Here is a 57,671-nt window from a genome sequence, read left to right on the forward strand (position 1 = left end):
TTGCCAAGGCCCAACACCCGCTCCTGAAGCTCGAACACATCACGCCCACCTACTTCAATTTACTGGGTAGCCTGATGTCACCATCGTTCAAACCGGCCCAGCGCCGCCAGATGAAGTGGCTCGGCCACCTGGCTCCCTGGCTCAAGTATCTAGGCCCGGTAACCCACGGCATTGGCGAATATGGTCGTGGAGCAACCCAGCCGGTTCATCAGTGGGCGGTGTGGAATGAAACCCGGGAGAAAATGCGCCACCAGATTGAAGCGCTGTTTGATGAATTCGATGTTCTGTTAACCCCGGTAACCCCGACAGCGGCCATAGCGCACGACCATAGCCAGCCCCTGTTCAAGCGGCGGATCAAAGTAGATGGGCAGGAACGCTCTTATATGGATCAGATGTGCTGGATTGCACTCGCCACACTCCTGGGCCTACCGGCAACCTCCGTGCCCGTAGGACGAACACGGGAGGGGCTACCCTTCAATGTTCAGGTGATCGGCGCACCCGGAAAGGATTTGACCACCCTTCGATTTGGCCAGTTGCTGGAGCAAGAGGGTCTGGCGGGATTCAGCCCGCCAGCGGAGCGCTAGCGAGCGGGCATCACTATTTCGCCGCCCTGTCACGAAGGCACCGCCTGCATTGCACAAAAAAGCCCCGGACTCAGAAAGGCCGGGGCTTTTTTCAGCGCCATCACTCAGTAAGAGACGGCGTATTTGATCAAATCAAGAATTAACGGTCTTGCTCACAGTATCTGAAGGAGCACTCATCAGTCCGTTAACGTCTTCTACCTGAATGGTGAAGTACCAGGTGCCCTCGTCCAGATTCTCAATCACGTAAGACATTTCCGCTTCGGACTGCGCGCCTGTGACAACAACTTGCTGACTCATCGCGTCTTCGTCCTGGCCATAGCGGATCACGTACTTATTGAGCTCTCCCATGGCGATGCTCTCACCATTAACACGGGTCAAAGGCGCACTCCAGCTCAGTACAGCAGTGTTCGCAGCAACCGGTCCACCTGTGTAAGCGCCGTCAGATCCGCCGCTGGAAGCAGATCCAGATGTACCACCGTTACAGCCAGCAAGGCCTGCACCCAGGGTAACCGCTGCAAATCCAACCAAAGCCATTTTCTTGACGCGCTTCATCATATAATCCACCAATCACTCGTCGAAATGTGAAATTGTTCAAAACGAGAGCGATGGTAAACGAACTATTGGCGCGGTCGACTGTTTTATTTTGTCATTTTTACGTCAACATTAGATACAAAACTGGGCAAATATCGGACAAAGCGGGCATTTTTTGAGCAGCAAACCCCCACCTACGCAGTACTACGTAAGGGAAATCCCCGAACAAAAATCGTTCAATCGGGCGTTAAAGGCTCGGAAAGGAATCGTTGACGCCGCTTTCGCAGATAAGCGCCAACTTATTTACACGGTAGATCGAGCAGACACGGATGCGGGCGGTCGAACGTCAGACCGTTTTTTCGAAAGAAGCGAGCGCGCTGTGTAAAGGGAGGCATTCCGGACACCTGGTCGGGATGCTGAAGGAAGGAAAGGAAGGAGACTCCAGTGGAGCCCCTCAACCTTATGAGAATTCAGACCTTAGAAGCGGAATTCCGGCCCAACGCTGAAGACGTTGATATCGCTCTCACCAAACTCGTCTTCGTCCCCGACGTCCAGGTACAGGTCCCAATCAGCCCGGATACGAAGCGACTGCGACACGTCATAGCTCACACCAAGCCCGCCACGCAGAGCGAAGCCGCTGTCGTCGTCAGTGGCTGAAAACGAATCCAGCCCGTCAGTGGCAAACACATCGTAGTCCAATTGCCACAGCACGAGCCCTGCCCTGGTGAACAGTTTGAACGGTCCCGACTGAGGAACGCCGATCCTGAGTGACGTATCGATAAGATGCCCCTGCACGCCCACAGCGAGTGCAATGCCATCGATCACACCAGACGCTTCGACTTCATCCAGATACCGATAGCCCAGCTCAAGGCCAATGACATCGGTCAACTCTGTACCGCCATACGCCCGGAAGGAGACCGCCTCATCATCACAGGTGGCTTCACCTCCACCACAAAAATCCTCGACGGTCGCCTGCCCTAGAGAGAAGCCAAGGTACCCCCTGCCAGGCTGAGCACCGTATGCCTGACCCTGTGCCGCCAGCGCCAGTGAGAACAGTATTACGGTCCTATTCCATTTCATTACTACTTCCTTATATGGGAAAGAATTCGAGAATCGCGCGCTTCCAGGGTCCGTGCCGAGGGAGGGCTCGCCGGAAAATCATAAAAGCTTTCGGCAAGCGGCTCATCCCCGACATTCAGCTTTTGCGTATTTTTTACAAACTTGGCCTGACTGGTCCGGATTAAATGAAGAAGATGTCGCAGGGAGGTTTGTTGGCTAGAAGGGAGGAAAAGCGGGAAAAACGACTTAACGTCAACCAGACACCGAGGGGGTATCCGGTTGACGAAGCATGTTCTTTACTCTTGAGGTGAATACCATATGGGCGACGTGTAAGCCCTTTCCTGCCCGGAGGTTTCAGCACCCTCCGGAATATCCACACCAAACCGCAGGGCATCGTAGACTACCCAGCGGGGTGTCGGAATCTCCAGCACACGGGCGTAGTAGAACGCGGCCTGCCCGCTATCGAAATCGGGGTCAGTCCACACGGTCGCCAGTTCCGAGGCACCAATGGTGTTGGTCCAGTTGGCGTTTTCGAGATCTACCGTATTGCCTACCGGAGGCAGCGCTCCATTGGCATCGGGCTCACGGTCATCCGACCAGGCAACGTTATAGACCTTCTCGTGGGTGTCTCCGTTACTGTCGATCCAAACCTTTACGATCTGGATGCGATCGAGATTTGCGCCGATCGGATCACGAAGCGCGTAGACCATAAATGTGGGTGCGGAATCGCCGGATGCAGCAGGCAGATCGCCTCCCATGGGCACGCCTTTTTCATAGCCCCGGAAAGCGGGCTGCCGGCTGTTCAGGTCCTCGTCTGTGTAGTCCCAGCCACCAAAAAAACGCACCATCATACGGGGACCAGTGGTTCCATAGACTTCCTTGCGCTCCATCGCATCAAAGATGGCCGCCCGGGTATTCTCGGTCGCCCAAACGCCGGCGTAACCGGACGCCACCAAGGCATGCCCTTCATAGGTGCCATTCTTACTTTCGGCGAAAGGATGCTTCATTCGGTCCGGACCTGGCTCAACATTTGTCGCTTTACCAAAGAAGTTCTCTTCTTCTGCCGTGGCAAGTGCTGTGTGACTGTCGGTGGAACCAACCATCCCGAACTTGTAGGGGTTGGTGCCATACTCCTCTTCCAGCTTGAGACCATTTTTCAGAGCTTCCCGGGCGTATTCGTACTGCAGCATGTCGTCGGTTTTGGCTTCCGACAAATCCAGGTTGCCCACGTCCCAGGTTTCATAATCGGCGAATTCATCGTCCGGTGAGAGCAACGGATGCGCCTCGCCGTCACCCTTGATTTGGGTCACCTCATACATTGGCTCCCACTTGGCTCTCAGGCGCGTGTATTCTTGATCAATATTCTTGCCGGTAAACTGCTCTTCCACCGGAAACATGATGCCATTGGACAGGTTGCCGTTATGAGCCAGAGCCAGGACGGAGCCGCCAGTCTTTTCTTCGTAGTTTTCCAGCCAGGCGTAAAGATCCAGCGGGTCGGTCGAACCAATCGGTGCCTGGGTGGTGAAGGGGACGACCTGCCCCGCTTTATCAGCGCCATCCCGGAACAAGACGTTGCGGTGAAGGTTGTTGCCCGCGTCCAGGGACGTCCACTCGAAACCGATGATCGTGGTGAACCGGCCGGGGTCGTTGAACTGCTCCGCCGCATCAACCACTTTCTGCCAGATGGACCGATAGGTTTTTCCGCCGGGCGAATACTCGGCCATCATGTCGGGATTGATCTTGCCCTGGGAGAAAGTAGTAATGAGATCCAGTGCGGCATCGGCCGAGGCCTCGCCACCTTCCTGCAAGCCCTCATACCAGCGCTTGCCCTGATCGAATTTGATCAAGTCAGGCTTGCCGGCGGCCAGGTCATTAAAAAACCCCATACCGTCAGAGTGATCCGCAATCACCAACCAGTCGAGGGGCCTTGCCAGCCGTACCGGCTGACCACTGGAGGAGGTAACCTCGTCGCCCCGGGCAAAGCGGTAGGCATCATCAAGACCCAGGCGCGCACCAAACAGGCCTGCGTCCATGGACAAACCGGTGTGAAGGTGGGTATCGCCCCAGTAGACGTGACTGGGGAAACTGCGCTGGGCATAGGGCGAATAGGCCCTGCCCGGATATTTATCCGACAGCGACTCCTTGGAAGGTTTGAACTGGGCCCAGGCAGAATCGGGGTTGGCCACAAGCGCCGCAAGCAGCAAAGCACAGAGGCCTAACGGGTAAAGAAGAGGCCGTTTCATCACGGTTGTCCTCCGTTTTTGAAGATGGTCGGGAGGGAGACAGTTCGCCCGACGGGGAGCGAGCACCGCCCTCAAAGCATCTCAACGAAGCACGAAATCATCCCGGCGGGAATCGAGCTACAACACTCGTGTCAGATCACTCAGTGCATTTTCCAACAGCCACCTGCGGAAGGCGAACTTCGCGGATCAGAGGTGGCATGTCGAAGACAGACAAATTCAGCATAGATGAGGCGATTACGTTCACAAGGTAGGTCTCCACATGCCGTTCTGTGACGCAACAGCCTGGCCATCCCCTTTTTACGACAGAAACTGAGCGGTTAGCGATCAGTCTCTTCCATGACACGATGATTCAAAGAGTCGACGGGTTACACCAGTTTTGACCTGCGTCAATGACGTCATCTTTGCACTGCGGCTGACACCTCAGATCAAAGACACGCAGCCGTTACGAGAGGACCAGGTCGTATCTGAACGGCACCCGGGATCTGCCCGGAGCCCCCCGGGGAGAGTCAATCCGCGACCCATTTCTCGTGGAGAATCGAAGACAGGAGATTGTCGTTATATTTTGGCCGCGCAAAATGGACATTCAAGGGCATGGACTCTGCCAAGCAGCCTTCGCATCGAGTCTCTTTGGACTTTCGTTGCGTGCCGACTAATCTTCAGCTAACGGCATTAACCTCTTAACCACTGACTGGATCCCCTCACGGAGGAGAGACCCATGCCATCTCATGTAAAGCGCCGCCATAAAGTATCACCCGGTCTACTCGTTTCAACGTCATTCGGTGCAGCCCTGCTTACAGGTTCCTTGGGGTTCGCCCAGGAACTGCCTTCTCCGCACTCAATGGGGTCGGGGGACGTGGAGTATTCCCCGTACCTGCGAGAGGACTTCCCTAACCAGGTTTTCTTCGGCGATACCCATCTTCACACGGCTTTTTCGGCCGATGCTGGGCTTGCGATGGCAACCACCACGCCCGATGACGCCTATCGTTTCGCCAAAGGGGAGGAGGTTATTTCGTCCCAGGGCATTCCTGCCCGGCTACAGCGACCGCTCGACTTCCTCGTTGTCGCTGATCATTCTGAAAATCTCGGGATCGCCATTGCACTCGAAGAAGAGAATCCGATCCTCGACTCCAATGAGTGGGGGCGAACTCTGGCGGAAACCTACGCGCCCAAGACAATCGATGCGCGCAATGAAACGTATGTCCAGTGGTTTGGGGCCGTGAACACCGCCGGCGGCTCTGACCCGATGAAAGGCAGCGGTCTCGACGAAACCATGTGGAAGCGTATTACCAAAGCGGCCGAACGCCACAACGAGCCGGGTAGCTTTACCGCGTTCATCGGCTACGAATGGACGTCCGGCCCGAACGGCAACAACCTACACCGGAATGTGATCTTCCGGGACGGCAAGGAACTGGCCGACCAGATTGTGCCTTTCTCAACCTATGATAGCGACGACCCCGAAGACCTCTGGCAGTGGATGGCAGACTACGAAGAGAAGACCGGTGGCCGCTTGTTGGCAATCCCGCACAACGGCAATCTGTCCAACGGGCTCATGTTTGATGACGTCACGTTATCCGGGGAGCCCCTGACGGCTGACTATGCCGAGCGCCGTCAGAGGTGGGAGCCGATCTACGAGGTCACACAGATCAAGGGCGATGGTGAGGCGCACCCGATGCTTTCGCCCAATGACGAGTTCGCGGACTACTACACCTGGGACAAGGGAAGTTTTGGGGAAGAACCGAAAACAGAAGACATGCTGCCTCGTGAATACGCGCGCTCTGCCTGGAAGCGCGGCATGGCCTATGAGGCTGAGTTAGGTGTGAATCCATTCAAGATGGGTGTTGTGGGCTCAACCGACTCGCACACGGGCCTTTCCACCGCTCAGGAAAATAACTTCTTTGGCAAGGTAACGCTTGTCGAGCCCACCGCTGATCCAATCCGTTTTGAAGAACAGATTACCGGCCGCTTTACTCCAGATGACCCTTCTGATGATCAGATTGTGGGTGATGGTCTGGCTGCCGGAATCGCGGCTGTCTGGGCCCGCGAAAACACCCGCGAAGCAATTTGGGATGCCATGAAACGCAAAGAGACATTTGCAACCACTGGCACGCGGATGCGGGTAAGAGTTTTTGCTGGCTGGGACTTTGAGGAGAGCGACCTTCAGCGCTCGAATTTTGCGGCCTATGGGTATGATAACGGTGTGCCTATGGGGGGCGACCTTACCGCCGCCCCTGATAGTGGTGCGCCAACATTGTTGGTTCGGGCCCTACGTGACCCTGATGGAGCCAATCTCGATCGAGTTCAAATCATCAAGGGATGGACAACAGCAGACGGAGAGCCAAAGGAAAAAGTGTACGATGTCGCCTGGTCTGACGATCGACAGCCGGGAGCGGATGGCAAACTGCCTCCTGTCGGTAACACGGTAGACGTTGAAAAGGCTGAATATAGCAACTCGATTGGAGATCCGTTTCTCCAAGCCTTCTGGAAAGATCCGGATTTTGATGCCTCTCAACGAGCCTTCTATTACGTCCGTGTTCTGGAAATTCCGACACCAAGCTGGTTGACATACGACAGTGCCTTTTTCGGTGTGGAAATCCCTGAAGGTAAGCGTAAAACACAGCAGGAGCGGGCTTACACGTCGCCGATCTGGTACACGCCCCAAGGCTAAGGTGCCCAGTCTCAGGGAAGCCTGAAGCTTTCCCATTACTTCGCAGGCGCGCTAGGCCCGGGTCGTATCTGAACGTCGCCGGGCATCTGCCCGGAGACCAATCCCCGTTGAGAGTCAATCCACGCCCCATTCTTCGGGGAGAGTGGAAACGACAAGGAACACAAAACATGCTCGGTTAGCACGATCCACAGGGTCACGAAAAACGTTAGCAGAGTTCGCTGTATAGGCGAACTGGCATGTTTGCGATGAACAGCTACGGATATCAGCACGGCCGCATCGGGAAATGCGGCCGTACTTTTATTCGATGTATCCCTCCAGCTCCTCAAGGGCACCTTTCAGTCCGACGGCAAGCTTTTGAACATGAGGTACGCGATCCCTGCAGGCCACTAATCCGAAATTCAGAAAATCACCCTGACTGGTGCAGGTAAAGTTCAGCGGAATGCCAGGCATAATCAGACTTACAGGATAGACATGCTGCAGCTTGGCACCGTCGAGGTACCTTGACTCCCTTTGCCCGGGCACATTGGACACGGTGGTGTTGAACAGCTGCTTGCCCGAGCCACTGCCACCCAGTATCAGCGAGGAAAGAAACGGCCCGGTCGAGAACAGCGAATAGGGAGTAAGGGCTCCAGGGGGCAGTCCCTGAAGCTGTGCCTTGGCCGCCCGCGTCGAGCGTTTGACATACTCCAGCCGCAGGGCCGGATCCGCGATGTTCGTGCCCAGGCTGCCAAAAATCAGGCTGACCTGGTTACCGATAGTGGTGTCTCCCGGTTTGCGGGTTGAAACCGGCACAGCGGCCGTCAACGACTCTTCGGGCAAGGCATTGGCCTCCACCAGGTAATCCCTCAGAGCGCCTCCAACCATCGTCATGACAACGTCATTGATCGTCGCCTCCGACGCTCTGGCGATTCTTTTCAGTCTTTCCAGTTCAACGTGCTGGGTGGCAACCCTGCGATGCGGCCCGATCGGGCCATTCAACACCGTATCGGGCGTAGACCGGAACGTCACCAGATCATCGTCTTTGCGCCGGAGTTTAAACGATGCCTTGAACGCGGCCTTCAAATCCTGAAAGGACGGAAGTGCGTTGTCGGACGGCGCTTGATCGACTGGAGTTGCGGATCCCGTCGATTCCGGCGAGCAGGCCCAAAGCGGTGTGCTGAGAGTCTCCAGCTCCGTGGGCAGACTTCCGATAACCAGTCGCGTCCCGCTGATTCCGTCGACAAGGGCATGGTGAATCTTCACGTAAAGCGCAAACCGTCCATTGGCCAGACCCTCGATAAAATGGCACTCCCAAAGAGGCTTATCCAGATCCATCGCGTGCTCATGAATCCAGGCAATCACCTGCCCTAGCTGTTTTTCGTCACCAGGCAGAGGCAGAGACCACTGCCGGAGGTGGTACTCAAGATCAACATCATAGATCTCTCGGGTTTCGGGCCTGAGCTGCCGGCGAGTGGGTCGTGTCAGCAGCTGATTCCACGGATACACAATCCGTGTTTCTGCGCGCCACCGCTGCACGATGTCGTTCACAAAGGTCTTTCGACCCGAGTCATCCAGCGAGGGCGGGTAGGAAAACGTCAACAGCGCAGCCACGTGCATTGGCATGTTCTTGCCTTCCAGCTGCAGGGAAGCCGCATCAATCAATGGCATTTTTCTCAGCGTCATACAGCCTCCGGAATATTATTGCCATCCTCAGCAGGCTTCCCCGGATCGGATAACCCGAGCCGCTGTTCCAGTTCACGCAAGGCTTCCTGCATGTCCGTGGCCAGTTTCTGCATGCGCGGCACTGTGTCCCTACAGGCTGTGATGCCCAGATTCAGCGTTCCCGCATGGCTGTAGAAGGTGAAACTCACCGCCATACCGGGGAACACGATGTTGGCGGGATAGCAGTTCACCAATCGCGCGCCCCTGAGGTATTTCTCTTTCGTGCCCCCCGGCACATTGGACACAACCGCATTGAACATGGGAGATGTATTGCCTGAAACACCGGCCACCATCCGGATAACAGAGGGCAACATGCTGACCAGCGAATAAGGGGTCCGCATTTCTTGGGGCAGGCCCAGTACCTGCTGTTTGGCGACGTCCGTCGAGTCGTGAATTTTCTGCAACCGTACCAGTGGGTCGGCAATGTTGGTCCCGAGAATGCTATAGATCATGCCAACCGAATTTCCGAAGCTCTGATCGCCCTTTTCCCGGAGAGACATCGGGATTGCAGCCGTCAGGCTGCTTCCCGGCAGAGCCGTGATGCCTTGCAGGTACTGACGCAGGGTACCGCCGACAAGACATAACACGACATCATTCAGACTCACCCCGGCGGTTTTCGCGACCGCCTTCATGCGATGCATTTCGAAGCTCTGGGTCGCAAATCGACGTTGGGCACCGATCGGCCCATTCAGAGGTGTCCAGGGTGCTGAACGAAACGTTGTGAGACTCTCGTCCCGGCTGAACAATCGAAATACATTGCGCGCCGTCCGCAACATGGCCTGCGTTGTCGGCACGCAGAAAGGCCCCATCTGGAACGGTTTTTCAGGCGCAGGATGGATCCAGAATGGCGCGGTCGTTTTATCGTTCATGGCATCGGACAGACCATTCATCAAAAGGATATTGGCGCTGATCCCATCTACAATGGCATGGTGAAACTTCATGTAAATCGCGAACTTGTTATCTGCCAGTCCTTCAATGATCACGCATTCCCAGAGCAGCTTGCGAAGGTCCATCGGCTGGCTGTGCAACCTGGCCACCAGCTGCCCTAGTTCCCGCTGCCCTCCGGGCTTGGGAAGAAACAGATGACGCACATGGTACTCGAGGTCCGGGTCGTGGCAGGTTTTCAACCTGGGAGCCAGCTGCCACCGGGACGGCGACACCAGTTTCTGGTTCCAGGGAGACTCAATTCGGGTCTCTTTTTTCCAGTCCGCTACCAGCTTGCTAACAAAATCCGGGGACGCTTTCGGTGGCAATTCGAAAATCATCAGGCCCGCAACATGCATCGGTGCATTCGGGTTTTCCAGCTGCACAAACGCTGCATCCGTTGGAGTCATTTTTGTGTGGTTTGTCATCGTGCTCTCTCTCGGTATCCGTTCTTGTCGTCAAGTTGTTCCTGAATGAAAACCCCAATTTGCTCGCGCGCGACAGACGCCTCGGGTAACCAATCTTCCAGCAAAGGAAAGGCATGAGGGAGATCCGGCCACAGCGCCAGCTCTGTCGTCACACCCGCAACTCCAAGCCGGTGGGCGAAGTGCAAGCTATCGTCCCGCAGGATTTCCGCGTCACTGGCGACAATCAGAGTCGGCGGAAAGTCGTTAAATACTCCGAAGAGCGGGGATACTTCCGGATCGTTGGCATCGGTACCCTGTAGGTACCAATCCACAGCATGGGACAGGGAAACGAGGGGCAACATCGCGTCACCGCTGGCATTGTCTGAGCGGGATGGGGCACCGTGCAGGCGCGCAAGATCCAGCGCGGGCGACAGTGTGACCGCACACCCGGGCATCGGCAGACCGCTCCGCCGGATTCGATGGAGCAACGCCACTAAAAGATTGCCGCCTGCAGATTCGCCGCCCAGCACGATCGACGCGGGCGGGACGCCAGAATCCAGCAGCAGGCGGTAGGCTGCCTCGCAATCATCCAGGCCTGCGGGATAGGGATGGGCTGGCGCCAGCCGATAGTCCGGCAGGAACGCACTGGCCGACAATCCATCACACAGGCGCTCGACAAAGGTGAAATGAGCGTCGGGCATAGCCGGCAGGACAAACGCCCCTCCGTGCAGCCACAGAATCACCGGGTGACCCGATTCCGAGAAAGGGTCACCGAACCTGTGCCCCGCTGCCACCCGACCGTCGCTCTCGTAGTAGCCAAAGGCAAACCGCTCCCTCTGTGCATTGTTTTTCCAACGTCCAGCTGTTCTGACCTGAGCCCACGTAACACGGCGACGTTTACCCCGCAACAGAAACGCCATCAGGGGCCTTATCAGCCAGCGCATAGCAAACAGCCGACAGCGTGTCCGGAGGGACAAATCAAGAGTGGAAACGGAAAACCGGGTCGAATACGGGATCGAGTTCATAGACACCAATCCATTGGTTGAGGACCGACTATCACTATGCGCCAGTCATCTCCCGTGACCTTGTCACTTTCCGTCACAGACTTGTTTTTTAGCGCCATGAAGTAGTGGCGCCCAGAAACAACAAATTGGCGCATAAAGTTAATTGAGAAAAAAGCACTCCGGCCATGATGCGAAAAGCACAATTAAGTGGGGAGCCAACATGCACCGTTCAACCGGCCGGAAAGGACAAAAACCAGAATGCCTCTTGGCTTCGGACCCTAAATAAGGCTCGCCGAAGGCATGAAACGATCCGATGAATGGTTCCGGGAAACCGGAGAACTTGCTTAAAGACAACGATCAACCCTGGGGGGGCCATGCTGCCCCCCCCAAAATCCCAGCAAAACAACCACAACACGGAGTTCACCAATGCGAAGTGCCATTGTCGAAGAAAACACCCTTACGGTTGCCGACTTGCCCACCCCGAAGCCCCGGGAAAACGAGCTGTTGATTAAATCCCTTGTCTGCGGAATCTGCGGCTCGGACCTTCACTGCCTGCACCACTCCCACGAACTGGTCGAGAGCTCCCGACAGGTGGTCGGTAGCTCCATCCTCGATCCCGATCAACCGATCTTGATGGGGCATGAGTTTGTCGGTGAGGTCCTGGAAAGCCGCATGCCGGACTCTCCGTTCAAGGAAGGCGACAAGGTCGTATCCCTCCCCTTCCTGATGCGGGAAGAAGGTATGAAGTTGGTTGGATTCGGCACGCCGGAGGTTCCGGGCGGGTTTTCTCAGCAATTACTCGTGGATGGCCGGCTTTCAATGAAAGTACCCAACGGCCTCGATGCGGAGACGGCATCACTGACCGAACCCATGGCCGTGGCCTTGCACGCGGTCAACCGGGCCGAGCCCAACCGCAACCACGTACCACTGGTCATCGGTTGTGGGCCTATCGGTCTGGCCGTGATTGCGGTCCTCAAGATGATGAACATCGGCCCCATCGTCGCCTCCGATTTCTCCAAGGCCCGGCGTGATCTGGCGATCAGAATGGGTGCTGACATTGTGGTCAACCCAGCCGATCACTCACCCTACGAAAGCTGGAAAGAAGCAGCTCAAACCGCCAATGCTGAAGAAGCTGGTCCGTCTTCGCCGTTACTCGGAGGTGACGACCTCAAGCCCTCCCTGATTTTTGAATGTGTTGGGGTACCAGGCCTGATTCAGAACGTCTTCGCGGGTGCGCCCTTTGGAGCGCGCATTGTGGTGGTCGGCCTGTGCATGGAAAAAGACAGCATTGTCCCGGCTTTTCCGATCATGAAAGAACTGGATATTCGCTTTGTCAGTTTCTACACCCCCGAGGAATTCGGCGCCACCCTGCACCATCTTGCCAACGGCGAGCTCGAGGCCAGCCCTCTCATCTCCGACACGGTCAGCCTGGACGACATAGGTTCTGCGTTCGAAAGGCTGAGCAAACCGGAAAAGGACGTCAAGATTCTGGTGAAACCGTCGGAATAATCTCCGCTGAGAACCCTGGCCCGACAGAGAAAGACAAGCTGCAGTCGTAAAATGCAAAAAGGGACGGCAGCTTACCCCCTACACTGATCGTCTTCCTTTTGGTTCATTGCCCTTTTCAGCCACCGCCCCGGTGGCTTTTTTCGATATCAAAACTCGCGACATGAGAGGCCGGACCTCCCCACCCGAAAGCTGAATGGAGAGAACCGGTTTTACTGTGCGTCAGAGGGCAATCGAGCTGGTCTGAGCCGATTCGGCGATCTTTTTGACGCGACCAAGCTTTGCCCGGACAGAACACCGGATTGCCAGCGCAACCAACGCGCGAATGAGAGGAACAGGGGCTGAGAGGACAGCCTGCCAGCTGACTCGAACGGTCTCGCCCTGAGAGTCCAGACGAATCACAGCGGAGTAACCGGGCGCGAAGGGACGCCGGAGCCGGTAGTGCAGGTAATGCCCGGATTCCCTGGCAACAACGTGGGCGCTTTCGGACGCCTCTTCGACGCCATTCTCGCTGCCCACCAGCAATCCTTTTGGCAACACTTCGGCAAGCGCTTTCCAGACAGCGGGGACATCCGCCCCGACACTGATGCTCTCTTCGGCCACCGCTTCACTGGGCAGAAACCCAGTTAACGGGTAGGCGAACGTCCGCGGGTAAAGCAACTCAATGCTGTTGCCCATCGGGTCATTGACGTACATCACTTTGAAAATACCCGCCTCCAGCGCTTTTCCGTTGGCACGGAATCCGGACTGAAGGGCTTTGTTGAACACGCCGTCCCACTCAGCTCGGGAGGCAGTGTTGATGGCGAAGTTCATCAGGCCGTGCTGATACAGGGGCGGACGCTCACCACCGGGAAACGCCTCACGGGTCTCGCAGATTTCCATCACAAGCCCACCGCCCTGCAGGTAACTCGGGAATGACAGCCCGTCGAGCCCAAGCGATTGCCGATCGGTGAGCCATTTAGGCATCGTACGCGGCTCCAGCCCCAACGCATCTTCCCAGGAACGCAGCACACTGTCAGCGCCATGCGTGTTGAGGCGAATGAGCCGAACCACGGAGCGTCTGGCCCGACAGGTCCACTCTGCTTCGGGAAGCGGATCACGCTCGTAGACCTCCAGCGAATTCCCCTCGGGATCTGTACAGTAGGCAATTCTCTGGCCGTTCTCTCCGTCAATTCGCTCTAATCTGCCATCGTCAGACAGCGCATCAAGACAGGCCTGGAACTGCCATGTGAAAATACCAAGCCGGTTGTAGCCCGGCATCGCAGCTTTCCCGGGTTCTGGCCGGGGCAGCCTCTGCGGTGACCGGAAATCGAAGAACTCCAGCTGGAACTTCGACTCATTACCGTCCAGCGACCAGTAACACCGGGTATTCACGTCCTCGATGCCCATCACCCGGGTCGACAGCTTACCAGCGTATATGGTTCGCCCGGAGGGCAGAAAACCGAACAGCCTCGAATACCAGGCTCTCAGAGCGTTCGCATCCTCACAGACGAACGCAATCTGACTGTAATATGTGCTCATGATGCACTCCCTGCTTACTTCAAGAAGATCGGGTCTCGCTTATTCAGATTGATACTGTCCGCGGAGTCTTGCTCAGAAAATTTCCCACGTTTAACCCGAGCGAGTGCCCATCCGGGGGGGTAACCTGTCAATTCGGTGATCAGGCTACCCCGGTGAAAGGGATTACTTCAGATTACGGACTCTGGCGTTGTGGTCCGGCTGGGGAGGCGTGATGTAATTGGCCGGCTCGAGGCCACGCTCTTTGATGAGGTTATCCAGCATGACCATGATCTCGCTGGCATCGAGAATACCAACGTAGTTGCCATTATCATCGAAGTTGATGTTGGCACCATGAACCACCATCAGGGTCTCGGTGGGCTTGGTGTTGGTTTCTGGCGTCATGAACTGGTGGATGGAACCGCCTGGCTCGTAAAGGTAACAGCCATCCGTCTGCGGATCGTTGGGGTACTCGACATACTCCCAGTGCCCGGAGATGGTGAACATGTGAACAGCGCCGGTGTGGAAATGGCGCGGCAGAATAACGCCGGGATGGAACCACACTTTCAGCACCCAGACCCCATTATGCGGATCCAGGAACAGGGGCTGGACATCGATTCCAGGCACGCCAGGCATGGCATCTTTGTACACGGGCTGGTTGTTGGAATTGATGTAAAGGAGTTCATGGTGTTCAAACACCTGGTTTGGCGTAGTCATGTGAACCTCTCTTGTAGATTGTTTTGGAACAGGTCCTCGGGACCATCCCTAATCTTCAGTCCATCCGACACGCCTAACCTGCCTTAAGGCGCCTTTGTTTTGTGTTTTCGCGCCATACGAACAATACTGATGTGAGGATGCCCTGTTGCGTCCGGGCTCTTGACCATGCCTCTCGAAACCCGCTAGGTTTAGCGCCCAATAACAGTTACAACAAACAATGAAAACAGATCATGACTACATCTGAGCTTGTCAGAGCTTCGTCGCTTGCCCGATTCGACGAGTACTGCGAGAAATACGGCCTTGACCATCAACGCATGCTGCACCAAGCAGGCTTGCCCATGGACCTGCTGGATTACCCGGAAAGTTTCATTTCCTACTCCCGGTTTGCCACCCTGCTGGCCAATTGCGCCGGCGAATCCAAATACCCGCTGTTTGCCCTGAAGTACGGAATTTTCCAGGGCACCGATGTGTTTGGCCGCTTGCTTTACCTGTTCAAAAACGCCGAGACCGTTGGCGATTCAATCCACGAGCTCACGAATTACTTTCATCTTCATGAGAGCAGCGGGAGGCTGTCGACCGCCGTGGAGGGCCATGCAGCCATTTTGAGCTATGAGCCCGCTCTGAGGGAGGGAATCCCTGGCCGGCACGCCGCAGAACTGGCCGTCGGGATCGGCAAGGCGCTACTGACCATGCTTCTGGGCGCAAAATGGAATCCCACGGGTGTGCACCTGCGCAGCGGCCCGGGCGACACCCCGGATCACTACAAACGGATCCTTGGCGTGGCGCCTCAATTCAACAGCGTTAGCAACAGCTGGGTATTTGACGCCAAGCTCCTGGATACGCCACTGAGTGATTCGGACCCGGCATTGCACGCGCTGATGCGTGAGCACCTGGAGGAAATGGATGACCTGTCACCCAGGGAACTGCCCGAGTATGTCCGGTATCTGGTCAAGAACTTTTTGCCCAGCGGGCGCGCCAACATTAGCCAAATTTCGAGCTACATGATGCTCAGCTCCCGCACCTTGCAGCGTTACCTCAGCGAGGAGAGAACTTCCTTCCAGAAGCTGCTGGACGAGACTCGTCAGAGCATGGCCCAGCGCTATCTCCACGAATCCAGCATCAGTCTCACACAGCTCGCCGGCATTCTCGGTTATTCGGATCTGGCAGCGTTTTCCAGGGCATTCCAACGCTGGTATGGCGTCAGTCCGCGCCATTGGCGAAAAGAACGGGGTATCCGCTCAACCACCAGGCTGTCGGCCAGACGGACCCACCCCCCCAGCTGGCTGAAGTAATCACGGTCACCTCCCAACGGTACTCCCGACGCCATAGTTCCAAGATAACCTTCAGGCTTCCGAAGTCGTCCAGAGGCGCCGACGGGGCTGTGCCATCATCTTTTATTCAGTTTGGAATTCCAGCACCCATCCTCGATTTCACAACCTCACCTCCACCCGACACCTGGCGCCTTAGATCAAGTATTAGGCGCCTATAACCATGTTAAATGCGCGCGCACTCTTTATGTTGCTGCGTTACCGCGAAACACAATAACAAGCGCCACCAGGCATCCCGATGGAGCTACTTCGATGCAAAAACAAGTCATAGGCCTTCTCGCCCTCGCCACCCTGATCCCGGCCGGCACCCAGGCGGCCCCGACCGAACTTTTATGGGGGGATACTCATCTCCACACTTCCTACTCCGGCGATGCTTTTGCCATGGGCAATGAAACCGCCGATCCGGAAACGGCCTACCGCTTTGCCAAAGGTCAGCCAGTGATCCACCCCTACAACCGGACCCGTGTGCAACTGCAACGTCCTCTGGATTTTCTCGTTGTGGCCGATCACGCCGAGTACATGGGCCTGATGCAGCTGGTCCGGGACGAAAGCCCATTGCTGAATGCATCCGAGAACGGCCAACGACTGGTTGAACTCTGGGAGAGCAAGGGCTCTAAGTCGGTCTATTACGACGCCGCCGGCTCAATCGTGAAAGGCAAGCCCTATCAGGATCTCCTGACGGAGGCTATCCGCCAGCCGATCTGGAACAGGATCGTTGAAGCAGCGGACAGCCATAACGAACCAGGCAAATTCACCGCGTTTATCGGTTGGGAGTGGTCGTCCATGCCGGGCGGCGCCAATCTGCACCGCGTCGTGTTTACCGATCAGGGGGGGGATGCCGCAAAGCAGTTCCTGCCTTACTCTTCTGCGGTCAGCAACAGGCCCGAAGCCTTGTGGGATTGGCTGGAAACGACCTCAGCAAGGGTTGGTGCTGATTTTGTCGCCATTCCCCACAACTCCAACATCAGTAACGGCCTGATGTTCAATGACGTGGACAGCAACGGTCACCCGATCGACGCCAGCTATGCCCGTTCCCGCATGCGCTGGGAACCTGTCGCCGAGGTCACGCAGATCAAAGGGGACTCGGAAACCCACCCGGACCTCTCAGCCGATGATAGCTTTGCGGATTTTGAAACCTTCGAGCACCTGATGACGTTTGGCAACAAGGCTGAACAAGAGGTGGACGAGGTCAGCAACTATGCCCGGAGCGCGCTCAAGCGCGGACTCGAAATCGAGCAGTCGGTCGGTGCCAACCCGTTCAAGTTCGGTATGATCGGTTCAACGGATTCCCACACTGGCCTCAGCACTGCCAGTGAACCCAATTTCTGGGGTAAGTTCGGCATCGATTCGATTCCCGAAAACAAGGATGAGGAAACGACCCCCGGCGCCCCAGGCTGGAGCATGTCCGCCGCTGGCATGGTTGCAGCGTGGGCGGAGGAAAACACCCGCGAGTCGCTGTTTGCCGCCTTTAAGCGCAAGGAAGTCTATGCCACTACCGGCCCACGGATGAAAGTACGATTGTTCGGTGGCTTTGACTTCAGCAGCGCCGATCTCGAGCGCAACGATCTTGCGGCTGTGGGGTATCAAAAGGGCGTACCCATGGGAGGCGACCTGCTACAGGCGCCGGCCGGCAAGGCGCCGACGCTTCTGATTCAGGCAGTGAAGGACCCTCAAGGCGCCAACCTCGATCGGGTGCAAGTGGTCAAAGGCTGGCTCGACAATGAGGGCGACAGCCACGAACGGGTATTCAATGTTGCCCTGTCTGATGGCCGGCAGGATCTGGGCAAAGACACCCACCCGGTGGGCAATACCGTCGATCTGCAGACTGGCCGTTACACCAACAGCATTGGTGACAAAGAGTTTGTGACCGTCTGGAAAGACCCCGACTTCGACCCCGGCCAACGGGCTTTCTACTACGTCCGCGTACTGCAAATTCCGACAGCGCGTCACACCACCCTCGATGCACTTGCTCTGGGTAAACCGCGCCAGGCGGCGACCTACCGGACGGTCATACAGGAGCGTGCCTACTCATCCCCGATCTGGTACACGCCCTGATCCGGTTATTTCCTGCAGCCAGAGATTTCACTATGAGAACAAGACCACTTTCGATTGCAGTCCTTGCCTCCCTGCTGTCTCCCCCGGCTCTCGCCGGGGCGGACTCCTATTCCCCGCTGGCCGGAACGGACTATCCGCAGCAAGTGTATTGGGGGGATACCCATCTTCACACCTCCTACTCCTTTGATGCCGCCATGATGGGCAACAAAGGCCTTTCACCGGACGAGGCCTATCGGTTTGCCCGGGGCGAAGAAGTCCAGGCCCATAACGGTATGGCCGCGAGGCTGAACCGGCCCCTCGACTTTCTGATGGTATCGGACCATGCCGAGTATCTGGGTCTGGTTCCCATGCTGGCCGCCGGCAACCAGACACTGCTGGAAGATCCCGTGGGCCGCAAATGGTCCGCGATGCTGAACGGCGGCCCCGCCGAACAGCTCAAGGCACTGCTGCAGATGAACGTTGATATTGGCGACAACCGTAAAAGCCTCAGCAACCTGCAGGTCGAGCGTTCCGCCTGGAGTGCAATTACGGCGGCCGCAGACCGGCACAACAATCCCGGTCAGTTCACCACGTTTATTGGCTATGAGTGGACCACCATGCCCGGCGGTAACAACCTCCATCGAGTGGTTATGTTTGCCGATGACGCCGACAAGGCCAATCAGATACTGCCCTTCTCAGCGTTTGACAGCGAGGATCCGGAGGAACTCTGGAACTTCCTGCAGGACTACGAAGACAAAACCGGTGGGCGTGCCCTGGCCATCCCCCACAATGGCAATGTCAGTAACGGCCAGATGTTCGCCCTCACCGATCGTGAGGGCAACCCGCTGACAAGCGACTACGCCAAAACCCGCAGCCGATGGGAACCGGTGGTAGAGGTCACACAGATCAAAGGCGATGGCGAAACTCACCCTCGCCTGTCACCCGATGATCCGTTTGCGGACTTCGAGACCTGGGACAAGGGCAACTTAACAGCCACGGCCACCAAGACGGCGGACATGCTGCCCCATGAATATGCCCGTTCGGCCCTGAAGCTGGGTCTTCAGCAGCACGCGAAACTGGGCGTCAATCCGTTCAAGTTTGGCATGATCGGCAGCACCGATGCCCACACCAGCCTTTCAGCAGTAGAAGAAAACAATTTCTGGGGCAAGTTTACTCTTTTCGAACCGAGCGCCAGACGTGCCGAGATCTCAGGCTACGAGGAAGGCAAGCAGGGCAAGGTCTATGATCTGACCGTCGACGAATCAGTGGCGTCCGGCTACGCCGCAGTCTGGGCAACCGAGAATACTCGCGCCGCTCTGTTCGATGCGATCAAGCGCCGGGAAACCTATGCCTCTACCGGCCCCCGCATCACCCTGCGATTCTTCGGTGGCTGGGATTTCTCGAACGACGAAGTACGTTACCCAGATTACGTACACCGTGGCTACACCAAAGGCGTGCCTATGGGGGGAGACCTGACCCGGGCGCCGTCGGGGAAAACACCCCGCTTCATGGTTAATGCCACCCGGGATCCCCACGGCGCCAACCTGGATCGCATCCAGATCGTCAAAGGCTGGCACGCGCAGGACGGAAGCCTTCACGAGAAGGTGTATGACGTTGCCTGGAGCGGTGACCGTGAACTGGACCCCAACGGCAAGTTACCGGCGATTGGCACCGGAAACCTGAGCGACGCCACCTGGCTCAACAACATCGGTGATGCTGAATTGTCTGCCGTCTGGACGGACCCCGAATTTGACCCAGACCAACGGGCCTTCTATTACGTGCGCGTGCTGCAGATCCCGACGCCACGCTGGACCGCGTATGACGAAAAGAATTTCTCCGTACGCTTGAACACCAGACAACCCGACTACTTGCAGGAAAGGGCCTACAGCTCACCGATCTGGTACACACCCGCTTCAGAGACAGGCACATGATCAGCAAATTCATCAGAGATCCTCTGCTGCACTTTACCCTGGCCGGCGCGGCTGTTTTCGGGGCCCATCAGCTAATCAGTGGCGGGGACGAGGGCCACGACGCTGGCACGATTGTGGTGGATCAGGAGGCGCTTCTGACCTTCATTCAGTATCGCTCGAAAACATTCCAGAACGACCAGGCCCGCCAGCAACTGGCAAGTATGGGTTCAAAAGAGCGTGCCGAACTGATTCGCGACTATGTTCGTGAAGAGGCCCTGCATCGGGAGGCTCAAGCGCTGGGCCTGCTCGAAAACGACTACATTATTCGCCGGCGCTCGGTCCAGAAGCTTGAATTCATTGCCGAGGGCATTGCCGAACAAACCATCGAACTGAACGACGGGGTGCTCGAAGCCTATTTTGAAGAGCATCGCCATGACTATTACGAAGAGCCGTCTTATAGCTTCACCCACGTTTTCGTAAACTCAAACACTAACAGCCCGGCCGAGCGGGCAGACGCCTTGCTCGCGAAACTGAACACCAGCGGCGTCGGTTTTTCCTCTGCAACTCAATACGGTGATCGCTTCCTCTACCATCGAAACTACGTCGAACGGACGCCGGCCTTTATCGCCAGCCACTTCGGTGAGGCCTTCAAGACCTCACTCGAGCAGCTCAAGCCGGACACAGGTCAATGGCACGGGCCAATTGTGTCGAAACACGGCCTGCACCTGGTCATGCTGAGCAAGCATCAACCGGGCCGCATACCCTCGTTGGCAGAAGTCCGTTCCCGGGTCGAAGACGATTTCCTGCGCTGGAAACAGCAACAAAAACAGGAACTGGCCATTCAGCAGATCGTGGAGCAGTACAATGTGGAAAACCGCCTTTAAGCTGGCAGTGGTGCTACTGCTGCTCCCAGGCGTGTTAAAGGCCCACGACGCGCGTCCGCTTTACCTTCAGATCAACGAAGTTGAGCGGGCACACTCAGAAGCTTTTCACTACACCCTTAAATTACAGGTTCCGCCGTCGGTCGAAACCAGCAACCGGCCTTATCTGACGCTGCCCGACACCTGCGACCACGAGCGTATGGGCATGATCATTCAGGTGACTTGCAGCGCGCCCCTGGCTGGCGAATCCGTGCACATCAACTGGCCCGAGCACAATCCGTCAATCAGTACCCTCGTGCGGTCAAGTTTCAGCTCCGGGGCCAGCTATCAGCAGCTCCTCGCCCCAAGCGAAAGCCACTGGCAGGTGCCTACGAAACGCAGCACTTGGGCAGTGGCCAGCGAGTACAGCAGCCTGGGTATCGAACACATCCTGATTGGCTGGGACCACCTGCTGTTTCTGCTCTGCCTGATCTGGATCGCTGGCACCTTCAAGCGAACGCTGATTACCGTTACCGGCTTCACTCTGGCCCACTCAGTCACTCTGGCGCTGACCACGTTGGGCATGATCCGTCTGCCGATTGCCCCGGTCGAAGCAGTGATTGCCATGAGCATCCTGTTTCTGGCCGCTGAGATTATCCGTAACCGTCGGGACACCTTCGCCTGGCGCTACCCAGTGGCGGTGTCTACGTTGTTTGGTCTGATTCACGGCTTCGGTTTCGCCTCGGTGCTGCAGGATATTGGCCTGCCGAAGACGGATCTGGGCACCGCGCTCCTGTTTTTTAACATTGGCGTGGAAATCGGCCAGGTACTGTTCGTCGGTACGGTGGCCGCCCTGTTGTCCGTCCTCCGACGGTGGGGCGAACCAATGGCCAGCGCAGCGCCGGCCACGATCTACGGGGTCGGCAGTCTGGCCGCCTTCTGGACGCTGGAGCGGGTTGCAGGGTTTTGAACCGCTGCTCGTTGCAACACACATGGCCGCTTCGCCATAAGGGGCCTCTGCCCGCCATCAACGCAGCTTCCCGAATCTTTCCGTGATGCCTGGATAGCGCCGGATACCCGGCGCTATCCCGGGCTTCGAAGACAAGCTTCCAGCCAGTGTTTCTTCCTGCCTCTCTGCGCCTTGCCGTAGGGAATCCTACCCATTGAAAAAAGTATTAATTGAAAAGCAGATCTCTGCTTGGCGGAAATTGCTAACCCGCTGACGCCTTTAAACATGTTTGAGATTGCCTTTCTAACGAGACTTGGCTCTGAGTCCTGACCTCAACCAGTCGGCTCCCACCTAACACCACAACAACAAGTATGGAGTGTTGAATGCCTTCATCTACCAATGGTGCCAGCATCTATCGCACCTCAAAATTCAAGTCGCTGTCCTTAAAACCTCTGCCCCTGGCGGTCGCTTTGTTCGCTGCCTACCCGGCCATGGCCGCAGACTTCAACCTCGGTCCGATCTCGGCAACAGCCAACGGCTCAATTACCGCCGGTACATTGATGAGCATGGAGAAAGCAGCCGGACGTTGGACCAATGCCAAAAACGCCGAGTTAATCGGGGCCGAGTTCTCGGGCGACGCCAACCCCTGGGGCGCGGTCGAGGCCGATGATAGCCGGCTGAACTGGGAAAAGGGAGACATAGTCTCTTCACCAATCACCCTGCTGGGAGAGGTCGAACTCACCTACGATCGTTTTGGTGCCTTTATCCGGGGCAAGGCGTGGTATGACTACACCCTTGACAACAAAAAAGTTCCCCACGGCAGCTCCCTGAACGGGTATAAGCGCGACGCTACGCTTGAAGATGACGGCTTCAATGACCTTGCACAATTCAAAGGCGTTGAACTGCTCGACGCCTACGTCTTTGGTGACTTCGATGCCGGGAATATCCCGATCCACGTCCGCGCAGGTAACCAGGTCATCAACTGGGGTGAAGGTCTGTTCTTTCAGAACGGTATCAATTCCATTAACCCGATCGATGTCGCAGCGTTCCGTCGTCCCGGCTCCCAGCTCAAGGAGGCTTTGCTGCCGGCACCATTGCTGTATTTCAACGCCGGTCTCACGAACAGCCTGAGCCTGGAAGGCTTCTACCAATTGCAATGGAAGGAAACCGTGCTGGAAGGGTGCGGAACCTATTTTTCCGGCCTGGATTACTTCCCGGGTGACTGCTTTGGTATCAGCCGAAAGGGTCCGGGAACCCCATACCCCAACCCGGCTGACTACAATGACCGGGAAGGCTATGCCGTGGGCTCCATCATCGAGCGCGGTCCCGACAATGAGCCCAGCGACAGTGGTCAGTTTGGTCTGTCCCTGCGCTATTTCGACTGGGAACTGGGCGCGGAATTCGGCCTGTACGCCATGCAGATCCACAGTCGGACGCCGCAGCCGTCCGTATTCCTGAGTTCCGATCCGAACAAAAACGACTTCGGCAACCCGGGTTGGGAATACAACGGTGTTGATGGCCCCACGGCGGACAGCGCAACCTATATCAAGGATTATGCCGAGGATATCCGCATCTTTGGCTTTACCGCTTCTGCCAACGTAGCCGGATGGTCTGTCTTCAGCGAATACAGCTACCGGCCAAACCAGCCGATCGTGTATCACACGGGCGACTCTGTTCCCGCGATATTTGGCGCGACTGCCGATCTCGACTTCGCCTTTGGCGCCCCCCTTGCGGATGATGTTCTGGCGGCCGAACCCGGTTCCTACTTCAAGGGCTATGGACGGGAAAAAGTCTCCCAGCTGAGCATTGGCGCCATCCAGACCTTTTCACAAGTGATGGGTGCCGACAACTTCGTCTTCATCGGTGAGGCGGGCATGAAGTACGTGCACGACCTTCCGTCACTGGATGAGGTCCGTTACGGGCGTCCCGACGCTTTCGGTTCCAACCTGGCTGCCGATCAGCTCGTGGGCTCTGCCGGCTGTAACGCCGGTGTGAATCCCCAGTACCATGAAAAGGTGTGTAGCGACGACGGGTTTGTTACCGACCTGTCCTGGGGCTACCGCCTGCGCGGACAGCTGAACTACAAGGGTCTGTTCGCCGGCGTCAACGTGTCTCCGTACGCGGCGTTTGGCCACGATGTTGAGGGCTATTCCCACGATAACAACTTCAGCGAGGGCCGCCTGCTCGGCAACATTGGTGTCAAAGCCGATTACCTGGCCAAGTACTCCGCCGAGCTGAGCTATACGACCACTGGCAATAGTTTCTGGGCGCAGACCGACCGGGACTTCCTGGCCCTCAGCGCACGCATGAACTTCTGATTCTGCCAAAACAAATATAAGAGGATTTAACATGAACAAGCATCTGCTATCAGCAGCCATTCTCGGCGCCTCTCTGGGCCTGGCCTCTGGCCAGGCGGCGGCCGCGATGACCGACGAAGAGGTCGCCCGGCTTGGCGCCGACCTTACTCCTGTTGGCGCCATCAAAGCCGGTAACGAAGATGGCACCATTCCCGAGTGGACTGGTGGCCTCAGCGAAGCTCCGGCAGGCTTCAACCGGGAAAACGGTTATGTGAACCCGTTTGCCGACGAAGACCCCCTATACGTTATTACTGCCGATAACATGGACCAATACGCCGACAAGCTGTCGGAGGGTCACAAGGCCATGCTTAAAAAACATCCGGAAACCTACACGGTTCCGGTGTACAAGACCCATCGCACCGCCGTGATCCCGGCGGAAGAGCATGAAATCATCAAGACGGAGAGTAAAAACGTCGAGCTCGTCGGAGGAGGCAACGGACTGGCCAACTTTGAACAGACCAATGTCCCCTTCCCCATTCCCAAACAGGGTATCGAGGTGATGTGGAATCACCTGACCCGTTACCGTGCCGGTGGTTATCGCGATTATCCGACCGAAGCCGTGGTTCAGGGCAACGGTGCCTTCACCCCGGTCGTTCGGGAGCGTCGACTGACCATGACTGCCGCGATGGAGGACCCAGAGGAAAACCGCCTGTTCTATTACTGGAACAAGGCACTGGAGCCGAACAGCGTGGCCGGCTCACAGTTGCTGGTTCATGAGCCCATCAACCACGTCAAGGAACAGCGACTGGCGTGGCGCTATAACCCCGGACAGCGTCGTGTTGTGCGTGCGCCGGAAGTCGGCTATGACTCGCCGCCCCTGACCAGTGACGGCCTGCGGACCAGTGACTCTACCGACATGTTCAACGGTGCTCCGGACAAGTACAACTGGGAGCTCGTGGGCAAGAAGGAGATATACATCCCCTACAATACCTACGACCTGGCTGACAAATCGCTGAAGTACACAGACATTGTGCGCAAAGGCCATATCAATCAGGACCTGACCCGCTATGAACTGCATCGAGTGTGGGTTGTCGAGGCGACGCTTAAGGATGGCGAACGCCACATTTACTCCAAGCGCCGATTCTACGTCGACGAGGACAGCTGGAACATTGCCCTGGCTGAGGATTATGACGGCCGCGGTGAACTCTGGCGCGTCGAAGAGGCTCACCAGATCCAGTACTACGACCAGCTGGTTCCGGCCCACCACCTGGAGGCCGTATACGACCTGCAAGGTAGCAGGTACATCGCCTACAACCTGCAGAACGAAGAGCCAGTCGTCGAGTTTGGCCCCCAAGGCAGCGTCGGTGACTACAGCCCGGCGGTTCTGCGCCGCCGTGGTCGCTGATGGCTCTCTAATCTTCAGCAAATGACCTATCGGTAACAAGGGCGGAGAGCCTCGACTCTCCGCCTTCCTTCCCAGGATCAGAACAATGAACAAACGTACGCTCTGTACCTGTTTGGCAGGTATTCTTACGCTCCCAATAAGCATACTGGCGTCGGCCGAAACCCTTCCGGATCGCCTGGAGAGACCCGCCAGTCAGTCCCACCGGGTTACCAGTAAACTGTTCACCGACTTGGTGACAGTTGGTGGAAAGGCCATTGCCGTTGGCGCTGACGGTTCCGTGCTGACCGTTACTTCCGAAGACAACTACCAGCAGGCCGAGGTCCCCGTGGACCTGCTGCTGACCGCCGTCGACTTTGTTGACGACACTCTTGGCTGGGCTGTCGGCCACGATGGTGCCCTGCTCATGACGACGAACGGCGGGCGCTCTTGGACCAAAGAGCTTGATGGCATCGCTATCGGCGAACTGATGCGGGCCTCAGCAGAAGAGAAGGTCACAAGACTGGAGCAGGCCACCGAAGAGAATCCCGACGACGCAGACCTCGCCCTCAAACTTGAAGATGCCATTTTCAAGCTGGAAGACATCGAAGCCGGCATGGAGTATGGCCCGGCACTCCCCCTGATGGATATTGAATTCATTGACGAATCCACCGGCTTCGCCGTAGGAGCCTACGGCATGGCGGTGGAAACCCGTGACGGTGGTCAGTCCTGGCAATACATCGCGGGTATCGATAACCCCTACAGCTTTCATCTCAACGCCGTCTTCAGTCCCGCGCCCGGCGTCGTACTGGTCGCCGGAGAAAATGGCCTGCTTTTCCGATCTATGGACAAGGGCACAACCTGGGAGCCACCCCGTGAAGTAGGCTTTTCGTCACTGTACAACTTCGTACCCGGTTCCGGGGCCGAGGTTCTTGCCCTGGGCTTTGGCGGGACGCTTTTTGTCAGCCGCGACCAGGGAGAAACCTGGGATCAGCTGGATACAGGATCTTCGGACACCCTTTTCGGCGGCACGTCTCTCAGTAATGGCGGCGTATTGCTCGCTCAACGAGGCGGCCTTCTTTACTCGGAGGATCTGCAGGAATTCAAGCACTGGCCAGCCCCCGGACGTTCGCTCTGGATGGACGTTGTCGAGCCAACTGCAGGACAGCTGATTCTCGGCGGCCAAGCCGGGATTAAAACCCTTTCGCTCAATGATGTACTGGGAGGTGTGGAATGAGCAGCTACACCCAACTTCCATCCACCTCAGAGAAGAAGGGCGCACTGGAGCGGATGGTTAGTTTTTTTGAAAATCTTATTTTCCGGAACCGGGCACTGGTTCTCCTGTTTTTCCTGGTAGCCTCCCTCTTCCTTGGCTACAAGGCCCTGAGCCTGAAACCCGATGCCAGCTTTAATCGCATGATCCCCACCGGGCATGAGTACGTTCAGAACTACCTTAACTGGGAGGAAATGCTGGCTCCACAAAGCAACGTGCTCAGAGTGATTGTGGAAAATGAGGCTGGCTATGTCTTCACCGAAGACTACCTGGAAACACTTCGGGAAGTCACCGATGCCATCTTCTACCTGCCGGGGGTTGACCGGGGTAACCTAAAATCCCTATGGACACCCAACGCGCTCTGGACCGAGGTTACCAACGAAGGCCTCAGAGGTGGACGTATCATTCCCGACGGTTATGACGGCAGCAAAGGGTCTCTGGAGCAGGTGCGCATCAACACCCAGCGCGCCAATATGACAGGTTCATTTGTCGCCAATGACCTGAAATCGACCATCATCCGTGTACCACTGACCGACGTAAACCCTGACACAGGTGAACCTCTGGACTACGGTCAGTTCACCCGGTTGTTCGAAGAGAAGGTCCGGGATAAGTTTGATGATCGAGGTGTCAATATCCGCGTGGTCGGTTTCGCCCAGATCATCGGCGACCTGATTGCAGCCTCAGCCGATATAGCGGTGTTCTTCGCCGTTACCGTCGCCCTGATTTCGATTTTGCTCCTGGCCTATTGCCGATGCTGGCGCAGCACGGCGGTGACGGTATTCACCTGCATTCTGACTGTGGTCTGCCAGCTTGGTTTATTGACCTATCTGGATTTCGGGCTTGATCCCTACTCGATTCTGGTTCCTTTCCTGATTTTTGCCATTGGCATCAGTCACGCGGTTCAGAACATCAACCTGACAATCAGTGAAATGAGCAAGGGTGCAACCCGGCTGGAGGCGTCCAAATCGACCTTTCGGGCACTATTCATACCCGGCTCCTCCGCCCTGATTGCAGACGGTGTCGGCTTCGCAACCCTGATGGTGATTGACATCGGTGTTATCCAGCAACTGGCCATCACAGCGAGCCTGGGCGTATTTGTCGCCCTGTTCACCAAGATGTTCCTGTTACCTGTCCTGATGTCCTATGTCGGCGTCAGCAAGGCAGGGCTGGCCCGACAAGAGAAGCGTAACCAGTCTTCCTGGCCCACGTTCCGTCGTATTTCCAATCTCGTCCAGCCGAAATACGGCATTCCTGCCGTGGTCGTGGGCCTGGTCCTGTTGGGCATTGGCTACTACGAGTCCCGTGATCTGAAGATCGGCGATCTGGACCCGGGCGCCCCGGAGTTTCACGAGGACGCTCGATATAACCAGGATAACGCCTACATTCTGAACCATTATTCGACCAGTACAGACGTTTACCAGGCCATTTTCACAACACCTCCCGAGCAATGCGCCCGATTTGCAGCCGGTGATCTCGTTTTGCAGTTTCAGGAGCATATGCTGGGTGTCGAGGGTGTCGAGTCTGCACACTCACTGTACGACCGCATGAGATTCAAAATTATGTCGGTCAACAAGGGCAATCCGAAATGGGCAGAACTCAACCGGAACCAATACATCATGAACGATGCCCGGACCGGTGCTCCCCCCGAACTGGTAGACCGGAACTGCAGTATCGCCCCGGTGACGTTCTACCTGTCGGATCATAAGGCGGTCACCCTCGAACGCGTGACTGCGGCCGTCGAAGAATTTGCCGGCAAGTACAATACCGAGGACTTCACGATCCGTCTGATTGCAGGTAATGCCGGCATCCAGGCAGCAACCAACGAAGTCATTGAGTACTCTGAAAAGCTGATGTTGATTCTGGTCTTCGCCATTGTCGGTGCCATGGTGTGGCTGGAGTTCAAGTCACTGAAAGTTGCCTTTGCGCTCATGGCTCCACTGTACCTCTCCACCGTATTGGCGGAAGCCGTCATGGCGAATCTCGGCCTTGGGGTCAAGATCGCGACGCTGCCGGTGATCGCCCTGGGTGTGGGCATCGGCGTCGACTATGGGATCTACCTTTACAGCCGGATGGAAGGCTTCCTGAAACAGGGGCACCGGTTCCAGCAGGCATTCTTTGAGGCACTCAAGACCACAGGGACGGCCGTGGCCTTCACCGGTGCGACGCTCGCCATCGGGGTATCCACCTGGATCTTCTCGACCCTGAAATTCCAGGCGGACATGGGACTACTTCTGGTGCTCCTGTTCATTTGGAACATGCTCGGCGCCATCCTGCTCATGCCGCCGCTGGCATCCTTGTTGGTCGGTAAGAAATACGGCCGCTAATCCAACCTGCCCGCCCTTTTTCAGAGTAAAGGGGCGGCTCTTTAACCTCTTACTTGGGTGAGCCCATTGACGCCTGATGGTCAATGGGCTTTTTTTTGTTTCAAACCAACAGAGAAAAGTCCCTGCCGCATCAGGTTTCAGGACGGAACAATGCAGAGATCCACAGGATGACCGCGATTGGTCCTGACCGGCACACACTGCCGCACTCTACGATGCATCACCCACTTGCATGCCCTCCCCGGTCTCTGTCCCCCCGCTATTACGGAGTTAATCGAAACAGGTGCTACAAGCCTGAACTGACAACCTGAGGAATTGACGCAAAGGCCCGAAGGATCGGCGGAAGGCAACGGCGATCCCGAACGGGATCAGCCTCTTTGAATGCACTGACACGCTGAAGTCTGGCCTCTAAAGACGGCCTGGCCGAAGCGCGGCAGTACTCTGTTGCGGGCAAAAAAAAGCCCAGGCCGGAGCCTGGGCAAAGCAAGTTGTGCAGAACAACTCAACGCTTAATTACGGTAATTTGGGTCCAGGCACATCAGGACACCGGTAAACTCTTCGAGCGCCTGAACCGGAATCGGGTTGTTGGTCATACAGGCCCAACCTTCGTCGGTAAAGGTCACGTCACGGGTGTAGGTGCCGCGCAGCGGGGCCGGATAAGCAACGAACTCTTCGGCCTTCGGATCGAACCGGTAGATGTGATCGGTCATTGTCTCGTTGATCCAGACATCTCCCGTGGAGGGTGCGATATTCAGGGAATACGGCCCTGGACGTGCATCTGGCGCAAACTCGGGCATCTCATAAACTTTGATGTCCATAGTCCTTGTATCGATCCGGGCGATTTCGCCGTGGCCGTAACCGGTTTGCCACAGGATGCCGTCCTCGGCAAAACGCAGACGACGAGGACCGAACACAGGGGACTCAATTTCCGTCACTTCCAGTGTCTCGGGGTCGATCCGGCCAATGCGATTTCCCCATAGACGGCTGTACCAGATCGAACCGTCGAGGCTGCTAACAGCCACCCCATAGGTAAGTACTGCTGGCGTTATGGCTACCGGGCGCGGTTCCGGCAGAGTAATCAGGGTGACCTCCTGAGTCTTCGGGTCCAGACGTCCGATCTGCTCGGTACCAACCACGCTGAACCAGAGAATGCCTTCTTTATCGACACGAATGGTATGAGGGTAAGGAGCGTTGCCCGGCAGAGGGATTTTTTCTTCCCACTGGTTCGTCTCGGCATTGAAAACCCCGATGGACGCAGAGTAAGAGTTCGTCGTATACAGCTTGCCATCAGGACCTTCAGCCAGGGAATGTGGCCCGTGGCGAACGTTGACCTTGTTCATGGCAGGCGGAACACCTAACACGGTAAAGATCCCCCCAAGCGGCATACCCTGCTCCGGGTGTGGGACGAACCGTGTCTCTTTAGTGTCCAGATCGGTTACATACATGCCATCGGCAAACTGGTCGACCGTGTACACCAAGCCATTGTCGGAATGGACGTAAGCATCGTGGGGAACGCCGGAGCTGGGCAGCTGATACTCATAAACCTTGGTGTGTGTAAGCGCTGGGTCAAACGGAAATTCCGGACGCATATCCGTCGGTTTGCCATCAAACCCTTCGGCAAAGATTTCAGCACGACGCTTGTCTTTCTCGGTAATACCCACAGCGCCCATGTAGGCGTGCATCCGCTGAACAGTCTGCTGCCATGACTCAGCCGGACGAACAGTCCGGGTAAACGGATTACCAAGCTGGTGACACGACAGGCACTCTAGCTGGAATTTTTCACGGGTGAAGGGTTGATCTTCTTCTGTATCGAATGGCAATTCATTGAAGTGGTATGAAGCAGCAAGACTTTCAGAAATCTGCCGATCGGTTTCGAGCGCGCCCATCCGGATGTTCTTCTCCAGAGCTGAATCCGCGCTACCCAAAACCACTTGTTCTTCAAAATCTTCAAAATAATGAGCCCGGAACCTCAGGCGTAGATCGCCTTTAAGGTCAGTTTCCAGAACGTACCCACCGTCAGGACCGGTATACACTGACTCTGAAAGGCCGTTCTGGACATCACTCAAACGGACGATGGCGCCAGCAATGGCCTCCCCTTCGTTGTTCGTCAGTTTACCGGTAATCACCGCAGCAGAGGCGGAAGACGCCGCCAGTACAGCAGCCGACAGGGTCGCGACGCGCAGCCCAGCCAAACTTGTTCTTGTAGTCATAATGCTCTCCGTCATTGGGTCTTGAGGCAGGTACTCCATTAGCCAGACAAGGACAGGTGCCTGCCTATTCATGCGGCCACGTCCCATGCCAGTACCACTCCAAGGTGCGCCATATTATTGGTCTCGAGCCATTTAAACTTACCTTTTTCCGACCTTAATTTAACTTTATGCGCCACATTGATTCTGGCGCGATTTATCAATAATTAGGCGTGATCTAACACTTATTGAATGCAACTTATCGATAAAACTGGCTGGGCAAAATCTTCGGTATTTGCCTGAAGACGCATACCCGGAGAGTGATAATTCAAACAAGATCAAGGTAAACAGCCATGCTTCAGAACAAGAAAGCCATCATCACGGGCGGAGCCTCCGGCATCGGCGCCCAGACCGTTCGCCTGTTTCACGAAAATGGTGCGAACGTCGTTATTGCTGACATGAACGAAGAGCTGGGTACTGCCCTGGCGAAAGAACTGGATGACGGTGTCTTCTTTGTCAAAGTGGACCTGAGCCAGCCCGAGGAAATCGAGAAAATGGTTTCCTTTGCTACCGAGACCCTGGGTGGGCTGGACATTCTCATCAACAACGCTGGCTTTGGCACGTACGGTCGAACCCACATTATCGAACCGGAAACCTGGTACAAGGTGATGGAAGTCAACCTGAATGCGCTGTTCCATACCTGTCGGCACGCCATTCCGCACCTGATGAACAACGGCGGTGGCAGCATCATCAATACCGCATCGGTTTCCGGCACCCGTGCCGATTACGGTTTCAATGCCTACGCCGCAGCGAAGGGCGGTGTGATCAACTACACCCGTAACCTTGCCCTGGACTACGCCACGGACAACATCCGGGTCAACAGCATCAGCCCGGGACTGATCAAGACCCCTCTAACCGGCCCGCTGACGGGTCAGCCCGATGCCTACAAAGAGTACCTGCACAACATCCCGATGAGCCGGGCAGGAGAACCGGAAGAGATTGCCAAAGTTATGCTGTTCCTGGCCTCCGATCTGGCCAGCTATGTCACCGGACAGAACCTGTGTGTCGATGGCGGCAGCTCGGCATGGAATGGCCAGCCGCGGTTCACCAAAATTTTCGGCGACGTCACGATTCCGTGAGTCGCCCGCCAAACTATCAAGAGGAACTTTCCACAATGAAATTCAAGGCGTACCAACTGGCGAAGCGACCAGCCGGAAAATTTACTTCCGATTGTTTCAAAGCGGTGGAGCTCGAAAAGCCGGAGCTGAAGGATGGTGATTTCCTGGTTAAACAGAGTCACATGTCGCTGGATCCAGCGATGCGCACCTGGGTCCAGGACAACGAGGACAGCTACATCGAGCCGGTACGGCCGGGCGATATCATGCGGTCCTACGGGGTCGGCGAAGTGGTCGAATCGAAAAACCCGGACTATCCGGTTGGCTCCCGCGTGGTAGGTATCACCGGCTGGGCAGAGTACAGCCTGGGCGGGGAGGATATGCAGGTTGTCGACAAATCCGTTGACGTCACTGCCTTGCTGTCTGTTCTGTACGTACCCGGATTCACTGCCTACGTAGGGCTGATGAAAATTGGCCGGCCAGAAAGGGGCCAAACCCTGGTTGTCAGCGGTGCTGCCGGATCAGTAGGTTCGCTGGTGGGCCAGATCGGCAAAGCCGAGGGCCTGCGCGTCATCGGTGTCGCCGGCAGCGACGAGAAATGCCGCTGGCTGGAAGACGAGCTCGGCTTCGACAAGGCCCTAAACTACAAGGATGCGAATCTCGCCGCGCAACTGGAGGCAGCGACACCGGATGGTATCGATCTTTACTTCGAAAACACCGGGGGCCCCATTCAGCACCTCGCGTTCGACCGCATGAACCGGCTGGGTACCATTGTCGTTTGCGGTAACATCGCGGAGTACTCCAAGGACATTCCGAGCCCGGGCCCAAGTTGGGTCGATATCAACCTCAAGGCACTCCGGGTTGAGGGCTTTGTGATCACCGATCACTACGACAAAGTCGAAGAGTCCATGGGAGCAATGATGGGTTACCTCGAAAAGGGCCAGCTCAAATTCCGCAGCCATGTCCTGAAGGGACTGGACAGCGCTGTTGAAGGTGTTCAGCTGCTGTTCTCAGGACAGAACCAGGGCAAACTGTTCGTAGAGTTCTAACCAACTCATCTCCAGATCCCCGGTTCGAGGCCAGGCTCAGGGCCGGGGACGGTTTCGGACCAACACCTGGATGGAACCAGCACGGGTAACCCGCCGACCTCAAAGGGGCCAGTTCTGGGCTCATAGCAAGGCACCAGATTTGAAAAAAGCACCATCCATCCCAACACCAAATCGCTTCAACCCGGTGCGCGCTTGGCAGCCAGCCCGCCAATTAATTTATTTTCAACCAGTTAATCCAACCAGTGACCACCTGAAGCGTTAGCCATTTCTGTCTGCAAACGAATGCTTAGGCAAGCGTTGCCCGCTCAAGCCTGCCATTGCCTTATAAAGGCGTCTTGCTTCAACAGCTGTAAATGAACTGGGTGTACAACCGCGATGCGACTGCTGCCGTGCTCGATATCCTGATGGCGCCCTCCTCACAACATTGTAAACAGGCACGCACACCACTCTCTTGCAAGGGGCGCCTGAAACCGAAACGCGCCTGTGGCAGGCCAAGCGATCTTTCGAGCAGAAAATTGCGGGGAGTTTCCCCGGAAACAAAAAAGGCAGATCGGTGTATACCGATCTGCCTTTTCATATTTGGTAGCGGGGGCTGGATTCGAACCAACGACCTTCGGGTTATGAGCCCGACGAGCTACCAGACTGCTCCACCCCGCATCAAAACTGGTTGTTGTCCGGGGTAACCCCGATCAACGTGGCGCGCATGATAAGGGGTGGAGCGGCCACTGTCAAAGCCAATTTCATGTTATCTGCTAATTAACGCTCCAGAATCGCTGTAACACCCTGACCACCTGCCGCACAGATGGAAATCAGGCCACGGCCACTCCCTTTCTCCTCAAGCAGCTTCGCCAACGTTGCCACGATCCGGGCGCCGGTTGCCGCAAACGGATGCCCCGTTGCAAGACTGCTGCCCTTCACATTCAGTTTAGCCCGATCGATGCTCCCCAGAGGCTTATCCAGCCCCAGCTGGCTCTTGCAAAAGTCCGGATCCTCCCAGGCCTTAAGGGTCGACAGTACCTGAGAGGCAAACGCCTCGTGAATTTCGTAGAAATCAAAATCCTGCAGGGACAGGCCTGCCTTCTCCAGCATTCTGGGAACCGCATAGGCAGGTGCCATCAACAGCCCTTCGCGCTTGTCGACGAAATCCACCGCCGCCACTTCCGAGAAAGTCAGCCACGCCTTGACCTCCAGATTGTTGGCCTTGGCCCATTCCTCGCTCGCCAGCAAAACACAGGAAGCGCCGTCCGTGAGCGGTGTGCTGTTGGCTGCGGTCATGGTGCCATTGTCCCGGTCAAAGCAGGGCTTCAGCGTTGCCAGCTTTTCCAGCGTGGTGTCCGGGCGCAGGTTATTGTCTTTCGCGAGGCCGGCCAGCGGGGTCATCAGGTCGGCGAAAAAATTCTCTTCATAGGCCTTGGCCAGTTTCTGATGGCTTTCCCAGGCCAGCTGATCCTGATCTTCGCGCGGGATCTGCCACTTGTGCGCGGTAACCTGGGCATGATCGCCCATGGACATGCCGGTGCGGGGCTCGCCGTTTTCCGGCACCTCCGGGACCAGATGTTTCGGGCGAAAACGACCCAGGATCTTCAGCCGCTCCGTCGCTGTTTTCGCACGATTCAGGTCCAGCAGAATTTCCCTCAGACCTTCCCCCACACCGATGGGGGCATCAGAGGTCGTGTCGGTACCACCGGCAATGCCGCTCTCAATCTGTCCCAGAGCAATCTTGTTGGCCACGAGAATAGTCGCCTCGAGCCCGGTACCACAGGCCTGCTGAATATCATAGGCGGGCGTTTCCGGCGCGAGACCGGTGCTGAGTACCGACTCCCGAGTGAGGTTAAAGTCCCGGGAGTGCTTGATAACGGCACCAGCAACCACCTCCCCCAACCGTTTGTCCTGCAGGTCGTATCGGTTCACCAGCCCTTGCAGGGCAGACGTCAGCAATTCCTGATTCCCCAGTTTACTGTAGACGGTATTGGACCGGGCAAAGGGCACCCGATTCCCCCCGAGAATGGCCACCCTGCGAATCCCCCCCTTTGCCGCAGAGTCAGTGCGGCGCGGCGCACGGGTTTTCTTTTGAGTCGATTTCGATGCCTGTACCATGACCACTCTCCCAAACTGGTTGAATTAAGGGCAGTCTAGCCGCTGACTGCCACCGCTCATTGGCATACCTGACATAGGCGTTAACCCATTGAGTCAATACAAATACCGCGAGACGATTTACTCTTTAAGCAAGTTCAGCGCTCAACTCCACACAAGAAGGAAGCATTCATGTCAGACCTTTACTTGAGACTTGCCAACACGCCGCTTGGGCAGACAGCGGTTAAAAGCCTGGGGCTGCCTTCCCCCGTGCCACTCACGCGCCTGCAACGTCCCGACCAACCGTTTATCGAGGGCGATGTGCTCATCGGTGCCGCCAATGGAACCAAAGCGGTAGCGAGCCTGGGCCGGACGATCTCCGCCAGCCCTGCCAACCTGTTCTTCGCCTCCGGGGCCGAATCTCTTGGTGACTCGGAACTGGCCGGGAAAAAAGCCAAAGCACTGGATCTGTCGGCGCCGATCGAAAACGCCTTCAAAGCTCTGGTCTTTGACGCAACGGGCATTAAAAATCCTGACGAACTCAAGGCACTCTATGCCTTTTTCCACCCTACCATCAAAAAGCTTTCTGCAAACGGCCGCGTGCTGATTATCGGCCAGACACCCTCAAGCTGCAGAAAACCCGCCAATGCAGCAGCACAACAAGCGCTTGAGGGATTCACCCGAAGTGTTGGCAAGGAAGTAGGAAAGAAGGGCTCAACCGCCAACCTGATCTGGATCGCGCCCGGCACAGACCAACACCTGGACTCCAGTGTACGCTTCTTCCTGTCACCCCGCTCTGCCTATGTTTCTGGTCAGACCGTGCGTATTGGAAAATCCGACCCCGCCCCGGCGGTCAGCCAGGTGAAACCGCTGACCAGCAAAGTAGCCCTGGTCACCGGCGCGTCCCGTGGTATTGGCGAAGCCATCGCCCAAACCCTGGCACGGGACGGCGCCACCGTCATCGGACTGGATATCCCTCAAGCCCTGAATGAACTGCGTGCGGTCACCGACGCCATCGGCGGGAAGGCCTTTGCCTGCGACATTACGGATGCTGCCGCGCCCAATCTGATCGCGGATTTCATTGCAGAACACTTCGAGGGTATCGATCTGGTGATTCACAACGCTGGTATCACCCGGGACAAAACGCTGGGCAACATGCCGGAACATTTCTGGGACATGACGATCGCCGTCAACCTGAGCGCAGAAGAGCTCATTGATGAAGAGCTGCAGAAGCGCAAACTGATGCGCCATAACGGGAGGATTGTCTGTATTTCATCCATCAGCGGCATCGCTGGCAACTTCGGCCAGACCAACTATTCGACGGCAAAGAGCGGCGTTATCGGGTACGTGGAATCCATGGCCAAACATCTGAAGAACGGGGTAACCATCAATGCGATTGCGCCGGGTTTCATTGAAACCCAGATGACGGCGGCCATTCCGCTGACCATTCGTGAGGCCGGTCGGCGAATGAACAGCCTGTCCCAGGGTGGGCAGCCCATTGATGTGGCAGAAGCCATCGCTTGGTACTGCAGCCCGGCTTCCAACGGCGTTAACGGCAACGTCGTTCGGGTATGCGGTCAGTCTCTGATAGGGAAGTAATAACGAAAAAAGGCGGACCGATTGGTCCGCCTTTTCAGAATATGGTGGGTGGTACTGGGATCGAACCAGTGACCCTCGCCTTGTAAGGGCGATGCTCTCCCAGCTGAGCTAACCACCCAGAAAGAGTGGCGGAGCGGACGGGACTCGAACCCGCGACCCCCGGCGTGACAGGCCGGTATTCTAACCAACTGAACTACCGCTCCGCATCGATCCGGCTTTGAGCCTGATCTTGGCATCCCATGAAAGTGGTGGGTGGTGCAGGGATCGAACCTGCGACCCTCGCCTTGTAAGGGCGATGCTCTCCCAGCTGAGCTAACCACCCACTTCGCAGCCAGTAAACCAGCTTGAATCATGGGTTTCACTTGTGACGAACAGGCTGGCCAGCGGGCCAACGTTGTTGTCTCAACCAAGTGAGACGCGCATTTTAAGCATTTCCCTGAGCGTGTCAAACGTTTTCAGGAAAAAATTGAAAAAAACTTCCAAGCCCTTATTTTTGGACACTATTTATCCAAAAAGAACTCATTACCCCTTAGCTTTAGACCGCTGCTTCACGACTTTGAGCTCGGGCTTCCCCTGTCCCGCCTCCCTGGCTTTTCTGGACAGCGATAACTCACTCACCCGCGAGCGTCGCTTTTCCGGAACCGCTTGATTGGCCAATGAACAGTTCACGTCATCAAGCCATGCACGCATGTCGGTCCAGGTGTCTTTCAGCTTGGGCAGAAGGTCCCCTGCAATTCTTCCGTAACGGTCTGCAATCGATTCCTTCAATGTCATGGTTGCGCTTTCCCAGCAATTAAGCCAAATCCAGTTTAGTCACCCGAACCAGGATCGACAATAGTCAAGCCGCAGCGCTTCTCTGATACTGTCAGAAGATCCACCATCCGCCACCAGACTCGAGTTCCTCCTGGCGCTCCCGCTCTTCCTCAAGCTCTACGTAGGCAGCTTCCAGCTCCTCAATCTTACGATCTGCTTCGAGAGAACTGCTGGAACCAAAAGGCCAGTACCAGGGATTTTCATAGTACTGCCCCTGAGCTTTAAGCCGTTCGATTTCCACCTCACGCTCTTCCTCCAGCGCCGCCATTGCGCGCTCGTAATCGGTGTCTTCGTTCACCTCAACAATGGATGTCGCCGCGTGGTTTGGTGCCAGCATGTCACTGTTCAGAAAACGGGTTGAGACAATCTCGCTCTCGCCCATGGCGTAATCCCGGGTTACCCACTGCAGATCCCCCTGAGCCAGTGGGTGTTCAGAATCCATATCAGGATGAACACTCTCGGGCTGACTTACTTCGCTGTAGCGCAGGTAATAGATGCGGCCAGCTTCGACATTGAGCTTTGCATCGACAATCATGCTCAGCGCAAAAGAACCCATGCCTTCGAGACCGAGTAACGGGCGCCGCATATTGATTTGACGCTCCCCCGGTTTCACCTCAAGCCAGGTAAAGCTGTCATTGCGGAAGTTGAAGTAGTGTTTGTCGTCAATGTAAACACTGGGGGACTCGATTTCGTCGCCGGCCCACTGGGAGTGAGGTCGGTAAAAGTAGATCAGCGCGTTCTTGCGATTCCACTCATCGTTAGAAATATGCACAAAGTCGTGGCCGGAAACAGGGTGCACAAAGCCACCGACACTTTTACCGATAGACTGATAGATCTTGCAGCCTGACAGGGAGATCAAGGCCAGCACGAGAAGCACCCTGGCCCACCCATTTCCGTAGCCAGCAATCGCCCGGAGAGCCAGGAGAATTCGATGTCTCATTGTTGTTCACTCTTCATCGTTCCGCGAGTTGACTGATGATACCAACTGGGTCAACGGAGAAATGAGAGCTACCGCAAGGGATGAATACAAACCGTTACATTGGCGCATTCACCCCTGCGTACAAGCCGGGCCAGCTTAATTGGCGACGGACTGAGTCCGAAGTGCATTGACCTCCTCAGACAGACGAACCAGCCTGGAGGTAAGCTGGGCTCTCGATGAATCAATAGCCTGAACCGTCCGCTCCAGACTTGCCACCTCACTCTGCAAGGCCTGGACGGTGTTTTGACCTGCAGCCGCACTGGTTTTCTGTTCAAGCGCCGACAAACGACTTTCGACCCCGCTGGCCGACAGTTTCTGCTCCTGCTCGAAGCGTCGAATACGACTTTCCACCAACTGGTCTACCTCAGCCATCTGCTGGGTTAGCCCGGTCAGCTGTGCGGTTAGCTGTTGAGCAGCCTCTTCAAGGGACGCAATAGAAGCCTGGGACTCATTCTCCAGGGCGGAGATATCAGCCGCCAATGACGCTTTCGCATTCTCCACGGTGGTCTGCAATGCCCTCCGTGCTTCAACGTCTTCCGCGAGGCGCTCCTCAAGCCCGCTCAACTGCTCCTCATGCTCATTCAGGCGTGCCTTGTTGCGCTCATTAGCCACCACCCAAAGCTTTCTGATCTCGCTGTTGGCTGCTTTCAATCCAGACTGGTTCGCCGCAATCTTCTCACCCAGCGTGGCACCACTCTGCTCAAGTGTCTCGCCGGTTTCGGATAACTCCCCTTCTACCCGCGCCAAGGCAAGCGTACTCTGGCGAACCGAGTAGTCTGCTTCTTCCAACTGACCCTCCAGCGCTTTGATGCGCTCATTCTGTGAGTACCAGCCTGCGACCGCAGCGCACGCCAGGCCAACAAACAGAAGCCACAGCATAACCATGCTGCCCTTTCCGCCATTGGCTGTTCGCTGGCGTGCCGGCTTGTCGGCATTTTCCTTACTGGCCCGGGATGCCGCCTTTACCTTGCCCGGGGTCGAGTTATCACGTTCCGCCGTGATCTTCGGGGCCTCAGCTCGGAGTTCATCGTCATCGGGGCGAATGGGTTCCATTGTTTCTCCTCAAAATATGGAGGTTTGTCTAGACTTTATGGTTGATAATACATGCACATAACCCCTTGGGGAATCTACGGACGGGACCGCAGGCCGGCGGCACGGGCAAGTTGCGCAGACTCTGACCAACCCATACAATGGCCGGCTTTCAAATTATTGGGGACTGTCTTTTATGCAGCCGCTTGTAGGACTGATCATGGGGTCCAAATCCGACTGGCCCACCATGGAACACGCCGCGACCATGCTCGAGAAGCTGGGCGTTGCGTATGAAACGAAGGTTGTTTCGGCTCACCGAACGCCGGATTTGCTGTTTGACTACGCCAAGACTGCGTCATCCCGTGGCTTGAAAGTGATTATTGCCGGTGCTGGCGGCGCCGCTCACTTGCCGGGCATGGTAGCGTCCCAGACGGCACTGCCAGTGCTGGGTGTGCCCGTGCAGTCCAAGGCACTGAATGGACTCGATTCCCTGCTTTCGATCGCCCAGATGCCCGGCGGTGTGGCCGTTGGCACTCTGGCCATTGGCAAGGCGGGAGCAACCAATGCAGGCCTGTTGGCCGCCCAGATTATTGGCACGTTTGACGGGACGGTGCAGCAGGCTGTTGAGGATTTCCGCAACACCCAGACCCAGGCCGTACTCGACAACCCCGATCCCCGGGAAGACTGACCCTTCCAGCCCGAACAACGGCAGGAGAAAGACATGAGAATTGGTGTTCTTGGAGCTGGCCAGCTCGGACGCATGTTGGCGCTCGCCGGTTATCCGCTGGCTAAAACCTTTGTGTTCTACGACATGTCCGGAAACCCGAGCGCGGGCCTGGGCGAAGTTATCATCGATCGGGACGGCAGTTACCAGGATGATTTTCTGTCGCGCGTCGACCGGGTCACCTACGAATTTGAGCATCTGCCGGTGGAAGTCGCCGAGAAACTGGCCAAAGAAAAGCCGGTTCACCCCTGCCCCCGCGCCTTGCAGGTTTGCCAGAACCGGGAGCTTGAAAAGACACTGTTCGGGGAGCTGGGCATCCCAACGCCACAGTGGAAGATCGCAGACAGCGCCGAAAGCCTGAAAACAGCGGCCGAAGCCCTTGGCTGCCCGGTTGTGGCCAAATCCATCACCGAAGGCTACGACGGTAAGGGACAGGCGGTCCTGAAGAACCCGGAAGAAGCCGAAGCGGCGTGGGCCTCCATTGGTCATCCCCGACTGATCGTTGAGAAGTTTGTCGAGTTCAGCCGCGAAGTGTCCATTATTGCCGTTCGCTCAGAAGATGGAGACGTGGCTTTCTACCCTATGGCGGAAAACACCCACCATGAAGGCATACTGCGTTACTCCATAGCACCGACACCCGGTTTGAGCAGGGATGTTCAGGAAGAAGCCGAGCGCTACATCCGCGCCCTGCTCAATGAACTGAACTACGTTGGCGTACTGACCCTGGAACTGTTTGAGACCGCGAACGGCCTTGTTGCCAACGAGATGGCGCCTCGAGTTCACAACTCTGGCCACTGGACCATCGAAGGCGCCATGACCAGCCAGTTCGAAAACCACATCCGCGCGGTAAGCGGGCATCCACTGGGCAGCGTTGAAGCCCGTGGACTCAGCTGCATGATCAACATCATCGCCGAACACGGCGAGATCGACCGCATTCTCGAACTGCCGTACGCCCACGTTCACCTCTACAATAAGGGGGAACGACCGGGCCGGAAGCTGGGCCACGTCAACATTCTGGCCGACAGTTACGAGGAGCTCGTGTGGCGGGTTCGCAACTGTGCCCAGTTCCTGCCGGGCAGTCCCGAGTTTCAAAGTTCCTTAACCCCGAAGGGTTGATATAAGTCAATTCGCCCTTATAGTTGCGCAGTGAACATTCACTCAAAGAGAGACAGGGAGAACGACCTCATGGCATTTGAACTTCCCGCATTGCCGTACGAAAAGAACGCGCTGGAACCGCACATTTCCCAGGAAACCCTGGAGTACCATTACGGCAAGCACCACAACACGTACGTCACCAAGTTGAATGGTCTGGTTGACGGCACCGAGAACGCCAACAAGTCTCTTGAAGACATCATCAAGAGCGCCAGCGGCCCTCTGTTCAACAACGCTGCGCAGGTCTGGAACCACACATTCTACTGGCACTGCCTGAGTCCGAACGGCGGCGGTGAACCGACCGGCGCTGCGAAGGACGCGATCGAAAAAGCATTCGGCTCTTTCGAAGCGTTCCAGAAAGAGTTCAACGACAAGGCCGCCAACAACTTCGGTTCTGGCTGGACCTGGCTGGTCAAGAAAGCCGACGGAAGCGTAGCTATCGTTAACACCAGCAACGCCGAAACGCCGCTGACCGGTGAAGATAAGCCGGTATTGACCGTAGACGTTTGGGAGCACGCGTACTACATCGACTACCGCAACTCTCGCCCGAACTACCTGGAAGCGTTCTGGAAGCTGGTCAACTGGGATTTCGTGAACGAAAACCTGGCCTGATCGACTTCTCGCTCTGGCTTTGGCGGCCCACCGGCCGCCTGAAAAAACGCCCACCTCGTGTGGGCGTTTTTTGTATGCGAGCACAACGAAAACCAAACAATTTGATACACGCAATGGCTACATACTCTGAAAAAATCACTGATACTTAAAGCAGTTACGCGCGCTTAATAACGAAAAAGCCTGAATAAAGCACAACTGGTTCTATGCCAGGCAACGCCGGCCCGCGCGCCAAACCGATAACCGATGGCCCTGAATGAACAGCAAGCTCAATATTGAACAGCGCCTTGGCGATCGCATTCTCTGGTGGCTGCTGACCATCGCGCTGCTCTGTGGCTTTGTTATCAGTGCGGCCCAGGTTCTTGTCGATGCCAGGCGCGTCTCCAGCGATTTGGAGACGCAGGCCACGGAAACCATCGCGATGGTCGAGGATGCGGCAACCCAGGCCGTCTTTAATATCGATTCCGACCTTGCCGCGCGGGTGATCAAGGGGCTGTTCGCCGCCGACGCCGTCCACCTGGCGAGAATCTCTCACCCCGACGGCGAAACTCTGGCCAGCCATGATCGCCCATTGATGAAGGCACCCCACCGTGACCTGACAGACTGGATTTTCAAGGCCCAACGAACCTACCAGGCGCCCTTGACCCGTGACGCCTCCGACACTGTGTACGGGTACCTTGAGGTTCACTACGACACAGCGCCGGCGGCCAACACCTGGCTCAATCGATCCGTGTTTACCTTTGCCTCCGGCCTGGCGACGGCCGGCATCCTTGGCCTGGCCCTTTACTTTGTCTTTCATCTGCTTCTGGCCCGTCCAATGGAGAAAATTATCCGGGCCGTCAAAGCGGTAGACCCGGAGCACCCGGACGGCCGATTGATTAAGATCCCCAAGGGCCACCAGCGGGATGAGATCGGACTCTGGGTGAATGCCACCAACAATTTGCTGGTCGCCATCGGAGATAGCCAGGAGCGCCACCGGGAAGCAGAAGTTCGGGCCAACCGACTGTCGCAGTACGATCAACTGACCGGCCTGCCTCGCCGGGAAACCTTCATGGAAATCCTGCAAAAGGACATTGAGCAGGCAAGGTCAGATAATCAGGTACTGTCCCTGATGGTCTGCGGTATTGACGACTTCAAGTCCGTGAATGACCAGTGTGGCTTCCGGGTTGGCGACCTGATCCTGCAGAAACTCTCTGATCGCCTCTCCACCACTTTGGGGGGCAGTCGTTTTTCCCTTTCACGACTCGGCAGCGATCAATTCGCCATTCTGGAGAAGGGCATTCAGAACAGTTTCCAGGCGGCCGAGACTGCCGATCAGGTTCTGGCGTGTTTCAGCACGCCGATTACCGCGGAAAGCCAGACCATCAGCATGTCGGCGACCATCGGTGTGTCCATGTTCCCCTCCGACGCAGACGAAGCGGATCGCCTGCTGCAGAGCGCGGAGCAAACCATGACGCTTGCCAAACAGGGCGGCCGGAACCACCTGCAGTTCTACGTGGCCAGGATCGACCAGGAGATTCGCAACCGGAAACTGCTTGAGAAAGACCTGTCAGAGGCCCTCGCCAGGGGCGAATTCCACCTGGTTTACCAGCCCCAGATAGACCTGGAGACCCGACGCATCAGCGGAGCTGAAGCCCTGATACGCTGGAACCACCCATCCAGGGGTTTTGTCCCGCCCGACGATTTCATTCCAGTGGCGGAAGCCAACGGTGCAATTATCGAAATCGGCCAGTGGGTTCTGGAGCAGGCTTGCTGGCAGGCCGCACAGTGGGCCGCCAAAGGTATCGACATCCGGGTCGCCGTCAACCTGTCCGCCGTCCAACTACAACAGCCCGATATTGTTGAGGATATTCTGGAGACACTGGAGCGCCATAGTGTCCCGGCCGGACGACTGGAGCTGGAAGTGACCGAAACCAGTTTCATGACCAACATGGCGGATGCAGTGGACAAGCTGGAGCAACTGAATCAAGCTGGCATCAGTATTGCCGTGGATGACTTCGGCACAGGCTATTCCTCGCTGACCTACCTGAAGAAGATGCCCGTCCAGCACCTGAAAATCGACAAGCAGTTCATTCGTGATCTGCTGTTGAACGATGATGACACCCGCATCGCCAATACAATCGTTGATCTCGGCCGAAGCCTGAATATGTCGGTGGTGGCTGAGGGCGTGGAAACCGCTGAACAGGAATATTACCTGAGCCAACGGGGTTGCCGCCTGGCACAGGGCTATCACTTCAGTAGACCAATACCAGCCCGTGAATTTGAGACTTTCGTCCATCGTTTTCACGGGCAATTTGCCGAAAATAACGTCTGACCCTCTCACCATACAGGAGCTGCAATGGGTACTACCTTGATCGGCCTTATTGTTATTGCCGCCGTCGTGTTCTACCTGGTTTTCATCTACAACCGACTGGTTGCCTTGAGAAACCAGTTCAAGAACGGCTTTGCCCAGATTGATGTGCAACTGCAGCGCCGACACGACCTGATCCCCAACCTGGTGGAAGCCGCCAAGGCCTACCTCAGCCACGAGAAATCCACACTGACACAGGTTATGGAAGCCCGCCATAATGCCGTCAGCGCCCAGCAGGACGCGGCAAAAGACCCGAGCGACAGCACCAGGATCCAGCGTCTCGGCAGCGCCGAAAACCTGCTCACCAAAGCGCTGGCTAATTTCTACGCGGTTGCGGAGAACTACCCTGAACTCAAAGCCAACGAAACCATCCAGCAGTTGATGGAAGAGCTTTCCAGCACCGAGAACCGGGTCGCTTTTGCCCGCCAGGCCTACAACGATGGCGTAATGACCTACAACACCTTCCGCGAACAGTTCCCCAACAACATCCTTGCTGGCATGTTTGCGTTCAAGGAAACCGCCCAGCTCGAACTGGAGTCCCCAGAGGCTCGCCAGGCTCCGAAAGTCTCTTTCTAAGGCGCTGATTTATGGCGCATCAGGGATTTTTTCAGCGCCAGGCCAAGGCCCGGCGCAATACCGGCCTTTTGGTGATTCTCTTTCTGACGGCCGTCGTTCTGATCACGCTGGCCGTCTGCCTGGTCGGTTACTTTGTAACTCGCAGCGAATCCAGCCACCTCGCCTTCCATGACTGGCTGCTATCGAATCACGGCCTGATGACCAGTGCCGTTGTCGTGGGCCTGATTGGTATTGGATCGCTGGTCCGATGGATTGATCTTGCCGGCGGAGGCACGCGCGTCGCCAGAATGGTGGGAGCCCGTCTCATCGACCCGGATACCCGTGACAGCGACGAGCGCCGACTCCGCAATATCGTAGAGGAAATGGCCATTGCCAGCGGCGTACCGGTGCCAGAGCTCTACGTGATGGATCGGGAGACAGGCATCAACGCCTTTGTGGCCGGCTACGCCCCCGGCGAAGCGGTGATGGTGGTTACCCATGGAGCCATTACCCAGTTGAGCCGGGATGAACTTCAGGGGGTCATCGGGCACGAGTTCAGCCACATCCTCAATGGCGACATGAGAATCAACGTCCGGCTGATTGCCTTGCTAGCCGGCATACTGATGATTGGCCAGATTGGCGGATTCCTTATTCGTTCCTCTTTCTACAGCAGCCATCGCTCATACCGTTCGTCCAGAGATGGCCGGGGCCAAATGGCGATGGGCGCGATCGGCCTGGCTTTGATGATCATTGGCTATGTCGGGGTTTTCTTTGGCCGCCTGATTCAATCTGCCGTATCCCGACAAAGGGAGATGCTCGCCGATGCCTCATCCGTTCAGTTCACACGAAATCCAGACGGAATTGGGGGAGCCCTTTACAAAATAGGACTCAAAGGCGGCTATCTGGATACCACCAGTCACGCGAGCGACATGAATCACATGTGCTTCGGCGAGAGTGCACGAATGAAGTTTTCGTCACTGCTGGCTTCACACCCGCCCATTGAAGAACGCATCAACGCCATCCAGCCTGGCCTCATGGCCCGGTTACGCAGCCGGTTCAGGGACAGTCGCGCGGGCGAGGATCTACGCAGCGCGGGTACTACTCCCACCCCGCCCCAGGCGGCGGGCTTTGCCGACTCGGGCCCGATCCCCTATCGGACAACGAGTGCCACCGAAACTGAAAGCGCCCAAAACGAAAAGCGGCTCTCTGACCGGGTCGGTACCGTTAACCCTCAGGGCGAGGCCTTCGCCATTCGCTTCCTGGACCGACTGCCGGAGAGCTTTCGGGACCAGCTTTACACCCGAACGGGGGCCGTTCAGCTCTGCTATGCACTGCTGGTTTGTGAGCTGACGGAGAAACAGCAAAAGACACGCCTCGAGCTGATTCCGGAGCACCCGGTCCTGGGGGCTCAGCCTGAGGTACAAATGCTGCTGATTCCAACGATTCGGGCTGCCGGCCACGGAATTGGCTTTCCTGCCCTGGAACTGGCGATGCCAGCCTTGCGCAAGCTGGATCCGGACGAGCGCAAGATATTGCGGGCAAACGTTCAGAAGTTGGTGGCCGCCGACAAAAAACTGTCGTTGTTCGAGCTGGCCATGACCAGCTTTCTGTGGCGCCACCTGAGCGACGGGGCAAGCCGGGAAGTCCGGGTTCGATATCGAAACTACCGCCAGGTAGGGCCGGCCATTCAGAGACTGCTGAGCCTTCTGGCACGGGCCGGCACCAACAACAGCAACGATGCCGAGGCACTCTTCACGCGGGTCATGAGTGGCTTTTCAGCCAACCCCGATGAGCACTTGATTCTTGAGAAGGTGGGCATGCGGCAACTGCGGGAGGCATTGATGATGTTAAACGGGCTCTCTCCCCTTTTGAAGCCGGCAATCATTGACGCCTGCGGCGATTGCATCACCCATGACGGGAAAGTCGATCCCAGAGAATACGAGCTGATGCGACTCATTGCCGACCAGCTCGACTGCCCGATGCCTCCGCTTACTCGCTGATCTCCCGGAGACGTTGCCGACGACGTCCGTCGAACAGGACATCCACTTCCGGGTTGATTTCTGCTTTGGGCAGTTTGAGCTGCTCACGCATGTCCAGATTGATATCCCAGAGTTCGTTGAACTTGTCGTCGGTAACAGCCACGGCTTCCAGCTTACCCAGCATGATGGTCGGGCGCAGGAAGACGAGCAGGTTACGCTTGGTACGTCGTTCCGATTCAGAGGAGAACAGACGACCAAGGAACGGAATGTCACCCAGCAGGGGCACCTTGCTCTTGATCACCTGGAAGTCGTCGCGGATCAAGCCACCCAGGACAATGGTTTCGCCGTCGTCGGCCAACACCGTGGTTTTGATTTCACGTTTGTTAGTGACGATGTCAGAGGCGTTCTCAACACTGTCTGCCACGTTTTCCGTGGACTGCTCGACCACCAGTTTCACCAGGCCATCGGCACTGATGGTCGGTGTTACCTTGAGAGTCAGACCAATATCCCGACGCTCAATGGTGGTGAAAGGATTGGTGGTTCCATCACCAGATACCGTGGACTCCCCGGTCCGGAACGGAACGTTCTGACCCACAATGATCTCAGATTCCTGGTTATCGAGGGTGATGATACTCGGCGTGGACAACAGGTTCGCCGCTGCCGATGTGGACAAGGCTTGCAGGAGCACGCCCCAGGTGAGACCGCCCTTGTCCTCTTCGCCAATACCGATGGTGATACCACCCGCGGCAGGAGCGATGGGCGTTTCTGCTACGATGGCACCAATCACTTCGCTCAGGCTTCGGCCGACGTTATCGAAGCTGGTTGCGGCAAGCGGCGTCGAACCGCCAGAGCGGTCACCCACGGCCGCCTGGACCCCAAGATCCTGACCAACCTCGTCACTGATCTCCACGATGGCCGCTTCAATCATCACCTGCGCACGGCGCACATCCAGACTGGCGACAATCTGTTCGGCTTCCTGCATCAAGGAAGGCTCACCGCGAACAACCAGTGCGTTCAACCCCTCGTCGGCGAACACCGCGAAGTTGGCACTTGGCTTGGCGGCGCCCGCTTTACCGCCGGACTCTTCCTCAACGACCTGCCCCATTACACCCTTGAGGATTTCGGTCATGGTCTTCGCATCAGCATGCTTCAGACGAATCACCTTGGTTGTGCCGCCGGTGGCAGACGGCTGATCAAGCTGGCGAATCAGGCCTCGCATCTTGTCCCGGAAGGTTTGATCGCCACGCAGAATTAACCGGTTGCTACGCTCGTCGGCGGTGACACTGTACTTGCGTGAGGCATTTTCGCCACCACCTTTGCCGAGTTCTTCCGGCGCCAGCTCCTGCAGCAGGACAACCATGTCGCCTACCCAGGCCTCATCCAGCTGAATGACTTCCACCTCGTATTTTGACGGACTGTCCAGTTCCCGGACGATCTGTTCAATCCGGCCGATGTTGGATGCGTGATCACTGACAATCAGCGCGTTTGCAGCTGCGACGCCGGCCAGGTGACCGTACTTCGCCACCAGTGGGCGCAAGATGGGCACCAGTTCGAGCGCATTGGCGTTATCAATCTGGATAACCCGGGTAATCAGTTGCTCGGACGGCGTCGCGTCGAACCGGGTCAGAGATTCGGCAGATTGCTTGGCATCCACCTGTTGGACAACCTTGATCACCTCTTCGCCCGGAATGGCGGTGAAACCGTGCACGTTCAAAACAGCGAGGAACAGGTCGTAGATTTCGCTCTTGTTCATCGGCGCGCTGGAAAGAACGGTGACCTTCCCTTTGACGCGAGGATCAACCACAAAGCTGTAGCCGGTAATGTCGGCTATCTGAGTCACAAAGGCCCGGATGTCGGCCTCTTTGAGATTCAGCCGCCAGGTTTCTTCCTGTGCATGAGCCAGGGACATCAGCGGCAGGAGGATGAGAAAGGCTACAGCCCGCAACAAGTTGGTTTTATGATTATGCATGTGGCGAATTCGTCCTGTATCTAGTAACCCGATCAGCGCCATTGCTCGGGTATTGCAAAACTAATGGTTAGAAAAGAACCGTCACGTTCGATTTCAATGTCGAGCTGAGCCTGGTCCCGCCAGCTGTCAAACAACGACTTATCCTGTTCAATATCGCCAAGGATTTGCCCATTGATTGATGTGATGACATCACCAGCCTGTAAGTTCACTGCATTCAGCATGGCGTTGGAACCGTCATAGACATAGCCGGATTGACCGCTGTCGCCCGCAGGACGCAGTCCGTAGGCGTTGAGTGCGGCTGCACCCTCGGTGTCTAGCTGGGCGCGAGCCTGATCCAAAAAGGCGTCGGGCGAGGATTGTGCCGGCTGCTCCGGGGTTTGTGCAACCAGTGTCTCGGAACCATCTTCAAAGGTCAGCGACTCGTATCGCCCACCTCGTCGAATCAGTATACGGCCCGCTTCAACCTCGGCCAGTTCGACGTTTCCCGGTAGCATATCCCCAACGCGATAATGCCCGGTTTCCCCGTTGCTTCCTGCAACTATAGCACCGGAGTCTTCCGGACGCTGACCCAACAACACCCCCTCCAGTCGCAACCGGAGCTGCGTTTCAGGCGCCGAACGTTTGACTACCTCGGAGACACCCTGCTGTTGTTCCGGGCGGCCAAAAAATTCGAAACTGGCCATGGGTGCTGACAGCGCGGATCCACCACCGTTGTTACCACCGTCAAGAGCCGTCGGTGTAGAAGGTACAGGGCGCTCATCCCAGATTAACAGCCAGGTGACTTTGGCCAACGCTAGCGCCAGATAGATGGCCAGCCCCACGAGCAAAACGTTGGCCAGCGCCCTGGATAAACGGGTTTGTGCTCTGAGACTCATCGCCATAATTTAGCGAGCCCCCGGCAGCAAGGGCTGCCTGACGCGGAAAATAACATCGTCCGGACTGGCGGTATCCGGCCACGGTTGCTGGGCCAGATCCACCATGCGTTTGTAGACCCGCACTTCGAGCATTCCGTTCCAAAGAACATTCGCCTCTGCCGCTGGCCCACTGCCGTCCTGCTCTTCAACAATCAGTTCGATTCCGCCCTGGGTCGTATCCAGTTCAGCCTGCATCGGTGGGAACCTGGCCTGGCCGGTCTGGTTACCCATGGGCCAGCTTACCTGGCCTCCGGGCCAGCGCCCGATACCGTCAGCTCTCTGAATCCGGTTGTCGGCCCACAACACATTCAGACGGTCGATCGTCACGTTGCCTTCAATCATTGCTCCGCCGCTGCGGCGAATCAGATCCTCAAACTCACTCACCACGACCCGGCCACGGGCATCCAACTCGGCAGAAGCGGGCCAGCCAATCGTAACATTACCTTCCAGCAAAGATTGTGATGAAGCAACGGAAATATCGACGGGCATACTCAGATCGGTGAGCGACGGCAGCCCCAATTCCCACGACACACGAAGAGGAAAACCGGCCACATCCAATCCCGCGGCACCATCCCAGATCTGGCCGGACACCTGACGAACATTGACCTGCTGCGGCAGCTGAATCTGATTCGACACCTGACTCCACACCCAACCAGCAGGTACCCAGACCAGTAACGCGCCCAGATAGACAACGGCAGCAAGAAGGACCAGCAGCAGGACCTTACCGAACCGGAAAAAACGCTTGGGTGGGGCTTCGTTCATTCAACAACACGCACACAATAGACAGGCCATCGAGTCTATCAAAGGGGCGTTTCAAGTTCATGAGAAAAAACAAAAACCCTGCGCCAGTACCAACCAGCGCAGGGTTTTTTCAGGGTCCGGCGAACCACACACTCAGGTCATGAGGCGTGGTCGGGATCAGGACGGCTTACATCATGCCGCCCATGCCTCCCATTCCGCCCATGCCGCCCATGTCCGGCATTGCAGCGCCACCTTTATCTTCCTCAGGCTCATCAGCAACCATCGCTTCGGTGGTGATGATCAGGGAAGCCACGGAAGCCGCTGCCTGCAGAGCAGAACGAGTCACCTTGGCAGGATCCAGGATACCCATTTCCAGCATGTCGCCGTACTGCTCGGTGGCGGCGTTGAAACCGAAGGCGCCTTCGCCTTCGCGTACCTTGGCCACAACAACAGAAGACTCACCGCCCGCGTTGTAAACGATCTGACGCAGCGGCGCTTCCATGGCGCGACGCAGGATGTTCACGCCCGCTTTCTGCTCTTCGTTGATGGCATCAACGGCGTCCAGAGCGGCGATTGCACGGATCAGGGTGACACCACCACCGGCTACGATACCTTCTTCAACCGCAGCGCGAGTAGAGTGCAGGGCGTCTTCAACGCGTGCCTTCTTCTCTTTCATCTCTACTTCGGAGCCAGCGCCAACCTTGATTACGGCAACACCGCCGGCCAGCTTGGCTACACGCTCCTGCAGCTTCTCCTTGTCGTAATCGGAGGAGCTTTCTTCGATCTGCTTGCGGATCTGCTCAACGCGCGCTTCGATATCAGCCTGGGCGCCAACACCATCGATGATGGTGGTGTTTTCCTTGGTGATGTTGATGCGCTTGGCGTTACCCAGATCGTCCAGAGTAGCACTTTCCAGAGACAGACCAACTTCTTCAGAGATCACGGTACCGCCGGTCAGGATCGCGATGTCCTGCAGCATTTCCTTACGACGATCACCGAAGCCAGGCGCCTTAACCGCAGCAACCTTCACGATGCCACGCATGTTGTTGACAACCAGAGTTGCCAGCGCTTCGCCTTCGATGTCTTCAGCGATGATCATCAGCGGCTTGCCAGCCTTGGCGACGGATTCCAGAACCGGCAGCAGCTCGCGGATGTTGGAGATCTTCTTGTCGACCAGCAGGATGTACGGCTCGTCCAGCTCGGCAGACATGTTGTCCTGGTTGTTGATGAAGTACGGGCTCAGGTAGCCGCGGTCGAACTGCATACCTTCAACCACGTCCAGCTCGTCTTCCAGGCCACGGCCTTCCTCAACGGTGATAACACCTTCTTTACCTACACGCTCCATGGCGTCGGCGATGATCTTACCGATGGTTTCGTCACCGTTGGCGGAAATGGTGCCAACCTGGGCGATGTTGCGGTTGTCGTCGCACGGCTTGGCCATGTCACGGATCGCCTTAACGGCTTCGGTGGTGGCCTTGTCGATGCCGCGCTTCAGGTCCATCGGGTTCATGCCGGCAGTCACGGCCTTGATACCCTCGTTGACGATGGACTGAGCCAGAACGGTTGCAGTGGTGGTGCCGTCACCCGCGGTGTCGTTAGCCTGGGAGGCAACTTCTTTCACCATCTGGGCGCCCATGTTCTCGAACTTGTCTTTCAGTTCGATTTCCTTGGCCACGGAAACACCGTCTTTGGTGACGTTCGGCGCACCAAAGGATTTTTCCAGAACTACGTTCCGGCCTTTCGGGCCCAGAGTAACCTTAACCGCGTCCGCCAGTACGTTGACACCTGCGACCATGCGTTTACGGGCGCTATCACCAAATTTAACGTCTTTTGCTGCCATGTTTACTATTCCTGTTCTTTAAACCGAGATTGAATCAAACGGATCAATAGAGTCTCTTGCGAATCGCGGCGCGATTACTCGAGCACGCCGTAGATGTCGTTCTCGCTCATGATGAGCAGCTCTTCGCCGTCAACCTTGACGGTGTTACCGGCATACTGGCCGAACACAACGGTGTCACCCACCTTGACCGCCAGCGCACGGGTTTCACCGTTATCCAGAATGCGACCGTTACCCACTGCGATCACTTCGCCCTGGGACGGCTTTTCCTTGGCATTTCCCGGAAGAACGATTCCACCAGCTGTTTTCTCTTCTTCTTCCTTTCGGCGTACGACGACACGATCGTGTAGCGGACGAATTTTCATTGCTCGTTGTCTCCAATAGTCAGATTAATGTGGCAATGACATTTGCTGTTTAAAAGGTCAGACCTGCAACGCAGGGTCCGGCCAAAATGCCCGGCCGGCTAAGCCACTGTGTTTTCAATGGTTATCGGCCTGAAGCTAACTTGTGCATCTTATGTGGGGTTGGCCCGAAGCTTTTCAACACCCGCCGGAAAAATTTTTCTCATTTTTTTTCGATGCGATCACGATCCGCCTCGGTGCTGTCACTGTACTCACCTTCGATGATGTCCCCGTCCTCATCGAAACGGCTTTTCCGATCGAACGGGCTCTGGCGACCAAACGGCCCGCCCTGCTCACCAAATGGGTCCCGCTCGAAGGGTCCCGGTCCGGACCGGAATTCGAAGTGGCTGCGCTGGCCGGAAATCACCATGCGCTTGAGCGCTTGAGCAGCAAACCAATGACGGGTGACAGGGATCAGGCACAGGAATCCGATGGTGTCGGTAATAAAGCCCGGTGTCAGAAGCAAAGCCCCACCAACGGCCAGAATCAGCCCTTCGGCTACTTCCCGGGCAGGCAACTCACCGCTATTGAGACGCTGGTTGGCACGAAGCAGCGTCGCCAAGCCCTGCTGCCTGAGCAACCAGGCACCGATGACGGCAGTCAGAAGGACGAGACCGACCGTATTAAGAACACCGATAACACCGCCTACCTTGATCAGAACCGCCATCTCGGCGATCGGCATGACGATGAATAAAAGGAGGAAAATAGACATGAGATACCTGCATTCAGGCTGTGGGGTTTGCGGCGTCTGATATACTTGGCAGCCTTTTTATCTGTAAGGCAGCCTCCCCTTGGCTCGCCGCGCGATCAACTTACTATCCTACGTTAGGGCGAAACATGAAACTTCAAGATTCGGTCATCGCGATCACCGGTGGCGGCCAGGGCCTGGGACGATCGATGGCAACCTACCTGGCGGGGCAAGGCGCCAGACTGGCTCTTATCGATCTCGTACCGGAAAAGCTCGAACAGACAGTCACCGCCTGCAAACAAGCCGGTGGCGATGCCCGGGCCTACGTATGCAACGTTGCCCGGGAAAAGGACGTGGAGGAAACCTTTGCGGCCATCAACCGAGATTTCGGCCAGATCGACGGCCTGGTCAACAATGCCGGAATACTTCGCGATGGGCTGATGGTAAAAGCGAAGGACGGGGATATCATCAAACGCATGAGCCTCGCCGAATGGCAGGCAGTGATCGACGTCAATCTGACCGGAGTTTTCCTGTGCGGGCGCGAGGCAGCCACCCACATGATTCGAAACGGCAGCGGAGGCGTTATCATCAACATCTCCTCCATCTCCAGAGCCGGTAATATGGGGCAAAGCAATTACTCATCGGCCAAGGCTGGCGTCGCCGCGCTGGTACCCGTGTGGGCGAAGGAACTTGCCCGGCACAATATCCGGGTGATGGGTATTGCACCAGGCTTTATCGAAACCGAGATGACCACCTCCATGAAACCCGAAGCTCTGGAACGGATGACATCGGGCATTCCGCTCAAACGGATGGGGCAGCCACACGAGATTGCGACCACCGTGGATTTCATCTTTGAAAACGATTACCTGACGGGGCGCATGATTGAAGTGGATGGGGGTTTGCGAGTTTAAGACCGGAGATTACGGGGTAAGTGAACGCTTGCCCCTGAGAAAAAACTAAGACCACTGAAACCGGCCCATGGCTACCCTGCCCCGGACAACCTCCACACCTTCCCGCTCAAGCAACGAGACCTGTTCCCGAAACTTGTCGGAACCTTCGGGAAACGCGATCTGCCCATTACTCCGGATCACCCGATGCCAGGGCACGGCGTGACCAGCTGGCAGCTTACCCAGGGCCCGACCAATGTAACGAGCCTGCCGCCCGAGACCGGCCATGCTTGCCACCTGACCATAGCTGGCAACCTTGCCCTCTGGAATGGCCATGACCACCTGCCAGATTGCCTGATCTTTTCCGGCTTCCAAAGCTCACCCCGCTCGGGCTGGTTCGGGTTCGACCTCGGATTTTCTCGGCGCCAGCGAATCGAGGCGGCCCCCTTTTCGAATCATGTACATGGACAGCAGAATAGCTGGAATCCCCATGACGCCCGCCAGCAGGAAGAACTCTGCATAGCCGTAATCCGCGACCACAATGCCAGAGAAGCCCCCAAGGAATTTTCCAGGCAACGTCATCAATGAACTGAACAAGGCGTACTGGGTAGCGGTGAACGAGGCGCTGGTCATACTCGACAGCCAGGCAATTAATGCCACGTTCGCAATTCCCCCGCTGAGATTATCAGCGCTTACGACGGCAGCCAGGGTCATGATATTTGGCGGGTACTGAGCCAGCACAACAAACAGCAGGTTGGTAGCCGCCGTCATCACCGCACCCACGAGCAGGATCTTTCGCACGCCGTAGCGAATCACCAGAACGCCACCCATAAAGGAGCCGGCGATGGTCATAAAAAAGCCAAAGACCTTGGTCACGTCCGCCACTTGGGTTTTCGAAAAGCCCATAAAATTCAGGTAAAAAGGATTCGCCATGACCCCCATGGCGATGTCGGAAATTCGATAGACCGCCACCGTAACCAGAATCAGAATGGCCAGATCCCGGTAACGACCAAAAAAGTCCTGAAAAGGGCCCGCTACCGCCGCGTAGAACCAACCGGCCGCCCGTGCCAGCCGTGGATTCATATGGGTACGCTTGGCGGCTTCCTGCTCGATTTTGTGAGCGATATCCTGGGCGGCGGCAAAATGATTCAGCCGGGGTTCCCTGACCACCAGCACAGTCAGCATGCCGACACCCACCAGCAGCGCCATCACTTCATACGACACCTGCCACGACCAGAATTCGGCAATATAAAAGGCTCCCGCCCCCGCGACCAGCAGCGCTAACCGGTAACCGAAGATATACGTCGCTGCCAACGCGGCCTGCAAACGCTCTTCGGCAATTTCAATTCGGTAAGCATCAATAGCCACGTCCTGCGTGGCGGAAGAGAACGCAACCAGAAATCCGAACAAGGCCATCGTTTCCGGCGCAACGGTGGCGTCGACGTTCGCCATCAGGTATAGGCCGGTCGCAATCCCCGCCTGGGCCAGCAACATCCAGCTTCGACGCTTGCCCAGCAACCGGTCCAGAATGGGCAGGCGAACCCGGTCAATCACCGGGGCCCAGAACACCTTGATGGAATAGGTAATGCCCAACCAGCTGAAGAAGCCGATGGTAGCAGTCTCTACTCCCACATCCGCCAGCCGTGCGTTAAGGGTGGAAAACACCAGCAGGAATGGCAGGCCAGCGGAAAATCCGAGGAACAGGAGCGCAATGACCTGCCAACGGGTGTAGGTGTAGAGCGTATCCCGAATCAGGGCACGGCGGTCGCTGGAAAAAATGGCCTGGCCTCCAGAAAATCAGTCGCGGAAGTTGTTGAACTGAAGAGGAATGTCCAGATCCGACTCTTTCAGCAAAGCGATAGCCGTCTGCAGGTCATCACGCTTCTTGCCAGTGACCCGAACCTTATCGCCCTGGATACTGGACTGAACCTTGAGCTTGGCATCCTTGATCATCTTCACGATCTTCTTTGCCATATCCGTCTCAATACCCTGCTTGAGGCTGAAGTGCTTCTTGACCAGCTTTCCAGACTTGCTCCCGTCACCTTCAGAGAGCGCGCGACTGTCAATGTTTCGTTTGGCAAACGCCATCCTGACCATCTCTTCCAATTGCTCCAACTGGAAATCCTGCTCGGCACTCAGGGTTACACCCTGGTCGTCTTTCTCGATGTCAGCTTCCACATTTTTAAAGTCCCAGCGGTTACCAAGCTCACGTTTTGCCTGATCAACCGCGTTGGTGACTTCGTGCAGGTCAATTTCTGAAACAATGTCAAAAGAAGGCATGGTCGTTATTCTCCATTTGCCGCTATCGGTATACTATCGCAATAAAATTAGGCGGATGTGCAGGGTTGCCAAGCATAGCAAGAGCCACGCCGGACCGCATCCGGCGAACCGCACCTTCGGTCCGACCACACACCGATAAAAAGTAGATCACAATGCCAAACCTGGATTTACCCATCCTTGTCGTAGACGACGCGAAATTCAGCAGCATGGTAGTCGGGCGAACCCTCCGCAACGCCGGCTATCGAGATGTCCGCATCGCCAACAACGCTCCAGCCGCATTGGAACTGATCGAACAGCGCCCTGTGAGCGTGTTGATTGCGGACTGGCTGATGCCTGAAATGGATGGACTTGAGCTCACTGACTCCGTTCGCCAGCTGGACGAGCAAACCAACCACTACACCTACGTTATTCTGCTCACTGCCAGGGAAAGCAACGAAGCCCTGTCAGAAGCCTTCGATCGCGGTGTGGATGATTTTATCTACAAGTCGGACATGACCAAACAACTGATTCCGAGAATTTTTGCAGCGGATCGCATGGCCGACCGGCAGAAC

General features: G+C 56.6%; 45 protein-coding genes and 4 tRNA genes (2 of these 49 running past the window's edge). 23 read left to right on the forward strand and 26 right to left on the reverse strand.

What is annotated here, in order from left to right; genetic code table 11:
• Positions 1–584 carry the 3' portion of an amidase gene (locus K8I84_RS06255; RefSeq protein ID WP_223793884.1) on the forward strand. Its footprint begins 892 nt before the window's first position, so only the last 584 of its 1,476 coding nucleotides appear in the window; its start codon lies beyond the left edge, outside the window; the stop codon is at positions 582–584.
• Positions 585–716: 132 nt separating this feature from the next.
• Here K8I84_RS06255 and K8I84_RS06260 read toward each other — a convergent pair whose 3' ends face one another.
• From K8I84_RS06260 to K8I84_RS06270, 3 genes are all read right to left on the reverse strand, one after another.
• Complete coding sequence (locus K8I84_RS06260) at positions 717–1,139, reverse strand: fibronectin type III domain-containing protein (RefSeq protein ID WP_223793885.1); 423 nt, start codon at positions 1,137–1,139, stop codon at positions 717–719.
• Between the two features lie 453 nt (positions 1,140–1,592).
• Positions 1,593–2,195, reverse strand: coding sequence for an outer membrane beta-barrel protein (locus tag K8I84_RS06265; RefSeq protein ID WP_223793886.1), 603 nt, complete (start codon positions 2,193–2,195; stop codon positions 1,593–1,595).
• Between the two features lie 275 nt (positions 2,196–2,470).
• Positions 2,471–4,417, reverse strand: a complete 1,947-nt coding sequence (locus tag K8I84_RS06270) for a DUF3604 domain-containing protein (protein ID WP_223793887.1) — start codon at positions 4,415–4,417, stop codon at positions 2,471–2,473.
• Between the two features lie 853 nt (positions 4,418–5,270).
• Here K8I84_RS06270 and K8I84_RS06275 point away from each other — a divergent pair.
• A complete protein-coding gene (locus K8I84_RS06275) occupies positions 5,271–7,082 on the forward strand; it encodes a DUF3604 domain-containing protein (RefSeq protein WP_223793888.1) in 1,812 nt (603 codons plus the stop codon).
• Positions 7,083–7,379: 297 nt separating this feature from the next.
• Here the strand turns inward: K8I84_RS06275 and K8I84_RS06280 are convergent, their stop codons facing one another.
• From K8I84_RS06280 to K8I84_RS06290, 3 genes are read right to left on the reverse strand one after another with little or no spacing between them, the layout of a single operon-like run.
• Entirely contained in the window at positions 7,380–8,744 is a 1,365-nt protein-coding gene (locus tag K8I84_RS06280) for a wax ester/triacylglycerol synthase family O-acyltransferase (protein ID WP_223793889.1), read from the reverse strand.
• Positions 8,741–10,135, reverse strand: coding sequence for a wax ester/triacylglycerol synthase family O-acyltransferase (locus K8I84_RS06285; RefSeq protein WP_223793890.1), 1,395 nt, complete (start codon positions 10,133–10,135; stop codon positions 8,741–8,743). Before K8I84_RS06285 ends, K8I84_RS06280 begins: the two co-directional genes overlap by 4 nt.
• Positions 10,132–11,139 carry an alpha/beta hydrolase gene (locus tag K8I84_RS06290; RefSeq protein ID WP_223793891.1) on the reverse strand — a complete coding sequence of 336 codons (1,008 nt, stop codon included), beginning with the start codon at positions 11,137–11,139 and terminating at the stop codon, positions 10,132–10,134. Before K8I84_RS06290 ends, K8I84_RS06285 begins: the two co-directional genes overlap by 4 nt.
• Positions 11,140–11,544: 405 nt before the next feature.
• Between K8I84_RS06290 and K8I84_RS06295 the strand changes: the two genes are divergently transcribed.
• Positions 11,545–12,627, forward strand: coding sequence for a zinc-binding dehydrogenase (locus K8I84_RS06295; RefSeq protein WP_223793892.1), 1,083 nt, complete (start codon positions 11,545–11,547; stop codon positions 12,625–12,627).
• A gap of 219 nt (positions 12,628–12,846) precedes the next feature.
• Here K8I84_RS06295 and K8I84_RS06300 read toward each other — a convergent pair whose 3' ends face one another.
• Together K8I84_RS06300 and K8I84_RS06305 are read right to left on the reverse strand one after the other, a co-directional pair.
• Positions 12,847–14,145 (reverse strand): hypothetical protein, encoded by a 1,299-nt coding sequence (locus K8I84_RS06300; RefSeq protein ID WP_223793893.1) that lies wholly within the window; start codon positions 14,143–14,145, stop codon positions 12,847–12,849.
• A 162-nt stretch (positions 14,146–14,307) separates the two neighbouring features.
• On the reverse strand, positions 14,308–14,838 hold the full coding sequence (locus K8I84_RS06305) for a 2,4'-dihydroxyacetophenone dioxygenase family protein (RefSeq protein WP_223793894.1): 531 nt from the start codon (positions 14,836–14,838) through the stop codon (positions 14,308–14,310).
• Between the two features lie 230 nt (positions 14,839–15,068).
• Between K8I84_RS06305 and K8I84_RS06310 the strand changes: the two genes are divergently transcribed.
• From K8I84_RS06310 to K8I84_RS06350, 9 genes are all read left to right on the forward strand, one after another.
• The gene (locus K8I84_RS06310) at positions 15,069–16,130 is read left to right on the forward strand and encodes an AraC family transcriptional regulator (RefSeq protein ID WP_223793895.1); all 1,062 of its coding nucleotides are present in this window, start codon (positions 15,069–15,071) and stop codon (positions 16,128–16,130) included.
• A gap of 288 nt (positions 16,131–16,418) precedes the next feature.
• The gene (locus K8I84_RS06315) at positions 16,419–18,221 is read left to right on the forward strand and encodes a DUF3604 domain-containing protein (RefSeq protein ID WP_223793896.1); all 1,803 of its coding nucleotides are present in this window, start codon (positions 16,419–16,421) and stop codon (positions 18,219–18,221) included.
• A 32-nt stretch (positions 18,222–18,253) separates the two neighbouring features.
• Positions 18,254–20,131, forward strand: coding sequence for a DUF3604 domain-containing protein (locus tag K8I84_RS06320; protein WP_223793897.1), 1,878 nt, complete (start codon positions 18,254–18,256; stop codon positions 20,129–20,131).
• Positions 20,128–20,994 (forward strand): peptidyl-prolyl cis-trans isomerase, encoded by an 867-nt coding sequence (locus tag K8I84_RS06325; protein ID WP_223793898.1) that lies wholly within the window; start codon positions 20,128–20,130, stop codon positions 20,992–20,994. The genes K8I84_RS06320 and K8I84_RS06325 overlap by 4 nt, the downstream gene beginning before the upstream one ends.
• A complete protein-coding gene (locus K8I84_RS06330) occupies positions 20,975–21,940 on the forward strand; it encodes a HupE/UreJ family protein (protein WP_223793899.1) in 966 nt (321 codons plus the stop codon). The genes K8I84_RS06325 and K8I84_RS06330 overlap by 20 nt, the downstream gene beginning before the upstream one ends.
• Positions 21,941–22,302: 362 nt before the next feature.
• Positions 22,303–24,237: a DUF1302 domain-containing protein gene (locus K8I84_RS06335; protein WP_223793900.1), complete on the forward strand. Its 1,935-nt coding sequence runs from the start codon at positions 22,303–22,305 to the stop codon at positions 24,235–24,237.
• 31 nt (positions 24,238–24,268) lie between these two features.
• Positions 24,269–25,621, forward strand: coding sequence for a DUF1329 domain-containing protein (locus K8I84_RS06340; protein ID WP_223793901.1), 1,353 nt, complete (start codon positions 24,269–24,271; stop codon positions 25,619–25,621).
• A gap of 85 nt (positions 25,622–25,706) precedes the next feature.
• Positions 25,707–26,834 (forward strand): WD40/YVTN/BNR-like repeat-containing protein, encoded by a 1,128-nt coding sequence (locus K8I84_RS06345; RefSeq protein WP_223793902.1) that lies wholly within the window; start codon positions 25,707–25,709, stop codon positions 26,832–26,834.
• Positions 26,831–29,194: an efflux RND transporter permease subunit gene (locus tag K8I84_RS06350; protein ID WP_223793903.1), complete on the forward strand. Its 2,364-nt coding sequence runs from the start codon at positions 26,831–26,833 to the stop codon at positions 29,192–29,194. Before K8I84_RS06345 ends, K8I84_RS06350 begins: the two co-directional genes overlap by 4 nt.
• Before the next feature lie 506 nt (positions 29,195–29,700).
• Here the strand turns inward: K8I84_RS06350 and K8I84_RS06355 are convergent.
• A complete protein-coding gene (locus K8I84_RS06355) occupies positions 29,701–31,401 on the reverse strand; it encodes a carboxypeptidase regulatory-like domain-containing protein (protein WP_223793904.1) in 1,701 nt (566 codons plus the stop codon).
• A 329-nt stretch (positions 31,402–31,730) separates the two neighbouring features.
• On the opposite strand from K8I84_RS06355, the gene K8I84_RS06360 reads away from it, so the two are divergent.
• Positions 31,731–32,516 carry an SDR family NAD(P)-dependent oxidoreductase gene (locus tag K8I84_RS06360; RefSeq protein ID WP_223793905.1) on the forward strand — a complete coding sequence of 262 codons (786 nt, stop codon included), beginning with the start codon at positions 31,731–31,733 and terminating at the stop codon, positions 32,514–32,516.
• Between the two features lie 35 nt (positions 32,517–32,551).
• A complete protein-coding gene (locus K8I84_RS06365; RefSeq protein WP_223793906.1) occupies positions 32,552–33,541 on the forward strand; it encodes an NADP-dependent oxidoreductase in 990 nt (329 codons plus the stop codon).
• Between the two features lie 580 nt (positions 33,542–34,121).
• Here the strand turns inward: K8I84_RS06365 and K8I84_RS06370 are convergent.
• Positions 34,122–34,198, reverse strand: a tRNA-Met gene (locus K8I84_RS06370).
• Positions 34,199–34,297: 99 nt separating this feature from the next.
• A complete protein-coding gene (locus K8I84_RS06375; RefSeq protein WP_223793907.1) occupies positions 34,298–35,638 on the reverse strand; it encodes an acetyl-CoA C-acetyltransferase in 1,341 nt (446 codons plus the stop codon).
• A gap of 168 nt (positions 35,639–35,806) precedes the next feature.
• On the opposite strand from K8I84_RS06375, the gene K8I84_RS06380 reads away from it, so the two are divergent.
• Entirely contained in the window at positions 35,807–37,213 is a 1,407-nt protein-coding gene (locus tag K8I84_RS06380) for a 3-oxoacyl-ACP reductase (RefSeq protein WP_223793908.1), read from the forward strand.
• A 42-nt stretch (positions 37,214–37,255) separates the two neighbouring features.
• Here the strand turns inward: K8I84_RS06380 and K8I84_RS06385 are convergent.
• The 6 genes from K8I84_RS06385 to K8I84_RS06410 form a co-directional block, all read right to left on the reverse strand.
• Positions 37,256–37,331: transfer RNA gene (locus K8I84_RS06385), tRNA-Val, on the reverse strand.
• An 8-nt stretch (positions 37,332–37,339) separates the two neighbouring features.
• Positions 37,340–37,416, reverse strand: a tRNA-Asp gene (locus K8I84_RS06390).
• A gap of 43 nt (positions 37,417–37,459) precedes the next feature.
• Positions 37,460–37,535: transfer RNA gene (locus K8I84_RS06395), tRNA-Val, on the reverse strand.
• 200 nt (positions 37,536–37,735) lie between these two features.
• Complete coding sequence (locus tag K8I84_RS06400; protein ID WP_223793909.1) at positions 37,736–37,987, reverse strand: hypothetical protein; 252 nt, start codon at positions 37,985–37,987, stop codon at positions 37,736–37,738.
• A 91-nt stretch (positions 37,988–38,078) separates the two neighbouring features.
• The gene (locus tag K8I84_RS06405; protein ID WP_223793910.1) at positions 38,079–38,966 is read right to left on the reverse strand and encodes a DUF2846 domain-containing protein; all 888 of its coding nucleotides are present in this window, start codon (positions 38,964–38,966) and stop codon (positions 38,079–38,081) included.
• Positions 38,967–39,101: 135 nt separating this feature from the next.
• Positions 39,102–40,058: a hypothetical protein gene (locus K8I84_RS06410; RefSeq protein WP_223793911.1), complete on the reverse strand. Its 957-nt coding sequence runs from the start codon at positions 40,056–40,058 to the stop codon at positions 39,102–39,104.
• Positions 40,059–40,230: 172 nt separating this feature from the next.
• Here K8I84_RS06410 and purE point away from each other — a divergent pair, with 172 nt between their 5' ends.
• From purE to K8I84_RS06440, 6 genes are all read left to right on the forward strand, one after another.
• Positions 40,231–40,722, forward strand: coding sequence for a 5-(carboxyamino)imidazole ribonucleotide mutase (purE, locus tag K8I84_RS06415; protein WP_223793912.1), 492 nt, complete (start codon positions 40,231–40,233; stop codon positions 40,720–40,722).
• Between the two features lie 33 nt (positions 40,723–40,755).
• On the forward strand, positions 40,756–41,874 hold the full coding sequence (locus K8I84_RS06420; protein ID WP_223793913.1) for a 5-(carboxyamino)imidazole ribonucleotide synthase: 1,119 nt from the start codon (positions 40,756–40,758) through the stop codon (positions 41,872–41,874).
• Positions 41,875–41,943: 69 nt separating this feature from the next.
• Positions 41,944–42,522, forward strand: a complete 579-nt coding sequence (gene sodB, locus K8I84_RS06425; RefSeq protein WP_223793914.1) for a superoxide dismutase [Fe] — start codon at positions 41,944–41,946, stop codon at positions 42,520–42,522.
• A 253-nt stretch (positions 42,523–42,775) separates the two neighbouring features.
• The gene (locus K8I84_RS06430; RefSeq protein ID WP_223793915.1) at positions 42,776–44,833 is read left to right on the forward strand and encodes a putative bifunctional diguanylate cyclase/phosphodiesterase; all 2,058 of its coding nucleotides are present in this window, start codon (positions 42,776–42,778) and stop codon (positions 44,831–44,833) included.
• Between the two features lie 24 nt (positions 44,834–44,857).
• Positions 44,858–45,445 (forward strand): LemA family protein, encoded by a 588-nt coding sequence (locus K8I84_RS06435; RefSeq protein ID WP_223793916.1) that lies wholly within the window; start codon positions 44,858–44,860, stop codon positions 45,443–45,445.
• An 11-nt stretch (positions 45,446–45,456) separates the two neighbouring features.
• Positions 45,457–47,424, forward strand: coding sequence for a M48 family metallopeptidase (locus tag K8I84_RS06440; RefSeq protein WP_223793917.1), 1,968 nt, complete (start codon positions 45,457–45,459; stop codon positions 47,422–47,424).
• On the opposite strand, the gene gspD is transcribed toward K8I84_RS06440, so the two are convergent.
• From gspD to K8I84_RS06470, 6 genes are all read right to left on the reverse strand, one after another.
• Positions 47,414–49,372 carry a type II secretion system secretin GspD gene (gspD, locus tag K8I84_RS06445; protein WP_223793918.1) on the reverse strand — a complete coding sequence of 653 codons (1,959 nt, stop codon included), beginning with the start codon at positions 49,370–49,372 and terminating at the stop codon, positions 47,414–47,416. The genes K8I84_RS06440 and gspD overlap by 11 nt on opposite strands.
• 32 nt (positions 49,373–49,404) lie before the next feature.
• Positions 49,405–50,253, reverse strand: coding sequence for a type II secretion system protein N (locus tag K8I84_RS06450; RefSeq protein WP_263283007.1), 849 nt, complete (start codon positions 50,251–50,253; stop codon positions 49,405–49,407).
• A gap of 3 nt (positions 50,254–50,256) precedes the next feature.
• Positions 50,257–51,048 carry a type II secretion system protein N gene (gene gspN, locus K8I84_RS06455; protein WP_223793919.1) on the reverse strand — a complete coding sequence of 264 codons (792 nt, stop codon included), beginning with the start codon at positions 51,046–51,048 and terminating at the stop codon, positions 50,257–50,259.
• A gap of 166 nt (positions 51,049–51,214) precedes the next feature.
• Positions 51,215–52,867, reverse strand: coding sequence for a chaperonin GroEL (groL, locus tag K8I84_RS06460; RefSeq protein ID WP_223793920.1), 1,653 nt, complete (start codon positions 52,865–52,867; stop codon positions 51,215–51,217).
• Positions 52,868–52,941: 74 nt separating this feature from the next.
• On the reverse strand, positions 52,942–53,229 hold the full coding sequence (gene groES, locus K8I84_RS06465; RefSeq protein WP_011785505.1) for a co-chaperone GroES: 288 nt from the start codon (positions 53,227–53,229) through the stop codon (positions 52,942–52,944).
• Between the two features lie 199 nt (positions 53,230–53,428).
• Entirely contained in the window at positions 53,429–53,977 is a 549-nt protein-coding gene (locus K8I84_RS06470; protein ID WP_223793921.1) for an FxsA family protein, read from the reverse strand.
• Between the two features lie 125 nt (positions 53,978–54,102).
• On the opposite strand from K8I84_RS06470, the gene K8I84_RS06475 reads away from it, so the two are divergent.
• Positions 54,103–54,864: an SDR family oxidoreductase gene (locus K8I84_RS06475; protein WP_223793922.1), complete on the forward strand. Its 762-nt coding sequence runs from the start codon at positions 54,103–54,105 to the stop codon at positions 54,862–54,864.
• Positions 54,865–54,909: 45 nt separating this feature from the next.
• Here the strand turns inward: K8I84_RS06475 and K8I84_RS06480 are convergent, their stop codons facing one another.
• Genes K8I84_RS06480 through K8I84_RS06490 form a run of 3 tightly spaced genes read right to left on the reverse strand, consistent with a single transcriptional unit; the run spans position 54,910 to position 57,120 of the window.
• Complete coding sequence (locus tag K8I84_RS06480) at positions 54,910–55,215, reverse strand: MGMT family protein (protein ID WP_223793923.1); 306 nt, start codon at positions 55,213–55,215, stop codon at positions 54,910–54,912.
• A 3-nt stretch (positions 55,216–55,218) separates the two neighbouring features.
• On the reverse strand, positions 55,219–56,619 hold the full coding sequence (locus K8I84_RS06485) for an AmpG family muropeptide MFS transporter (RefSeq protein ID WP_411722664.1): 1,401 nt from the start codon (positions 56,617–56,619) through the stop codon (positions 55,219–55,221).
• A gap of 18 nt (positions 56,620–56,637) precedes the next feature.
• Positions 56,638–57,120: a YajQ family cyclic di-GMP-binding protein gene (locus tag K8I84_RS06490; protein ID WP_223793924.1), complete on the reverse strand. Its 483-nt coding sequence runs from the start codon at positions 57,118–57,120 to the stop codon at positions 56,638–56,640.
• Between the two features lie 152 nt (positions 57,121–57,272).
• Here K8I84_RS06490 and K8I84_RS06495 point away from each other — a divergent pair, with 152 nt between their 5' ends.
• Positions 57,273–57,671, forward strand: the 5' portion of a protein-coding gene (locus tag K8I84_RS06495) for a response regulator (protein ID WP_223793925.1). Its footprint extends 573 nt past the window's final position; the window shows 399 of its 972 coding nt (coding positions 1–399); its start codon is at positions 57,273–57,275; its stop codon lies beyond the right edge, outside the window.

The organism is Marinobacter sp. F4216 (assembly GCF_019931195.1).
GTDB lineage: Bacteria > Pseudomonadota > Gammaproteobacteria > Pseudomonadales > Oleiphilaceae > Marinobacter > Marinobacter suaedae.

Excerpts from the sequence above, each read along its gene's own strand:
- K8I84_RS06260 (WP_223793885.1), bottom strand. The coding sequence starts at position 1,139 with ATGATGAAGCGCGTCAAGAAAATGGCTTTGGTTGGATTTGCAGCGGTT.
- K8I84_RS06265 (WP_223793886.1), bottom strand. The coding sequence starts at position 2,195 with ATGAAATGGAATAGGACCGTAATACTGTTCTCACTGGCGCTGGCGGCA.
- K8I84_RS06270 (WP_223793887.1), bottom strand. The coding sequence starts at position 4,417 with ATGAAACGGCCTCTTCTTTACCCGTTAGGCCTCTGTGCTTTGCTGCTT.
- K8I84_RS06280 (WP_223793889.1), bottom strand. The coding sequence starts at position 8,744 with ATGACGCTGAGAAAAATGCCATTGATTGATGCGGCTTCCCTGCAGCTG.
- K8I84_RS06285 (WP_223793890.1), bottom strand. The coding sequence starts at position 10,135 with ATGACAAACCACACAAAAATGACTCCAACGGATGCAGCGTTTGTGCAG.
- K8I84_RS06290 (WP_223793891.1), bottom strand. The coding sequence starts at position 11,139 with ATGAACTCGATCCCGTATTCGACCCGGTTTTCCGTTTCCACTCTTGAT.
- K8I84_RS06295 (WP_223793892.1), top strand. The coding sequence starts at position 11,545 with ATGCGAAGTGCCATTGTCGAAGAAAACACCCTTACGGTTGCCGACTTG.
- K8I84_RS06300 (WP_223793893.1), bottom strand. The coding sequence starts at position 14,145 with ATGAGCACATATTACAGTCAGATTGCGTTCGTCTGTGAGGATGCGAAC.
- K8I84_RS06305 (WP_223793894.1), bottom strand. The coding sequence starts at position 14,838 with ATGACTACGCCAAACCAGGTGTTTGAACACCATGAACTCCTTTACATC.
- K8I84_RS06310 (WP_223793895.1), top strand. The coding sequence starts at position 15,069 with ATGACTACATCTGAGCTTGTCAGAGCTTCGTCGCTTGCCCGATTCGAC.
- K8I84_RS06315 (WP_223793896.1), top strand. The coding sequence starts at position 16,419 with ATGCAAAAACAAGTCATAGGCCTTCTCGCCCTCGCCACCCTGATCCCG.
- K8I84_RS06320 (WP_223793897.1), top strand. The coding sequence starts at position 18,254 with ATGAGAACAAGACCACTTTCGATTGCAGTCCTTGCCTCCCTGCTGTCT.
- K8I84_RS06325 (WP_223793898.1), top strand. The coding sequence starts at position 20,128 with ATGATCAGCAAATTCATCAGAGATCCTCTGCTGCACTTTACCCTGGCC.
- K8I84_RS06330 (WP_223793899.1), top strand. The coding sequence starts at position 20,975 with ATGTGGAAAACCGCCTTTAAGCTGGCAGTGGTGCTACTGCTGCTCCCA.
- K8I84_RS06335 (WP_223793900.1), top strand. The coding sequence starts at position 22,303 with ATGCCTTCATCTACCAATGGTGCCAGCATCTATCGCACCTCAAAATTC.
- K8I84_RS06340 (WP_223793901.1), top strand. The coding sequence starts at position 24,269 with ATGAACAAGCATCTGCTATCAGCAGCCATTCTCGGCGCCTCTCTGGGC.
- K8I84_RS06345 (WP_223793902.1), top strand. The coding sequence starts at position 25,707 with ATGAACAAACGTACGCTCTGTACCTGTTTGGCAGGTATTCTTACGCTC.
- K8I84_RS06350 (WP_223793903.1), top strand. The coding sequence starts at position 26,831 with ATGAGCAGCTACACCCAACTTCCATCCACCTCAGAGAAGAAGGGCGCA.
- K8I84_RS06355 (WP_223793904.1), bottom strand. The coding sequence starts at position 31,401 with ATGACTACAAGAACAAGTTTGGCTGGGCTGCGCGTCGCGACCCTGTCG.
- K8I84_RS06360 (WP_223793905.1), top strand. The coding sequence starts at position 31,731 with ATGCTTCAGAACAAGAAAGCCATCATCACGGGCGGAGCCTCCGGCATC.
- K8I84_RS06365 (WP_223793906.1), top strand. The coding sequence starts at position 32,552 with ATGAAATTCAAGGCGTACCAACTGGCGAAGCGACCAGCCGGAAAATTT.
- K8I84_RS06375 (WP_223793907.1), bottom strand. The coding sequence starts at position 35,638 with ATGGTACAGGCATCGAAATCGACTCAAAAGAAAACCCGTGCGCCGCGC.
- K8I84_RS06380 (WP_223793908.1), top strand. The coding sequence starts at position 35,807 with ATGTCAGACCTTTACTTGAGACTTGCCAACACGCCGCTTGGGCAGACA.
- K8I84_RS06400 (WP_223793909.1), bottom strand. The coding sequence starts at position 37,987 with ATGACATTGAAGGAATCGATTGCAGACCGTTACGGAAGAATTGCAGGG.
- K8I84_RS06405 (WP_223793910.1), bottom strand. The coding sequence starts at position 38,966 with ATGAGACATCGAATTCTCCTGGCTCTCCGGGCGATTGCTGGCTACGGA.
- K8I84_RS06410 (WP_223793911.1), bottom strand. The coding sequence starts at position 40,058 with ATGGAACCCATTCGCCCCGATGACGATGAACTCCGAGCTGAGGCCCCG.
- purE (WP_223793912.1), top strand. The coding sequence starts at position 40,231 with ATGCAGCCGCTTGTAGGACTGATCATGGGGTCCAAATCCGACTGGCCC.
- K8I84_RS06420 (WP_223793913.1), top strand. The coding sequence starts at position 40,756 with ATGAGAATTGGTGTTCTTGGAGCTGGCCAGCTCGGACGCATGTTGGCG.
- sodB (WP_223793914.1), top strand. The coding sequence starts at position 41,944 with ATGGCATTTGAACTTCCCGCATTGCCGTACGAAAAGAACGCGCTGGAA.
- K8I84_RS06430 (WP_223793915.1), top strand. The coding sequence starts at position 42,776 with ATGAACAGCAAGCTCAATATTGAACAGCGCCTTGGCGATCGCATTCTC.
- K8I84_RS06435 (WP_223793916.1), top strand. The coding sequence starts at position 44,858 with ATGGGTACTACCTTGATCGGCCTTATTGTTATTGCCGCCGTCGTGTTC.
- K8I84_RS06440 (WP_223793917.1), top strand. The coding sequence starts at position 45,457 with ATGGCGCATCAGGGATTTTTTCAGCGCCAGGCCAAGGCCCGGCGCAAT.
- gspD (WP_223793918.1), bottom strand. The coding sequence starts at position 49,372 with ATGCATAATCATAAAACCAACTTGTTGCGGGCTGTAGCCTTTCTCATC.
- K8I84_RS06450 (WP_263283007.1), bottom strand. The coding sequence starts at position 50,253 with ATGGCGATGAGTCTCAGAGCACAAACCCGTTTATCCAGGGCGCTGGCC.
- gspN (WP_223793919.1), bottom strand. The coding sequence starts at position 51,048 with ATGAACGAAGCCCCACCCAAGCGTTTTTTCCGGTTCGGTAAGGTCCTG.
- groL (WP_223793920.1), bottom strand. The coding sequence starts at position 52,867 with ATGGCAGCAAAAGACGTTAAATTTGGTGATAGCGCCCGTAAACGCATG.
- groES (WP_011785505.1), bottom strand. The coding sequence starts at position 53,229 with ATGAAAATTCGTCCGCTACACGATCGTGTCGTCGTACGCCGAAAGGAA.
- K8I84_RS06470 (WP_223793921.1), bottom strand. The coding sequence starts at position 53,977 with ATGTCTATTTTCCTCCTTTTATTCATCGTCATGCCGATCGCCGAGATG.
- K8I84_RS06475 (WP_223793922.1), top strand. The coding sequence starts at position 54,103 with ATGAAACTTCAAGATTCGGTCATCGCGATCACCGGTGGCGGCCAGGGC.
- K8I84_RS06490 (WP_223793924.1), bottom strand. The coding sequence starts at position 57,120 with ATGCCTTCTTTTGACATTGTTTCAGAAATTGACCTGCACGAAGTCACC.